At 58.2% G+C, this 55,232-nt stretch carries 57 protein-coding genes, 1 rRNA gene and 2 pseudogenes (1 of these 60 running past the window's edge); 36 read left to right on the forward strand and 24 right to left on the reverse strand.

Features of this window, described 5'->3' with window-relative positions:
* Positions 1-3: 3 nt before the first annotated feature.
* A 5S ribosomal RNA gene (gene rrf / locus VPH40_RS25410) occupies positions 4-116 on the forward strand.
* Between the two features lie 61 nt (positions 117-177).
* Here the strand turns inward: rrf and VPH40_RS25415 are convergent.
* The 3 genes from VPH40_RS25415 to VPH40_RS25425 all read right to left on the reverse strand — a co-directional run bounded on the left by VPH40_RS25415 (position 178) and on the right by VPH40_RS25425 (position 2,065).
* Entirely contained in the window at positions 178-522 is a 345-nt protein-coding gene (locus VPH40_RS25415; RefSeq protein ID WP_071325465.1) for a DUF1840 domain-containing protein, read from the reverse strand.
* Between the two features lie 180 nt (positions 523-702).
* Positions 703-1,248, reverse strand: a complete 546-nt coding sequence (locus tag VPH40_RS25420) for a hypothetical protein (protein WP_328574851.1) — start codon at positions 1,246-1,248, stop codon at positions 703-705.
* 64 nt (positions 1,249-1,312) lie between these two features.
* The gene (locus tag VPH40_RS25425) at positions 1,313-2,065 is read right to left on the reverse strand and encodes an ATP-binding protein (protein WP_328574852.1); all 753 of its coding nucleotides are present in this window, start codon (positions 2,063-2,065) and stop codon (positions 1,313-1,315) included.
* Between the two features lie 18 nt (positions 2,066-2,083).
* On the opposite strand from VPH40_RS25425, the gene VPH40_RS25430 reads away from it, so the two are divergent.
* The 5 genes from VPH40_RS25430 to VPH40_RS25450 all read left to right on the forward strand — a co-directional run bounded on the left by VPH40_RS25430 (position 2,084) and on the right by VPH40_RS25450 (position 8,098).
* Entirely contained in the window at positions 2,084-2,773 is a 690-nt protein-coding gene (locus tag VPH40_RS25430) for a TnsA endonuclease N-terminal domain-containing protein (protein WP_226941472.1), read from the forward strand.
* A complete protein-coding gene (locus VPH40_RS25435) occupies positions 2,766-4,670 on the forward strand; it encodes a Mu transposase C-terminal domain-containing protein (protein WP_152283951.1) in 1,905 nt (634 codons plus the stop codon). The genes VPH40_RS25430 and VPH40_RS25435 overlap by 8 nt, the downstream gene beginning before the upstream one ends.
* Positions 4,671-4,675: 5 nt before the next feature.
* Entirely contained in the window at positions 4,676-5,554 is an 879-nt protein-coding gene (locus tag VPH40_RS25440; RefSeq protein WP_226941471.1) for a TniB family NTP-binding protein, read from the forward strand.
* Entirely contained in the window at positions 5,527-6,630 is a 1,104-nt protein-coding gene (locus tag VPH40_RS25445) for a TniQ family protein (RefSeq protein WP_226941477.1), read from the forward strand. Before VPH40_RS25440 ends, VPH40_RS25445 begins: the two co-directional genes overlap by 28 nt.
* 580 nt (positions 6,631-7,210) lie before the next feature.
* Positions 7,211-8,098: a hypothetical protein gene (locus VPH40_RS25450; protein WP_152283948.1), complete on the forward strand. Its 888-nt coding sequence runs from the start codon at positions 7,211-7,213 to the stop codon at positions 8,096-8,098.
* Positions 8,099-8,111: 13 nt separating this feature from the next.
* Here VPH40_RS25450 and tcmP read toward each other — a convergent pair whose 3' ends face one another.
* The 4 genes from tcmP to VPH40_RS25470 all read right to left on the reverse strand — a co-directional run bounded on the left by tcmP (position 8,112) and on the right by VPH40_RS25470 (position 11,799).
* The gene (tcmP, locus tag VPH40_RS25455; protein ID WP_152283947.1) at positions 8,112-9,329 is read right to left on the reverse strand and encodes a three-Cys-motif partner protein TcmP; all 1,218 of its coding nucleotides are present in this window, start codon (positions 9,327-9,329) and stop codon (positions 8,112-8,114) included.
* Positions 9,329-10,615, reverse strand: coding sequence for a three-Cys-motif partner protein TcmP (locus VPH40_RS25460; RefSeq protein ID WP_152283946.1), 1,287 nt, complete (start codon positions 10,613-10,615; stop codon positions 9,329-9,331). The genes tcmP and VPH40_RS25460 overlap by 1 nt, the downstream gene beginning before the upstream one ends.
* Positions 10,616-10,627: 12 nt before the next feature.
* Positions 10,628-11,503, reverse strand: a complete 876-nt coding sequence (locus VPH40_RS25465; protein WP_152283945.1) for a DUF5131 family protein — start codon at positions 11,501-11,503, stop codon at positions 10,628-10,630.
* 74 nt (positions 11,504-11,577) lie between these two features.
* Entirely contained in the window at positions 11,578-11,799 is a 222-nt protein-coding gene (locus VPH40_RS25470; protein ID WP_152283944.1) for a DUF6471 domain-containing protein, read from the reverse strand.
* 378 nt (positions 11,800-12,177) lie between these two features.
* Between VPH40_RS25470 and VPH40_RS25475 the strand changes: the two are divergent.
* Positions 12,178-13,103 (forward strand): annotated as a pseudogene (locus tag VPH40_RS25475) (IS3 family transposase); the annotation flags it as partial.
* 96 nt (positions 13,104-13,199) lie between these two features.
* Here the strand turns inward: VPH40_RS25475 and VPH40_RS25480 are convergent.
* Genes VPH40_RS25480 through VPH40_RS25490 form a run of 3 tightly spaced genes read right to left on the reverse strand, consistent with a single transcriptional unit; the run spans position 13,200 to position 14,488 of the window.
* Complete coding sequence (locus VPH40_RS25480) at positions 13,200-13,643, reverse strand: protein-export chaperone SecB (protein WP_152283942.1); 444 nt, start codon at positions 13,641-13,643, stop codon at positions 13,200-13,202.
* A complete protein-coding gene (locus tag VPH40_RS25485; RefSeq protein ID WP_152283941.1) occupies positions 13,643-13,951 on the reverse strand; it encodes a hypothetical protein in 309 nt (102 codons plus the stop codon). The genes VPH40_RS25480 and VPH40_RS25485 overlap by 1 nt, the downstream gene beginning before the upstream one ends.
* A 3-nt stretch (positions 13,952-13,954) precedes the next feature.
* Positions 13,955-14,488, reverse strand: a complete 534-nt coding sequence (locus VPH40_RS25490; RefSeq protein WP_152283940.1) for a hypothetical protein — start codon at positions 14,486-14,488, stop codon at positions 13,955-13,957.
* Between the two features lie 800 nt (positions 14,489-15,288).
* On the opposite strand from VPH40_RS25490, the gene VPH40_RS25495 reads away from it, so the two are divergent.
* The gene (locus tag VPH40_RS25495; protein WP_226941470.1) at positions 15,289-16,074 is read left to right on the forward strand and encodes a hypothetical protein; all 786 of its coding nucleotides are present in this window, start codon (positions 15,289-15,291) and stop codon (positions 16,072-16,074) included.
* A gap of 47 nt (positions 16,075-16,121) precedes the next feature.
* Complete coding sequence (locus VPH40_RS25500; protein ID WP_152283938.1) at positions 16,122-17,099, forward strand: hypothetical protein; 978 nt, start codon at positions 16,122-16,124, stop codon at positions 17,097-17,099.
* 511 nt (positions 17,100-17,610) lie between these two features.
* On the opposite strand, the gene VPH40_RS25505 is transcribed toward VPH40_RS25500, so the two are convergent.
* A complete protein-coding gene (locus tag VPH40_RS25505) occupies positions 17,611-18,069 on the reverse strand; it encodes a hypothetical protein (protein WP_328574853.1) in 459 nt (152 codons plus the stop codon).
* Between the two features lie 406 nt (positions 18,070-18,475).
* On the opposite strand from VPH40_RS25505, the gene VPH40_RS25510 reads away from it, so the two are divergent.
* Together VPH40_RS25510 and VPH40_RS25515 are read left to right on the forward strand one after the other, a co-directional pair.
* Complete coding sequence (locus VPH40_RS25510; RefSeq protein WP_328574854.1) at positions 18,476-20,419, forward strand: hypothetical protein; 1,944 nt, start codon at positions 18,476-18,478, stop codon at positions 20,417-20,419.
* A gap of 34 nt (positions 20,420-20,453) precedes the next feature.
* Positions 20,454-20,609, forward strand: coding sequence for a hypothetical protein (locus VPH40_RS25515; protein WP_193317571.1), 156 nt, complete (start codon positions 20,454-20,456; stop codon positions 20,607-20,609).
* A 335-nt stretch (positions 20,610-20,944) separates the two neighbouring features.
* On the opposite strand, the pseudogene VPH40_RS25520 reads toward VPH40_RS25515, so the two are convergent.
* A pseudogene (locus tag VPH40_RS25520) lies at positions 20,945-21,808 on the reverse strand (YifB family Mg chelatase-like AAA ATPase); the annotation flags it as partial.
* 114 nt (positions 21,809-21,922) lie between these two features.
* On the reverse strand, positions 21,923-22,171 hold the full coding sequence (locus tag VPH40_RS25525) for an accessory factor UbiK family protein (protein WP_035824443.1): 249 nt from the start codon (positions 22,169-22,171) through the stop codon (positions 21,923-21,925).
* Positions 22,172-22,440: 269 nt separating this feature from the next.
* On the opposite strand from VPH40_RS25525, the gene VPH40_RS25530 reads away from it, so the two are divergent.
* The 13 genes from VPH40_RS25530 (at position 22,441) to VPH40_RS25590 (ending at position 35,234) form a co-directional block, all read left to right on the forward strand.
* Positions 22,441-23,208 carry a TorF family putative porin gene (locus tag VPH40_RS25530; protein WP_099665559.1) on the forward strand — a complete coding sequence of 256 codons (768 nt, stop codon included), beginning with the start codon at positions 22,441-22,443 and terminating at the stop codon, positions 23,206-23,208.
* 11 nt (positions 23,209-23,219) lie between these two features.
* Positions 23,220-23,558: a P-II family nitrogen regulator gene (locus VPH40_RS25535; RefSeq protein ID WP_010393464.1), complete on the forward strand. Its 339-nt coding sequence runs from the start codon at positions 23,220-23,222 to the stop codon at positions 23,556-23,558.
* 11 nt (positions 23,559-23,569) lie between these two features.
* Positions 23,570-25,108, forward strand: a complete 1,539-nt coding sequence (locus VPH40_RS25540; protein WP_328574855.1) for an ammonium transporter — start codon at positions 23,570-23,572, stop codon at positions 25,106-25,108.
* A gap of 204 nt (positions 25,109-25,312) precedes the next feature.
* Entirely contained in the window at positions 25,313-26,611 is a 1,299-nt protein-coding gene (gshA, locus tag VPH40_RS25545; RefSeq protein ID WP_077399358.1) for a glutamate--cysteine ligase, read from the forward strand.
* Between the two features lie 97 nt (positions 26,612-26,708).
* Positions 26,709-27,665: a glutathione synthase gene (gshB, locus tag VPH40_RS25550; RefSeq protein ID WP_099665557.1), complete on the forward strand. Its 957-nt coding sequence runs from the start codon at positions 26,709-26,711 to the stop codon at positions 27,663-27,665.
* A gap of 14 nt (positions 27,666-27,679) precedes the next feature.
* Complete coding sequence (locus tag VPH40_RS25555) at positions 27,680-28,084, forward strand: PTS sugar transporter subunit IIA (RefSeq protein ID WP_035824452.1); 405 nt, start codon at positions 27,680-27,682, stop codon at positions 28,082-28,084.
* A 92-nt stretch (positions 28,085-28,176) separates the two neighbouring features.
* Complete coding sequence (locus tag VPH40_RS25560) at positions 28,177-28,446, forward strand: HPr family phosphocarrier protein (protein WP_034749416.1); 270 nt, start codon at positions 28,177-28,179, stop codon at positions 28,444-28,446.
* A 44-nt stretch (positions 28,447-28,490) separates the two neighbouring features.
* On the forward strand, positions 28,491-30,233 hold the full coding sequence (gene ptsP, locus VPH40_RS25565) for a phosphoenolpyruvate--protein phosphotransferase (protein ID WP_328574856.1): 1,743 nt from the start codon (positions 28,491-28,493) through the stop codon (positions 30,231-30,233).
* 135 nt (positions 30,234-30,368) lie between these two features.
* Positions 30,369-31,568, forward strand: coding sequence for a homoserine O-succinyltransferase MetX (gene metX / locus VPH40_RS25570; RefSeq protein ID WP_099665556.1), 1,200 nt, complete (start codon positions 30,369-30,371; stop codon positions 31,566-31,568).
* On the forward strand, positions 31,565-32,176 hold the full coding sequence (gene metW, locus VPH40_RS25575; RefSeq protein WP_099665555.1) for a methionine biosynthesis protein MetW: 612 nt from the start codon (positions 31,565-31,567) through the stop codon (positions 32,174-32,176). The genes metX and metW overlap by 4 nt, the downstream gene beginning before the upstream one ends.
* Positions 32,176-33,435, forward strand: coding sequence for an AmpG family muropeptide MFS transporter (locus VPH40_RS25580; RefSeq protein ID WP_328574857.1), 1,260 nt, complete (start codon positions 32,176-32,178; stop codon positions 33,433-33,435). Before metW ends, VPH40_RS25580 begins: the two co-directional genes overlap by 1 nt.
* Positions 33,416-34,318, forward strand: a complete 903-nt coding sequence (locus VPH40_RS25585; protein ID WP_328574858.1) for a M48 family metallopeptidase — start codon at positions 33,416-33,418, stop codon at positions 34,316-34,318. Before VPH40_RS25580 ends, VPH40_RS25585 begins: the two co-directional genes overlap by 20 nt.
* Position 34,319: 1 nt before the next feature.
* Entirely contained in the window at positions 34,320-35,234 is a 915-nt protein-coding gene (locus VPH40_RS25590; protein WP_328574859.1) for a pseudouridine synthase, read from the forward strand.
* Positions 35,235-35,240: 6 nt separating this feature from the next.
* Here the strand turns inward: VPH40_RS25590 and VPH40_RS25595 are convergent, their stop codons facing one another.
* Positions 35,241-36,017, reverse strand: a complete 777-nt coding sequence (locus VPH40_RS25595; protein WP_251350969.1) for an exodeoxyribonuclease III — start codon at positions 36,015-36,017, stop codon at positions 35,241-35,243.
* A 108-nt stretch (positions 36,018-36,125) separates the two neighbouring features.
* On the opposite strand from VPH40_RS25595, the gene pyrE reads away from it, so the two are divergent.
* A complete protein-coding gene (gene pyrE / locus VPH40_RS25600; protein ID WP_035824465.1) occupies positions 36,126-36,788 on the forward strand; it encodes an orotate phosphoribosyltransferase in 663 nt (220 codons plus the stop codon).
* Here the strand turns inward: pyrE and VPH40_RS25605 are convergent.
* Positions 36,785-37,030 (reverse strand): GNAT family N-acetyltransferase, encoded by a 246-nt coding sequence (locus VPH40_RS25605; RefSeq protein ID WP_289919758.1) that lies wholly within the window; start codon positions 37,028-37,030, stop codon positions 36,785-36,787. The genes pyrE and VPH40_RS25605 overlap by 4 nt on opposite strands.
* Complete coding sequence (locus VPH40_RS25610) at positions 37,030-37,773, reverse strand: sulfite exporter TauE/SafE family protein (protein ID WP_328574860.1); 744 nt, start codon at positions 37,771-37,773, stop codon at positions 37,030-37,032. The genes VPH40_RS25605 and VPH40_RS25610 overlap by 1 nt, the downstream gene beginning before the upstream one ends.
* Positions 37,774-37,899: 126 nt before the next feature.
* On the opposite strand from VPH40_RS25610, the gene VPH40_RS25615 reads away from it, so the two are divergent.
* The 5 genes from VPH40_RS25615 to VPH40_RS25635 all read left to right on the forward strand — a co-directional run bounded on the left by VPH40_RS25615 (position 37,900) and on the right by VPH40_RS25635 (position 40,832).
* The gene (locus tag VPH40_RS25615) at positions 37,900-38,793 is read left to right on the forward strand and encodes a LysR substrate-binding domain-containing protein (RefSeq protein ID WP_070222806.1); all 894 of its coding nucleotides are present in this window, start codon (positions 37,900-37,902) and stop codon (positions 38,791-38,793) included.
* Between the two features lie 21 nt (positions 38,794-38,814).
* Positions 38,815-39,708, forward strand: coding sequence for an alpha/beta fold hydrolase (locus VPH40_RS25620; protein WP_328574861.1), 894 nt, complete (start codon positions 38,815-38,817; stop codon positions 39,706-39,708).
* A gap of 73 nt (positions 39,709-39,781) precedes the next feature.
* Positions 39,782-39,973, forward strand: a complete 192-nt coding sequence (locus VPH40_RS25625; RefSeq protein WP_077399393.1) for a YqaE/Pmp3 family membrane protein — start codon at positions 39,782-39,784, stop codon at positions 39,971-39,973.
* A 65-nt stretch (positions 39,974-40,038) separates the two neighbouring features.
* The gene (locus VPH40_RS25630) at positions 40,039-40,503 is read left to right on the forward strand and encodes a carboxypeptidase-like regulatory domain-containing protein (RefSeq protein WP_328574862.1); all 465 of its coding nucleotides are present in this window, start codon (positions 40,039-40,041) and stop codon (positions 40,501-40,503) included.
* Positions 40,503-40,832: a hypothetical protein gene (locus VPH40_RS25635; RefSeq protein ID WP_099668255.1), complete on the forward strand. Its 330-nt coding sequence runs from the start codon at positions 40,503-40,505 to the stop codon at positions 40,830-40,832. Before VPH40_RS25630 ends, VPH40_RS25635 begins: the two co-directional genes overlap by 1 nt.
* On the opposite strand, the gene VPH40_RS25640 is transcribed toward VPH40_RS25635, so the two are convergent.
* From VPH40_RS25640 to gatC, 4 genes are all read right to left on the reverse strand, one after another.
* The gene (locus tag VPH40_RS25640; RefSeq protein ID WP_251350974.1) at positions 40,825-41,862 is read right to left on the reverse strand and encodes an oxidoreductase; all 1,038 of its coding nucleotides are present in this window, start codon (positions 41,860-41,862) and stop codon (positions 40,825-40,827) included. The genes VPH40_RS25635 and VPH40_RS25640 overlap by 8 nt on opposite strands.
* A gap of 103 nt (positions 41,863-41,965) precedes the next feature.
* A complete protein-coding gene (gatB, locus tag VPH40_RS25645; protein ID WP_328574936.1) occupies positions 41,966-43,441 on the reverse strand; it encodes an Asp-tRNA(Asn)/Glu-tRNA(Gln) amidotransferase subunit GatB in 1,476 nt (491 codons plus the stop codon).
* Positions 43,442-43,478: 37 nt separating this feature from the next.
* A complete protein-coding gene (gene gatA / locus VPH40_RS25650) occupies positions 43,479-44,963 on the reverse strand; it encodes an Asp-tRNA(Asn)/Glu-tRNA(Gln) amidotransferase subunit GatA (protein ID WP_099665545.1) in 1,485 nt (494 codons plus the stop codon).
* Between the two features lie 53 nt (positions 44,964-45,016).
* Complete coding sequence (gene gatC / locus VPH40_RS25655; protein WP_077399414.1) at positions 45,017-45,319, reverse strand: Asp-tRNA(Asn)/Glu-tRNA(Gln) amidotransferase subunit GatC; 303 nt, start codon at positions 45,317-45,319, stop codon at positions 45,017-45,019.
* 350 nt (positions 45,320-45,669) lie between these two features.
* Here gatC and VPH40_RS25660 point away from each other — a divergent pair, with 350 nt between their 5' ends.
* The 6 genes from VPH40_RS25660 (at position 45,670) to VPH40_RS25685 (ending at position 52,576) form a co-directional block, all read left to right on the forward strand.
* Positions 45,670-46,713 (forward strand): rod shape-determining protein, encoded by a 1,044-nt coding sequence (locus tag VPH40_RS25660; RefSeq protein WP_010393186.1) that lies wholly within the window; start codon positions 45,670-45,672, stop codon positions 46,711-46,713.
* Between the two features lie 109 nt (positions 46,714-46,822).
* Positions 46,823-47,905, forward strand: coding sequence for a rod shape-determining protein MreC (gene mreC, locus VPH40_RS25665; RefSeq protein ID WP_099665544.1), 1,083 nt, complete (start codon positions 46,823-46,825; stop codon positions 47,903-47,905).
* Positions 47,902-48,414 carry a rod shape-determining protein MreD gene (mreD, locus tag VPH40_RS25670; protein ID WP_035824494.1) on the forward strand — a complete coding sequence of 171 codons (513 nt, stop codon included), beginning with the start codon at positions 47,902-47,904 and terminating at the stop codon, positions 48,412-48,414. The genes mreC and mreD overlap by 4 nt, the downstream gene beginning before the upstream one ends.
* Positions 48,415-48,426: 12 nt before the next feature.
* The gene (gene mrdA, locus VPH40_RS25675) at positions 48,427-50,397 is read left to right on the forward strand and encodes a penicillin-binding protein 2 (protein WP_289919737.1); all 1,971 of its coding nucleotides are present in this window, start codon (positions 48,427-48,429) and stop codon (positions 50,395-50,397) included.
* Between the two features lie 8 nt (positions 50,398-50,405).
* Positions 50,406-51,521 carry a rod shape-determining protein RodA gene (gene rodA, locus VPH40_RS25680; protein WP_077399426.1) on the forward strand — a complete coding sequence of 372 codons (1,116 nt, stop codon included), beginning with the start codon at positions 50,406-50,408 and terminating at the stop codon, positions 51,519-51,521.
* Positions 51,521-52,576, forward strand: a complete 1,056-nt coding sequence (locus VPH40_RS25685; RefSeq protein ID WP_099665542.1) for a septal ring lytic transglycosylase RlpA family protein — start codon at positions 51,521-51,523, stop codon at positions 52,574-52,576. Before rodA ends, VPH40_RS25685 begins: the two co-directional genes overlap by 1 nt.
* 137 nt (positions 52,577-52,713) lie before the next feature.
* Here the strand turns inward: VPH40_RS25685 and VPH40_RS25690 are convergent, their stop codons facing one another.
* The 4 genes in view from VPH40_RS25690 to VPH40_RS25705 are tightly spaced (at most 10 nt apart) and all read right to left on the reverse strand, a layout consistent with a single transcriptional unit that may run on beyond the window.
* On the reverse strand, positions 52,714-53,412 hold the full coding sequence (locus VPH40_RS25690) for an SPOR domain-containing protein (protein WP_328574863.1): 699 nt from the start codon (positions 53,410-53,412) through the stop codon (positions 52,714-52,716).
* Positions 53,406-54,164 carry a type III pantothenate kinase gene (locus VPH40_RS25695; RefSeq protein ID WP_328574864.1) on the reverse strand — a complete coding sequence of 253 codons (759 nt, stop codon included), beginning with the start codon at positions 54,162-54,164 and terminating at the stop codon, positions 53,406-53,408. The genes VPH40_RS25690 and VPH40_RS25695 overlap by 7 nt, the downstream gene beginning before the upstream one ends.
* Positions 54,165-54,168: 4 nt before the next feature.
* Positions 54,169-54,963: a biotin--[acetyl-CoA-carboxylase] ligase gene (locus tag VPH40_RS25700; RefSeq protein ID WP_289906765.1), complete on the reverse strand. Its 795-nt coding sequence runs from the start codon at positions 54,961-54,963 to the stop codon at positions 54,169-54,171.
* A 10-nt stretch (positions 54,964-54,973) separates the two neighbouring features.
* Positions 54,974-55,232, reverse strand: partial view of an SDR family oxidoreductase gene (locus VPH40_RS25705; protein ID WP_328574865.1) — the final stretch only. Its footprint extends 503 nt past the window's final position; only the last 259 of its 762 coding nucleotides appear in the window; its start codon lies beyond the right edge, outside the window; its stop codon occupies positions 54,974-54,976.

The following is a 55,232-nucleotide window of genomic DNA, read 5'->3' on the forward strand; positions in this document are numbered from 1 at the left end:
ATGCCTGATGACCATAGCAAGTTGGTCCCACCCCTTCCCATCCCGAACAGGACCGTGAAACAACTTTGCGCCGATGATAGTGCTGCAACCAGTGTGAAAGTAGGTTATCGTCAGGCTTGTTATATAAAAAAACCCCGCTAGGTGCGGGGTTTTTTTTCGTCTGCAGCATTCATCGGATCAGATGCCCCAGGTGATGCTTTCACCCTCCGCCTTGGCCGAGCGCAGCATTTCCATCAAGGGATAGGCGCGCTGTGAAAAATGCACTTTTTGTGCGCGCGCATGGGCGCCTGTTTCGCCGTCTTCCAGCGTTTCCGGCGTATGCGCATCGTGTTCGATGTCATTTTCCGGATGCAGTTTGCTTTCCGCGACTTCTTTTTCCAGCAGGGCCAGGGCATCGCCCGCTTCCGCTGGCGTGATGACGCCGCGCGTGGGGTTCTTGTGCAGGATGTCGAGGATGCGCTGGGCATGCTCCTGGTACATCAGCACTTCTGGGGAGGATTTGGATTTGAATGAGATCAACATAAGCGCTTTCTGAAACTTGTTGTTAGTGTCGAAACAATATCACGACTTGAAATGTCGCACAGGCCGTCCGATTGCCCGGATTGCACATTTGCAAGCCGGATAGGGCCATCTGTTGGACAACGCACGTATTTACAAGAGCGTGTTTACCGTGAAAACATCCGTTTAAGCGATCGTTAAGTCTCAATCCAGTTTCACCGAGTCCATGAACGTGTCGATGGTGTCACGCGACAGCTTGCTTTCTTCACCGAGTATGATGATCTGGAAGATGTGTTTGTCCTGCGCCACAAAACGGCCGACCAGCAGGACGGGCTTGCCCTGCTGCGTCCCCGTCGCTTCGACGCTCAGCGCGCTGCGTTGATGGCTGCCGGCCGCCGTGCTGCTGGCCGTCGACGCGGATTTCTCGCTGCGCACGACACCATTGATATTTTTCAACAGGGCTGTCTGCATGGCGGGCAGGGCCGTTTGTGCCTGTTCCGCACTGTCGAGCATGGCGCTGCCGATGGCGAAGGTATTGCCATCGACTTCGCTGGCCGTCATGGTCAGGCTGACTTTCTTGCCGTCGAGATCGATCTCGCGCGTCAGCACGGCCGGCTTGCCCGGAAACAGGGCCGTAAACTGGGCGTCGGGGCTGCGATAGTCGCGCCAGTCGAATTTCGGACTGCAGGCGGACAGGATGCTGGCGGCCGCGAGCGTAGCCAGAAAGAGGGCAAGTGATGTTTTTTTCATCAGCAGATGGTAGCAGCGCTGCCAATCACGCGCAATCGTGCACGTGTAGGGTTCACCGCTTGCCTTATATCTCGCGCAGTACGCGCCGGTACTGGATCGCTTCGGCAACATGCGGTTGCGTGATGGCGGGGCTGCCCGCCAAGTCCGCGATACTGCGCGACACGCGCAGCACCCGGTGGTAGGTGCGCGCCGACCAGTGCAGGCGCGTCATGGCGCCATGTAACAACTGTTCGCCATGTGGTTCCAGGCGACAATGTTGTTCGATTTCCGTGTTGCTCAGCTGCTGGTTCGCCTTTCCCTGGCGTACCAGCTGCAAGGCATAGGCTGCCGCTACCCGCGCGGCGATCGCTTGCGTACTTTCGCCGGCGCCTGCACGTCGCCCCAGCGCCGCGGGCGGCATGGCGGCCACTTCAATCTGCAGGTCGATACGGTCGAGCAGCGGGCCCGACAGACGATTGTGATAGCGCAATACGGCGTCTGGCGTGCAGCGGCAACGGCCGGAAGCGTGCCCCAGATAGCCGCACGGGCAGGGATTCATGGCGGCAATCAATTGAAAACGGGCAGGAAACTCGGCCTGGCGTGCCGCGCGTGAAATGCTGATCACGCCCGATTCCATGGGCTGGCGCAGCACGTCGAGCACCCGGCGGTGGAATTCGGCAATTTCATCGAGAAACAGCACGCCGCAGTGGGCCAGCGAGATTTCTCCCGGGCGCGGCACGTTGCCGCTGTCAATTCTATCTAAATTCACGACTGAAATTATCTTGACGTACTCTATAGTTCTACGGCACCATACAACAAAAAACACGACTGACAACATTTAAATATACGACTAGATATGAAAACCGGCTTAAATGCGCGACTGGATTGTTTGGCTCCAGTTCGGCCTCTCAGAATGAGTCGTCGGGCCCTCACGGGTCGGATCACTGTCGACGGTACTGAACGCGCAGGATTTGAATCGTCCTTAGAGAGAGACTGGTTGATCTGTCTTGATTTTGATCCTGCTGTAACGTTGATACGAGAGCAGCCTTTTTCTATTCTGTACGACGCGAATGGACGTGAACTGCGCTATACCCCTGACATACTTGCCCAGTACCTTTACCCAGGGCGTGACCCAATCGTCATTGTTTATGAAGTAAAGCCGATCGAGAACCTTGCGCAGGATTTTCTAACGTTTCGGCCCAGATTCAAGCAGGCAGTTGCAGCATGCCGGGATGTTGGATGGCGTTTCAAGATCGTGACTGAAAAGCATATTCGTACACCATTCTTGAAAAATGCCAAATTCTTGCGAAAGTACCGTGGGATGGCAGTGCAGCAACTTTACCAGGATCAGCTTTTATACAGTTTACGCATACTCGGTCCAACAACGCCTCAAGCTCTGCTTGCAATGGCGTATACGGACGATGAGAGACGCATGGCTGCATTAACTGAGCTGTGGCGGATGGTTGCTAATCGGGAGATTGCTACCCAGCTTGAGTTGCCGCTGAATATGCAGTCGCGGATCTGGATTGGTACTGACGATGAATAAAATACCTAAAGGCTTCTTCGAGATGGTTCCTGGACAGCTAGTTCGCTCAGCTGGCAAAAAGTATCGTATTACACACTTGGTGACAGTTGATACCGTTTTCGCACAAGATGAGGAAACGCTTGAGAGTACTCGACTGCGCATCGACACACTCGAAGCTTTCGTTGAAGATGACTCAAAAGACATCCCACTCACGAAGGACCTTAGCCTCTACAGTGAAAAGGAATGGGCCATAGCTCAGCGGCGATTTCAGGCTATCAAACCTTTATTGGACAATCCAATTCGTACGCGCCTTGACGCCGAAGCGATCGCTACTGCACAGGGAGTACACGCGGCAACTCTTTATAAATGGCTCAGCGCCTACCAAAAAGCTGGCAATGTCTCTGCACTAGTGCCAACAAAGCGTGGGCGCGCGACTGGCACTCGCATGCTCAATGCTGAGCAAGAGAAGCTTATTGCCAGTGTGATCAATGAAGACTATTTGACCAAGCAGCGAAAGAAAAAGCAGGATGTGATTGATGAAGTTCAGCGCCGTGCGCGTTTAGCCAAGATTTCTGCCCCTCATGGCAACACGATTAGAAGTCGTATCAGTATGCTGCCTGTTGCCGAGACATTGCGCCGCCGCGGCCAAAGGGAGCAGGCTCGCAATCTGTATGAACCGTTGCAGGGGAAGTTTCCAGGAGCAGACTTTCCATTCGCAGTTGTGCAAATCGACCATACGCCAGCTGACATCATTCTTGTCGATGAGATCTATCGTCAGCCTATCGGTCGCCCCTGGTTAACCGTAGCCATTGATGTCAATACTCGCATGGTAGCTGGGTTGTACGTGACGTTCGATAAACCAAATTCCACAGCTGTAGCGATGTGCTTATCCCATGCCATATGTCCAAAGCGCGAGTATATGGCTGGACTTGGTGTCAGTGGCGACTGGCCAGTATGGGGAGTCATGAACGTGGTTCATAGCGATAACGGTAAGGAGTTTCGTGGTGCCGCGTTAGAGCGTGGGTGCGACGAGTACGCCATCGACCTTCAGTGGCGTCCTCCACTTCGTCCACACTATGGCGGTCACATTGAGCGCTACATGGGAACATTGGCGAACCAAATTCATAAGTTGCCAGGTACGACGTTTTCCAATCCTCGGCACCGCGCTAAATACGACTCAGAGGCGGAGTCCGCGTTGACGTTGAAGGAGTTTGAATATCATCTCGTTGAGTTCATCGTCAATGTCTACCATCAGCGCAATCATTCTGAACTAGGCATGCCGCCACGGAAGAAATGGGAGCTAGGTATCTTGGGCAACGCGACGAGCCCTGGTATTGGCATACTGCCAGTGCCTACTGATCCGGTGAAGCTGTTGCTCGACTTTTTACCGTTCTTTGAACGGTCTGTACAGCAATACGGCATCCAAATTGATCTCATCAATTACTACGATCCAGTCTTAGACCCATACATTAATTCTGTCGATCCCAACAATCCTAACGCCCGAAGGCAGTTTCTTGTGCGCAGAGACCCACGCGACATCAGCAAGATTTTTTTCTTTGATCCTATTGCGAAGGCCTACTTCCCGATACCGTATGCAAATGTTGGCCACCCCCCGATCAGCGCATGGGAGCTAAAGGAAGTACGCCGAACGCTCAAGGAGCAAGGTAAACATGATGTTGATGAAGATGTGATCTTTGAGGCGCTTGGACGTCTACGCGAGGCGGTGGAAAAATCATTGCACAAGACAAAGTCGGCACGCCGGCATGCCGCGCGTTCCCCGTTGAAAAAGCAGGCGGAAGCTGTAGAAGAAACTAAGACTCCACGGCTGTCACCGCCTTTGAAGTCATTGTTTGACAATGAGGAAGACCCATTTGCGCACCCAGTTAACCCTTTTGACGATGTATCGCTTACCCGATGAGATCTATGGATCACTTAGAGCCTGAAACGGCTGCCATGCTGGAGCTTCCTACTGACGAGCGTGTCATGCTTTGTAAGACCGATCGATGGGTCGGCTACACACGTGCGACACAGATCATGAACAGGCTTGATCAGTTACTGGTATATCCCAAGTCACTACGTATGCCCAGCGTTCTCATTGTGGGAAGAAGCGGAAACGGCAAAAGCTCCATCGTGGAGCGCTTTTGTTCACGATATCCGGTTCAAATGACAGCGACGGGCAATGCAATCTCACCGGTATTACAGATATCCATGCCGGAGACGCCCAGCGAATCGGAATTTTGGTCGGAGATTCTGTGGGCTATGGGTATTTCGCATGGCGATAAAGACTCCATTTTGCTTAAGAAAAAGCAGGCAAAATCTATACTCATCCAAGTGGGTATACGGGTGTTAGTCATTGACGAGTTCAATAACCTCACTACAGCTGGAAAAGGAGCGGGTGACTTGCTCGCGGCGATCAAGGGTATTAGCAATGTACTAAAAATTTCGATCATTGCCGCTGGAACCCAGGCGGCTATCAACGCATTGAATTTGGAGCCGCAGATGAAGTCGCGCTTTGATCCAGCAGCGCTCGATCGCTGGAAGCTGAACGTTGAGTATCTGCGGTTCCTTACCAGTTATCAGCGGCTCCTGCCTTTGGCCGAGCCGTCCGATCTTGCCTCGCGTGAGCTTGCGCCTATTATTTATAGTATGGCTGGCGAGACCATCGGTTCTACGGTTAATCTACTAAAGGCTGCGGCTAGTCACGCATTGCTGAGCGGTAAGGAGCGAATCGATAGAGATGTGTTGAAGGATGTGGTATGGACCGCACAAGACGAATGGGACGACATCGCGCGACGAGTATAGAAGTGGTGCCTTGGTATGCTCATGTTGTACCAGGTAGGGATGAGTTGATCAGCTCATTTCTCGTACGCTCGGCGCACCGGCATGGGTTGAGCCCATATCGATTTACAGCAGTGACCTTTCCCGAAAATGTTATCTGGACGCGTGACATCGATTCTTCGCTCAGCGACCAAGCACTTTCCTTGATTGCCCATTATTATGGCTTAACTATTGACGACGTCGTGGCGATGACCCTATTTGGTTTCATGGGTTGTGCCAGTAGCTCTGATCCGCAATGGCCAGCTTGTCAGCGGTGGATCAACGTGATTGGTATTTATCACCGACTTCGTTTGAGATTCGGATTGCAGTTTTGCCCGCTGTGCCTCAAAGACGAACCCGTGTTTCAACGTGCATGGCGCCTATCGTTCGTATTTGCTTGCCCGAAGCATGGAATCTTTCTGCGCGATTGTTGTCCTTCGTGTGAGATGGCTGTGATGCCGCATCGGTGTAAGCATGAGCCAACACGTTGCTGGCAGTGCGGTACCGTATTGCACTCATTTGATGGCAAGGATAAGGGCAGCGCAGATACTGCCTTGGCAGTACAGTATCGAATGTTGCGATGTCTTGATGGCCATGGATATTGCCTCGGACCGGAGTTGTTGTCGACACCAGAATTTATTCACGGCGCCTCCATTATGATGCGTCTCATCAAACAGCAATTGCAAAGTCATCCGGATTTGCGACCGATCCATATTTGCACGGTCGATATACGAGAAGAGACTAGGCGTCTTCGCACCCATTCACGCGAAGCACTGTTTTCGGTACTTAATGAGTTGCTTGAAGATTGGCCAGTGAATTTTCTGCATTTTGCCCACGCTGCTGGTATGACTCAGCTTGCGTTTCGCACTTGTGGAGAGTTGCCTAACTGGCTTACGGCTGCGGTTGCCCTGCTTCCTGAGCGATTACGCACCAGGCCGAGAAATAACGATAAATGGCTGATCGACCACGTGTGTCGCCTAGAGCATGTTGGTGGTGCAGTATCTTGGGCATTGCGCGCCCAGGCGCTAATGCGAGCGGCAAAAGGAATCTATGAGTGTTGATAAAAAAGGGGCACGCTACTGCGATGAGTGCGGTCGTGGCATCGTTAAAGTGCACAAGGTATATAAGGGCAATGATTACTGCGGGAGCTGCTACGCGAGAGTGTTCCCGTCAGTGCCTTGCTCTCGTTGTAGCAAAAGCGCGCGCCCTCATTGCAATGACATCGGGGATCCAGTATGTAGAGCATGCCTGATGTCAGAACGCCTTTGCGTACGTTGTGAAAAGAGCGTGCCTCGCGCCGCTCTTATTGTCGACGGCAAAGCTGTTTGCTCATCTTGTTCCCCATATTTTCGCAGCGAGCAGCAATGCCCTGGGTGCAATCGCGTGACCTCACGCTTATCTGCGGCACCAGCGTACGGAGTGGTAGACAAAGTATGTGATTCCTGCCGTAATCAGCTAACACATGCGACATGCACAATATGTCGGAAGCACAGGAGGGTCGCAACTTTTGTTGATGGCCAAGGAGCTCGATGTACTAGTTGCGCTGATGATCCTTCTGTCGCCCATGCTTGCCCAGATTGTGGTGATCGCGTTTTGGGGCGCGGTAATTCGCGCTGCCGGCCGTGCGCTAATAAGCTTGCCTTGGATCGTGAAGTTACACTTACCTCTGCGATCTTTCGCCATGAATGGGCCGCCACTCTATGGGGGCGTTTTTCCCTATGGCTGTATTCCAGCCATAGAGCAAATCCAAACCTCTTGGGCCTTATCCGTAGCCATCAGATCTATTTTGAGCGCATCGATGCGGCGTTTTCATCTGTTCTGGACCTGACCGACCAATCCTTGCTACGTCTTTTTGGCGTAACAGTTCTACGAACCCATCTGCTTCCAACCCGCTTCATGAATGAACAGCTTGGTATTGAAATATCGGACGAAGACAAACTTGATGCAGTGGAGCGCTCAAGAATTGAGGAGGTCATCCTTGCCAGCAAACGTGAATCTTGGGGGTGGATTGTTCAAGCCTATCTTGCTGAGCTCGATAAGAAGGGGCTTTCACTACGCAGTATACGAATGTATATCTCGACAGCCAACCAGTTTGCCAAAAGCGTCAGACTTGAAAGACAAGCATGGACTACGGGGCAAATCGAGAGGTTTTTAGCATCTTGGCCTGCGCGTCGCAATAATCTATCAGGCTTCGTATCGTTTTGTCGGCAGTCCCAAAAATGGGATGTCACATTGCCTGCAAAGGGAGCGGTGATCGCTCCTGTGCGAAATCCGCTAGCAGTAGTATCAAAGCTCACTAAGCTGATCGCGAAGGTTGATGTGATGGGCATAGAGCAGGCGGATAAAAAGGTACTTGAGAAAATTCTTGCTGCAGCTCTTGGTATCCCTGTGCGAATGGTAAAAGCGATGTCAATCGATCAAATCAATATCGAAGAGACCGGAATAGTCTTTTCGCTTGCAGAGAAGGAAGTTCTTTTGCCGCCTGAATTGGAACCCTATGGGCGGCGATTGGCGAGTTATCTTGCTTAGGGATTGGAGTAACTTAGTCACCTTGCTTTTGTGTGGTTAGAATTAAGGTTTCCTTCTTATCATAATTAACCGCATTCTTTATTCGCCTTTTAATGTTTCCGTCAACGTTGCTAACTTTGCCTTGTATCATTAAGTTTTTAAGGGCGAGTTGTAATTCAAAAGGGAAGCAATTACTTTTGCAAATTAGCTCAGCAAACACAGCTTCAGTGACGATCAGAGGCTGATTTCCAATTCTTTCTAGCCAAAGTAAGCTAAGCTTTTCCAGTCGATCGCCATCGTCCTCAATGCTCGATTCGACCTGGCTCGCATCAATTCCGAAGAGGTCACCTGTGCTATCTTCACGATTTTTCTTATTGAACTTGGCGGCAGTTCGCACTGCGTCTTGCACGCCCGCAAGTCTCTCTGACTGGGTCATGAACTCAATGATCCCTTTTGGGTGACGAGTGAGGTAAAGAAGATGATATTTGGTGCGATCTGCCGTGGGATCTAGGATTGACACGAAACCTGACAAAGCACGCGCGTTACCTTGACTAGCCCGCGTTACTAGCGTATCTCGATACCTGCCCAGCAAAAACTGCTCACGATGCGCAGGGTTCGCAGGTACCTCTTCCATGTCGAAAGCGCCGCCTAATAGCGCTGCAATGTTCTCCTGCAGAGCTGACATGGAAGCGGCGCGGTTGACAAAGTCGTACATAAAATTGATGAGAAATTCACTGCGCGGACGTGCCAGTAATGGTTGCAAAATCTCCGGCTTGACGGCCGCCCACCCTTTCGGGTCGATGAAAAAGAATACAAAACTTTTGGCAGGACAGTGCGCCAAGATCTCTGGTACACATTGCGTAAAATCGCCGTTAATTGCTCCACTGACGACGTTAGGAGGTGTGTGACTTGAGAGATAGCTGTTTAGACGGCTAAACGCTCGAACATTCTTTTCCACGTACAGAGCGCGGAACTTCACTGGCCGGCCAGCTTTTTTAAGCGTGTATTGGACCTTTGACAGCAGTTCCATCGATATCGCAATAGATGTCGATTTTAGATCATCGCTATCGTCTTTCCAGGGGCCTGCAAAACAGTCAACGAAAACGATCTCTTCATGGCCCAATTGTGTCGCACTCCACCCGACAATGTAGAGCAACCGTTCAAGGTAGCCCTCAAGCAGCAGATGCTTGATATAGGCCTGTTCTCTCCCGACATAAGCTTTAGGAATAATTTCGTGAGGATTGAATTTCATCAACGATAACCCATGAAAATCGATTTTTGGCGACTGGGAAGGAGTATATCTGTGCCGCGAATCGACGTTCCTTTTGCTCGCTGGCCGCCTCCCTCGATCAAGGCTTGTAACTCTTTAGTTGCGACCGCCTCGTTGAGAGACTCTTTGATGATTTTTTCAGTAGCGTTCGTTTTATTGGCTATTTGATAAATCAGATCGTTAAATGTGACGCCATCATGCTGCTCGTGAATGAGGCGAGGCAGTTCGTCACGTAGCGTTACGATGCTGCGAGTGCGTAAAGTCTCATCGAATGCACTCGCCTCCATAAAGTTCATCTCTGTCTGGAGTGTGACGTCCATGTCCTTGTTTGCTTCGTAACCTATTTGAAAGAGGCCCGCTTCTAGGCTATGGCCAAAGCTATTTCCATGATCCCAGTGAACACTCTTCATGACATCATTGGCCCTGTAAGCATTTGACAGATGCACTAACCAGTAGGACCAAGGGCTATTGCCTTGCGGCGTGACAAAAAAAAGCGTCATGAAACGTGCACCGCTCGCCTTCCATATGCCATGCGAGATCTGACGCTGGATGATTTGGCGCCATTGCGAGCCAGCTTTCAGACGAGCAATGTCGCGCCAATTGATGTACGGCTCCAGGCCAATCCTGCGCGTGATGGTATGGAACTGCTTGCTGTCGTTTAGAAAGGTAAGGAGAGAGTCAACGTTGAAAGTAAGTATGACCTCGGCACCCTGCAGGTTTTGAAATATGTTCGCCACTGTCGGCATGACAATATCGTCGTAGGCATATTGGTCAAGAAGAAAAATAGCACGTTGACCAGCCTTGCGTGAGGCAGCCGCAGCGATAATATCGGCGCACACCGTTTCGAACTTATTGTTGTAGAGCGCAATCTTCGTGCCGATATCACGACCATATCCTTCCGCATTGAGTGTGTGCTTGAGGTATTCGTATGAACTTGGATTGACTTCAACAAAATGATACTGTGCATCAACCTCACGAGGTGTTTGAATGCGCGAGGTATTAAGATATGCCTCAGCCTCTGCGGCCGTCTTTAGCATGATTAAAGGAGAGCCAGGTGCAGTGCCCTGGCCATCCGAATACAAACCACCACCTGCAAAACCATCGACAAGCGTGAGGCGTAGCCGCGGCATCTTCGCGTTGGCCATTAATACACCGATATATTTGTAAAGATAATCCCTGACCAGCTGATGTTTTACTTTTGAGTGAGGATCAAGTGGAGGTGGTGCATCTCCGACTATCCATTGCCATTTATCGCCAGTTTTAGTCAATTAATCTTCCCGCTATCGTATCAAGCCCCCCTCAAAGAGAGGAACCTGGTCCCACGTTGTTCCGCCTAGCTCACGGCCACCTTTTGTTTTTCCCACCTTGGCCAAGCGAATAATTGCACCGTTACGACCGATGACATCTATGCGTTGCGTACGAGCGGAAATCCCCTCTGCAATAAGTTCCTCTGGCGCCCAATGGCCCCACTGTTTAAAGTGGAATGGTACGCCTGCCTCATTGCACTGGTCGCGCAAGTCCTCTGGCCAAGCCGGATTCATCGATCGTGAGTCAGGTCCGCTTTCCCCTCCAGCGATAACCCAATTAATGCCGGCAATATCTGAACCAGGTGCGCGCAGCCATGGTCGCAGATCAAGAGGTCCTAAAAGTGGTTCTGCCGAAACGAAGCGTACCACTACATTGTGTTCAAGCAAATGGTCTATTCTTTTTTCTAACCAATGTTGATTCTCTGTACTAGTTCCAAGCCAAATATTTTCTGGCCATTTCCCGGACCAAGGAGCCAGTTTTTTAACGTGACGAATTCGCTTTGTGAGCAGGAGCCAATCGAGGTTAGGCGTCGCTTCAATGAGCGCCCAAAGCCTTTCCCTGGTTGCATTGAGGTCAGGGCGATCTTCAAAAACATCGGCCATCGATGCACAAAATACACGACGACGCTCGCCTGCTGCGGCAGCGTCCCTATCCCACTTAAGCGGCTCACGCCAATGCGCATCGGTAAAGAAGCGCCGCGGAGCTTCTTTGCCCCAAAGGTCGTTCATGCCAACGCGTTTGGCCCAAGTTTCTGCATAGCAGTGCTTACAAGCAGGCGATATGCGCAAGCATCCCCACCAAGGATTAAAAGTGTGATGGGTCCACTCGATCTTACTGTTGACGCCCATGATGCCCTCCCATAAATAACGATCAACTGTACATATGCTCAGTTGTAAATTTACCACTGTGTTACGCCTGATTGCTAATCAAGTCTGATTTCATCTTTGCCTAGAGCTTTCATGCATTGCAAAAAAAATACGAAGGTAAATCGTCCTCGCGTGATTTTCGTCGCGACTCCCTTATAGGTTTCTTCTATGCCAAGGTCTGCCAAGCGAGAAACTAATTCACCGTAGCTGACACCCGATAGCTTTAGCTCGGCTTTAAGTTTGTTGGCGGCTCTTCTGGACCATTCGTCGGAGTACACGTAAAGAGATTTTAGGAAAAATAATGTGGATATTATTCCTCATATTTGAGGAATAATCAATATAAATAAGTATTTTTCCTCATAATATTTAACCTAAAATGTTCTGATCTGAGTGTCAATAGTCGGGTTCTTCGGCTAAAAATCATGTTTGATGATCGTCTGATATTTAGAGGAACTGATTGAAGACGCTGGTTTTAAATGAGTGGGTTTAATGACCCACTCCGCGCGCTTCCGCTAATCCGGTCGTTGATATCAAAGGTGGATTAGCTATCATCGTTTGTCGTTTTATCCGCCTACCTAGGGCGTTGCGGATGCCCCAGCGGTTGTCGTGTAATATCTGAGAGCTAGCTTTCGCTGGGTAGCGTACCGTGGTAGCCATCGCTGATGGCCCGTATGAAGGAGCTGGAGGACGAAAAACGGCGCTTGAAGAAGATGTATGCCGAAGAACACTTGAAGGCCAGGAGCGTCGCGAAGGCTCTGACAAAAAGCGATAACGCCATCTCACCGGCGGGAGATGACACGATGGGTCGTTGCCAAGCGCTTTGCCACAATAAGACAGGCTTGCCAGGCGTTTGGCATCAGTCAAACTTAGTATCGTTATCATGCCAAGCTCGACGCGGAAAACGCTATCGTGGCCGACTGGCTCATACGTTTGACTAACAACTAGCGTAACCGGGGCTTCGGCCAGTGCTTCCTGTATTTGCGCAACGTGATTGGATTTAAATGGAGCCACAAGCTGTATCAAGAGTCGGAGCTGACCCTGCGGATCAAACCGCGTCACTGTTTGGTGCGAGATAAACCTCTTCTGCCGCTGGCGGTGCCCGCGCAAATCAACCAGACCTGGTCAATGGACTTCATGCACGATCAGCTAGCCGATGGCAGAAGCATCCGCTTATTCAACGTGATCGATGACTACAACCGTGAAGGACTCGGCATTGAGGTTGACTTCTCATTGCCGTTCGAACGCGTCATCCGTTCCCTCGACAGGATCATCGAATGGAATGGCAAATCTCGAGTCATCCGCTGTGATAACGGCCCCGATTACATCGGCGCCGCAACGTTGGCTTGGGCGGCCAAGTGCGGCTCACATTGCGTTTATTCAGCCTTGCAAGCCGCGACAGAATGCCTATGTTGATCACTATAATCGAACGGTGCGCTACGACTGGCTTGCCCATCGCCTGTTTGAAACGCTCGATGATATCTAGGATTTTGCAACCCACTGGCTGTGGATTTACAATCACGACCGACCCAACATGGCACTTGGCGATAACACACCAAAACAGAAGCTTGCCCGTGCTACTTAACCTCTACTTTTAGCGCGATCTAAAAATTGGGGGAGGGGGGTTGCCGCAGGAGTGCAGTCTTAAGCAAACCCCAGCCGCTGATGACTATTGGCGAACTTAGTTGCCTACCTGTACCGGCGCTTCTACTTTAAAGGTAGGGATCTCAATTAGCGGTAGTAGTCCCTCAGGAAGTCCGACTTTACTCGTTAACGAATAGACCTGTTCTCGTATGTATGGATACAAAACGATTGGCGCATTATGGTCCGCCCAATGGGAGATTTGATCGATTGGAAACCTCGTCTCGTCGACTTTGAATCGACCATGGAGTTCAACCTTCAAACTAAGAACGTCGTCTTCGCCCTCACCCGCGACAATTCGCATTCTGACTTGGATTTGCTGCGTTTCAGGATCATAGTTTGAGCGACCGGTTTCGATAGTGAACTCCGGGAGCTCCGAATCGCGAGGTGCTTCTAGATTGACCTTGATGCTAAGCTCCGCCACACGCAACTCAATAATTTGAATTGCGTGAAGCTTGTATTCCTTTTTCTTCGATGCTTCCATTATGCGGCCAATGCGTAACTATTATCGTTCGCTGCCGACAGGGCTACTTCTTCGAACAATTGAACTGACGAGCGAAGTACATTTTCGAAGTCCAAGTTGTCTTGCATAGCCATGTGCTCACGAAACAATGCAATGTATGTGCTGTGCGATACACCGAAGCTTGCGAAAAACTCACTAGCTTCACGCATTGCAACAGCAAATGCTCCATTACTATGCTTTTTTAAGTCTGCACGTAGCTCATCGGCAGAAAGTGCATCCATTTCATCCAATACTTCTGCCAGAGCCTCTTCTAGAGACATCTTGCTCATTTTTTACTCCTCAGTTTCAACGATCTTTAATTCCAATTTAACAGACTCATCCCTTACGACAAGCACTGATGGATGAGGAATAACCTGTTTTTCCAAAAAAAACATTTTAGGAGGTGGCGATACTATTGCCTTTGCAAGCAAAAAACGCTTGCCTCGCTTGACCTCAATTTTGGTGATAATCGATTCGTACGCGTCGCCAATGTCATCATCTGTCCTCTCAGAAAGCTTTCTTAGCATAATTCCTACGCGCTCTTGCATCCGGCCGGTGCAATCAACAGTGTCGTCTGTACACACCTCAAACGATGCATCAATAACGGCACAAATCGAATCCTTTTCTTTATATACCCCACGTTTTTTTTGACTTTGATACCAAGCAATGGCGTATTCATTAGCGAACAGTGGGTCATCAAAGTACTCCCAGAAATACAGCCCCTTGCCTACACGGCCTGCCGCAGCGCGTCCAAAGTCAAAGCCATTTGACAAGATGCTCTTCGCACTTAGCATTGTTGTGCCGTGAGTTCCCTTATGTTTTTGCATCAAGCAGAAATTCACTCCGTTGTGATAGCACTTACGTCACTATCGTTGTCTACTCAAAGGTACCACAGCACTACTTATCGTGCACTCATTGTCGCAAGACAACTAGGGTCTCTAAGAGATCTCTAAGTCATTGAAATGTAAGGATTTTTCTTGTTTTTGCAAAGGATAACCCTCTATTATCGGTGTGAAAGTGGGTGAATGCAAGAAAAAGAAATTTATCAGATCAATAGCTTTTAGGAAATTTTAACGGTTTAAGTAGACTTCAAATCTATCGAATTACCACATGCGAACCAGTTTTCTTCCACTGTTTTACAATGGAGGAACGCCTCAGACCGACAACGTTCTCGTCTCTACCGTCCAATCCCTCAGTCACGCAATGCTTTGCAGAAAGGTGAACGAGACGACCGCTTCCGTACCTATGAGTATGCTCATCAAACCGGACACTCATTCTCATCTCAATCTGGACAGCCAATAGTACTTGAAGGTTGATACCTGTTGGCATCGCAAACCGGATAGTGATTCAAGCTTCCTGACTGGATAGCATTTACCTTGTAGGAGATCGTACTGTAGAACTGTGAATCGAAGGTGTGGAGCCGGTCGAGTGCGAGGTTATAATACGGCCCAACATCATTCCACGAGCTCCCGAAGAGGCGGCAGTTGAGGCTCTTGAACAATTCAGGCGGTCCAGGCGGAGGACGCCCGAATAGCCGCTAGAGAGCTTCCAACGCTACCAAATCTATAGAGAGCCTGATATGCGAGTCAATCATTTTACCCGTCCCACTATAGCAGCAGCAGTCGCCATGCTCGACGGCTCTCTTAGTCAGGCAAAATTCGACCAAATGGTCTTCAAGTTGGGCCTGGAGGCTAGCATTCCGTTTGATAGCAGCCTGAGCGTGTCAAAGAAGGCGGCGCTACTTGCGCGCGAGGTGGCGAGAGCGGGCGAGACGGTTGTTCCCACAATCGACGGTCGAGTGACTTTGGCTGAGGCAGTTGTCCGTGAGGCAGTAGCCCTTACTTCGTCCAGCCCTTATTCACAGCAGGAACAGCAAAACCGTCTGCTGCGCGCGTTGGCTCTGGACGGCTTTGTGATTCAGTGGAATCAAAACTCAAGCATTGGAGAACTCCCCTGCCTTCGAGCCGCACTTCCTGCCGAGATTGACCTTCCCGTGGCAGATGATGAGGTACATCAGCTGCTGAATCACTTTGACTTTACGGTTAGCAAGGGACACCTCGACCAAGCCATTGAGGCACACACGCGCGGTGACTGGGCTGCCGCGAACAGCCAGACTCGTACCTTCATGGAGAGCCTGTTCGACGGGATAGCCAGCCACATTAACGAGGCCCAAGCTGCAGCCACGACCAGTTCCGAGAACAGACGTGCAATGCTGGCAAATATTGGATTCCTGTCGGTTCAGCGTAACGAGTGGACTTTAGATGGCAAGAATTATATCAATGGACTGTTCAAGATGCTGCATACGGAAGGGTCGCATCCAGGCCTCTCCGATGACGATAGGAGCACTTTCCGCCTGCATTTGGCATTGGTAACAGCGCGCACCTTTCTCCGCAGGCTTAAGAACCAAGGATAATTTCAAGGATGCCCAGAGTACAGATCCCTTAATACAAGGACGGATGGATGATCGATTTGCTACCGATATTGATGAGTGCGACAACCACAATGCAGCAGCGCATGAAGAATTGGTTTGCTGCTTATCCCGCCGGGATGCCGTGGACGATCGTATCGGACTACTGTCTTGGTGATGAGGGTAAAAAGAACGATGTCTTCTCGTTTGTGGTCATCGCCAATCACGACAAGACAGAGAACATCAGTGAATATATTTCGGGAGTCGCACCGCGGGACATCAAGAACATCAGACAAGTACCTCTCGGGTTGATGCAGTATTTAACTTCCCCACAGCCCGTGACGTTCAGCGTATCGTTTGTTATCAACCGAGATTCAGCGCTCTTACGTGACTACCTGCGCGTCGAAGACATGGCAAGCTTTATTCCTGATGCTTGCGAACTTGTGAGAGCTTTGCGTAAGAACTCGCCGGCTAGTTCCTCGGTCAACCCTAGTTACTTTGACGAGGTGCTGAAGCGACTCGGCATTTTTGAGAAGGACTTGGGTCGAAAGCAGATGAACGAGAAGCTGTCGCGCCAGATTCATCTCGCATCGGGATTCGCTGCTACGCTGTTCTATTTGGTAACGAATGCGACCGGAGCGGGCTATCTACGGTGGATTTCGGACCGTGACAAGCTCATTGAGCACAACGATACGATCGTCTACGATCTTGCTTACCTCTATTTCATTCTTATGTCGTCTAGCCGGTCGGGACTCATCCGCAATGAGCAGGGTAATTTCATACTTGACCTGCCCAAGACCCTTTTTGAGCTGCCCGAGAAGACTGGTCAGCACAGATTCGATGCTCTCATCCGATTGCCAGATTACCTGGCAGGGACCCTTGCTGACATTGGTCCAGACATGTCGTACTCGAAAGAGAAGTTTCGCGAAATGTTGCACGGCGTCTTTGTTGACTCGCCAAATAACTGGCTCGTGCATTTGACTTCAAATGGCGAGCGTATCTCTGCGCGTTCCGTCCAATACCGCTCCTGACGCGGGTTCCGTAGGTTTTACCAAAGTTGCAGCATGAAGAAGCTAACTCCAGCGACCAGCGTTAGAAAACGTAATCCGGTGCTAATGCAAGAGGCGCCGGAATGGCTTTGTTGCACAAATCCCCACCAGCAGCCCCTGAATCGAGGCTCAGGTAAACTGGCGCCATGAGTGCACCTGCCAAACCGAAGTATCGAATAGCCAACTGGAACGAGTACAATGCGGCGCTGAAGGCGCGGGGTTCGCTGCTGATCTGACTGCCTGCCATCCACAATGCTGATGAAATGCTTGTCAGGAGCAAAATAATCAATCAACCAGGAGCAGGTTGTGGATGGTCGAGCGCGCCGGTGCCGGATGAACAAAGCTGCGCTGCAAGATGGCTATACCCTAAGGTGAGAGCACCAGAATGAAGTCGGGATGCCGACTCAGAAATTGATAACGATGCACGAATTTTCTGAAAAATGTTACGTTCCGCAGCATGTGTACGCCACCAGAATGTCGCCGCATGTGTATTCTAGACTCGTGCAGATTCAGTAGGTGGTAACTGGAATAAGCGATGGCACTGCCAAAGTGTAGCTATCATCTCTAGGTTTCGCCATAGAAGCTCCGGAGGTAAGCCACTCTGTTGCGCAGCTTGATCCACAGCCATCACAACATTTTGTACCGGCGCCTCTTGAAGGAAATGTACGATATTGGAAATATTTTCTTCAGGTACATCACCGGTCGTCAGAATATTAAGCAAAGTTTCTGGTGTGAGTATTTTTCGGTAACTTACGCTACATGTCTGTGCTGCCATCCATAGCCATTTTCGGGGCTTCAAGGGGACCATGGTAACTGCGTTTAGACCAAGCACATGTGGAAGATCTAATGGGCCAAAGCCTTCCCCTGCGTGGGCCATGAAGTGGGCCTGCGAAATCGTCAAGCCTAAAGTCGAGCAACGTTCTGCAATAGTCTTGAAATCAGCTTTTTTCATCGTTCAAGTATGACATACCAAAAGGGAAGTTCAGAACTTCAAAGATCTCACAGCTACACTAAGCGCCAAGACAAGTTTCCGATTATGAAATTGGGATTTCAGTGATCTAAAACTGGGTCTTGGCGCTCAGCCGTGACTCAGAACAGCCCAAGCTGCTTGTTCTTTGAACGAATAGGCATAGTGGCGTCGAACCAGGTTTGGTCAAAGCGCAACAGCCACCGAAGCGAAGTAGGTGTACCCCACAGGCGCAAACTGTTCCGCCACTAGCACATACACCGACAGCGGCTAGAGATTGAGACTGGTGATTTTTATCAAGGTAGAGAAGCCTGGGATAAATGCCTCTCAAAATAATTACACTTAAGTACGCGACTGACGTACACTAAGGCAATGTTCCCTTGCAGTAACTATGCCTAACTATCAAGAATTTCTTGCTCCGCTTCCGCTTGACGGCCGACTTTGGCTTGTGAAGTACATTGACCAGTTTCATCAAAAGGAACGTGGTAGTGGAACTGTCTCAGTCAATGTTTTGTTGCAGTGTCTGTCTATCACAACTGCTGATCAAATTAGTGAGTTAGAGCCCGATGAAATCAAAAGCATCCTCGGCTTTCGAGCAGGCAGAGACGCTCAGCAAGAGTATGCCTTTGCGCGTATCTTTGCTAGTAGCCTGGTCACCATCAGCATCGGCGATGTCTATTGCGACGGCGTACGTGTTGCGCAGTTACCGGCTCATACTGCGCTGCTATCGCTCTTGCCTGGGCAAAGCGACTCGTTAGAATTCACGATCGGCCAGCCAATTTCCGCCCCTTATGGCTGGCAGGGCGGCAACTATCAGATACTTAACGCTTTCGAGTTTTCGGGCCTGTATCATCATCAGCGAGACAACGTCAATCTGAAGGATTCTCGGGTAGTCGTTCTGCATATGCGTACAACCAAGGGTGTCGACACCTATGTGATACCGCGCACGACTATCTTTAAAGCGTTCTATGCATGCCACAGTGATATCGCCAATGCCTTTCTATCAGGCCCTTGGAGTGACAAGCTAGAAAACGTGATAATGCTCAATGAGACTTCAGGTCTCCTGCAAACCGGTATAGATGATGTAACAGGGGGATGGAACGTCGTCTTAAGACGCGATATCGGACGCCAGTTTGCCGGCCTCCTAGCGGTTTTGTACTTTGATCCGTACGGTCGCGCGCAGGCAAATGCGATTCACACTCAAAGCATCATTGATAGGAAGCGCAAAGAGTTGGAACCGTGGTATGCAAGTGCACGGATCCCTTACCAGGCACTACGCGAGCCGCTTAAGCTTAGAATCAAATGTCTGCCGCTGCGTAGTTGGTACTACAAAGATGAGGAAGAGCAGAATCGTGAAGACAAAAAATATTTCGTAACAGAAATAACTGGTACGTCTTGGCCGTCGCACTATCCGGTGATTGGCCGACATAGTGAGAATGACTCGGAACCTGGTAAGAGCATCGAAAATGTCGATTCGCCACCGCCATTTTCAAGAAGCCAGGCAGTGAAGTTGAGTGACCAGCACACTGTCATACGTTCGGATATAGATGCTAGTGACGATACGTCAAAAACGAAGATTTCAGGCGTCTCAAGTGATTGGCTGGATGGCGGTCCTACCTACGTCAATTTACTCAAGGAATACAGCAAACGGCACGCCGGACGACCTGCTGGTCCGTTTAGTGAAGAGGATGGGCGCGAAGTGTCAACCGGCGTGCGCAACAGGTCTAAGAAATCTGGACCGCGCGGTGAAGCCTCCGCTGTCATGCGGCAGGAGAATGATCGCCTGAAGACTATGCTAGATAGCCTGCTCAGGCTAAAGGATTCTTACTTTTTAACGTCAGTCTCACTTGTCAAACCTCGACGTGATGGGCAAGCAGAAACCCGTAACGGACATCAGTGTTGGCGCTTTATTGACGACGCATCTCTTAAAGCAGGGAAATTGCGTCCTAGAGGTGGCTGGCCCACTATATATGATCGTCCTCGGGATCGACATACCGCTCATTACCGCACAGCATTGGTTCTGAAGCTGGAGTTTAAAGAAGAGTTTTACCACTGGATTGAGATTGAGGCACGGACCAGCGATACCTATAAATCTGTGCTGATAAAAGCGCCTTCATCCGGACGTATTGCCGCCATTGAAAAAGCCTTGTCAGCAATTGCCTTGGCAGAAGGTAGGCGGCTCGACGAAAGACTACCACCAGCTTTTGACGGTGATGATATCGGTTTTCAGACATATGAGCATGAGAAGGAAAAAGGCTCTCCCCTGCTTTCAGAGTCCAAGTTGAAGGATTTTTTCCTTAAGAGTGCCATTCGATTAAGACATGTGGCAAATTAGACGTGGCACTTCGACGCATCATTCTGGGGACTGGATGTACTTCGCAGCCGTCGTTACCGGCATAGCGATCTTCTGCTCGATTATCGGCAACGGCTTCTGGAATTACGTCAGCCGCGTCTTGCCGCTCACGCTGATCGGGCAAATGATCGTGTTCGAGACCCTGTTCGCCGCCTTCTATGGTTTTTTGTGAGAACAGCGTTGGCCAACAGGTGCCGAAAGTGCAGCGATGGCGTTGCTTGTGGCAGGTGTTGCCGCGTGCGGTTTGGCGCATCGTCCGAAGACAGCACCGCAGCCCGATGCCTGCGAGATAAAGACTTCTTCGTACAGAGAGCCTGTAATGCGGCATGAGACTTGATGTCTGCTATGGTGCGGACCTGTTCACTTGCCGTGCAGCTGTTCAAAGCATTGGGCTTTGCGCTGACGCGCCGCAAACAACTATGTCGGCAGAAAATGGTGCCGTTTAGTAGTCGCCGAGCCCAGTCGTTCTTTTACTTGTTATATTCGCGTTTTTAAATGTAATTGACAGCCGCCGCCCACCAGGGCTACGCCGGACGCCGTCTGGTGCGGGGCGCGGTAGGGCCGCCGTTTCCAATGCTCCACCTTGAAGTGGCTGCCCAGCGAATGCACGGCCGCCGATTCCAGCGCCTCTTCATCGCTCATGGGCGGCAGCACGCCAGGGAAGCGGCTGGCCAGCATGGTCTTGCCTGCGCCCGGTGGTCCCACCATCAGGATGTTGTGACCGCCCGCTGCCGCCACTTCCAGTGCGCGTCGTGCCTGCAGCTGCCCTTGCACGTCGGCAAAGTCGGGATAGGGAAAAGCGTGCGGTGCCAGCACGGGCTGGTGGCGTTGCAGGGCAGTCTGGCTGGCGTGCCTGGCAAAATGCGCACAGACCTCGAGCAGGCTGTGGGCGGGATAGATGCAGGCATCGCTGACGAGAGCCGCCTCGTCCGCGTTCGCCTGCGGCAGGATGAAGGCGCGTGGCGTGCCCGACTGGCTGCGCTGCATGGCAAAGGTCATGGCCAGGGCGCCGCGGATGGGACGCAACTGGCCAGACAGCGACAGTTCGCCCGCGAATTCATAGTGCTGTAATTGGTCGCCCGGCAACTGGCCGGAGGCAGCCAGGATGCCCAGTGCGATGGGCAAGTCGAAGCGGCCCGATTCCTTGGGCAAGTCTGCCGGCGCCAGATTGGCCGTGATGCGCCGCGCCGGCATCTCGAAGCCGCAGTTTTGCAACGCGGCACGCACACGGTCGCGCGACTCCTTCACTTCCGTATCCGGCAGGCCGACAATCGTAAACGAAGGCAAGCCATTGGCAAGGTGGACTTCGACACTTACCTCGGGCGCCTCCATGCCGGCCAGGGCGCGGCTTTTCAGGACGGCCAGGCTCATCAGACTCCCCTGTAGCGCGGACGCGGGCAGGATCAGTCTAGCGCTTGAAAAGGTGTGAGGCTTGAGGTATGCCAGCAAGGTCGCCGATTACGGCGCCCTGCGTGCAGCAGCGGTTCAGGCTTTTGGATCGTTCAGGCGCGTTTCCAGTTCGATCAGACGCAATTCCAGTGCATCCAGTTTGGCACGGGTCTTGGCCAGCACTTGCGCCTGGATATCGAATTCCTCGCGCGTGACGAGATCGAGGCGGGCGAAGCCCTGGGTCATCATCGATTTCACATTTTTCTCGATATCCTTGGCCGGCGAGTTTTCGATGGCTTGATGGATCTTGCCCTGCAAGTCGTTAAAGAAGGTATTCATGTCCATGGTCAGTCCTTTTATGGTGCGGCCTGTGCATCGCACCATTGCGGTGCACAGCAGCGTTAATCTGGTGCGAAACTGGGCGCTTCATTGTGCTTCAGCAGTCCGTTGCCGCATTCCTGGCCGTGTGCAGGGTATGTATGGACGGAAATGCACCTGTCAAGGTGGCAATAGAGCTGGCACGTATTCTGCTAAAGAAGGTATGAACGCTTTGTGATCTCCAGCCAAGATTTTAAACCTCAACCGCTTTAAAAGTTCAATAAAAGGGAATCGCCATGAAGAATCTGTCCAAGAACATGACTTTAGCTGCAGCGTTGACGCTGGCCATGACCGCCTTGTGCGGTAGCGCCATGGCCCAGGATGCAGTGGCGGCGCCTGCTGTGGCCGAAGCGGTACCTGATAACGTGGTGAGCTACAACGTGGCGCTGACCAGCGATTACCGTTACCGCGGCATCTCGCAAAGCCGCTTGAACCCGGCCATCAGCGGCGGTGCCGACTATACCCATAACCCGACGGGCCTGTATGTGGGCACCTGGCTGTCGAGCATCAAATGGATCAAGGACGGCGGCGGCGATACCAATCTGGAATGGGATATCTACGGCGGCAAGCGGGGCGAGATCAGCAAGGATTTTACCTATGACGTGGGCGGCCTGTACTACTTCTACCCATCGAATGGACTGAGCACCAATGCCAACACCTTCGAGCTGTACGGCCAGCTGGGTTATGGCCCCGCGTACATCAAGTACTCGCATTCGACCACCAATCTGTTCGGCGTGGCCGACAGCAAGAACAGCGGCTACCTCGACGTGGGCGCCAACGTCGAGGTGCACGACGGTTACATCTTGAATCTGCACGCCGGGCGCCAGAAGGTAGAACACAACGATTCCCTCAGCTACAGCGATTACAAGATCGGCGTGACCAAGGACTTCGGCATGGCGACCGTTGCCCTGGCGGTCGTCAAGGCCAATATCGTATCGCTGGCACCGAATGGCAAGAATCTGGCGAAATCCGGTCTCGTGCTGACCGTATCGAAAACCTTTTAAGCGAGACAGCCATGAAAATGATTACTGCAATCATTAAACCGTTCAAACTGGACGAAGTACGCGAAGCTTTGTCGGCTATCAATGTGCAAGGCATTACCGTCACGGAAGTCAAGGGTTTCGGCCGCCAGAAAGGTCACACGGAACTCTACCGTGGCGCCGAGTATGTCGTTGATTTCTTGCCAAAAACCAAGATTGAAGCGGCCGTCGATGACGCCATTGTCGACCAGGCCATCGAAGCGATCGAAGGCGCCGCGCGTACCGGTAAAATCGGTGATGGCAAGATTTTCGTCTACAACCTGGAACAGGTCATCCGCATCCGTACCGGTGAAACCGGCAACGAAGCGCTCTAAGGGGAATATTGATGCATAAAAATATAACAAAATTGCTAGCCGGGATAGCCTGTCTGTGTGCGTTTGGCGTCGCCACGCCGAGCTTTGCCGATGCGCCCGCCAAGACGGAGGCGGCCACGACCGCGGCCGTTGCCGCCCCGGCCGTGACGCCCGTGCCTGACGCAGCCGCACCGGCTGCCGCCGCTCCGGCCCCGGCCGTTGCCGCGCCAGCCGCCGCGCCCGTTGCCAACAAGGGCGACACCAGTTTCATGATGATCAGCACCTTGCTGGTGATCTTGATGACGATCCCCGGCCTGGCCCTGTTCTACGGCGGCCTGGTGCGTTCGAAAAACATGCTGTCGGTGCTGATGCAGGTGTTCATGGTGTTCGCGCTGGTCATCGTCCTGTGGTGCATCTACGGCTACTCGATTGCCTTCACGGAAAAAACCGCCTTCTTCGGTGGCTTCGACCGCCTGTTCCTGAACGGCATCTGGGATCCGGCCAAGGGCACGTTTGCCGCCGCCGCCACCTTCAGCAAGGGCGTCGTCATTCCCGAGTTCGTCTTCGTCGCTTTCCAGGGCACGTTTGCCGCCATCACATGCGCGCTGATCGTCGGCGCCTTTGCCGAGCGCGCCAAGTTTGCCGCCGTGCTGGCCTTCGTCGTGCTGTGGTTCACGTTTGCCTACCTGCCAGCGGCCCACATGGTGTGGTTCTGGACCGGTCCTGACCTGATCACCAATGCCGCCACCTCGGCCAGCGAAGCCTTGAAGGCGGGTTGGATCTGGCAAAAAGGCGCGCTGGACTTCGCCGGCGGCACCGTGGTGCACATCAACGCCGCTGTCGCCGGCCTGGTGGGGGCCATCATGATCGGCAAGCGCGTCGGTTACGGCCGCGAATCGATGGCGCCGCACTCGCTGACGATGACCATGATCGGCGCTTCGCTGCTGTGGGTGGGCTGGTTCGGTTTCAATGCCGGTTCCTCGCTGGAAGCAGGCGACGTGGCGGCTTTGGCCTTCGTCAATACCTTGCTGGCAACGGCTGCCGCCACCCTGTCGTGGGTATTTGGCGAGTGGATTTCCAAGGGCAAGCCTTCCATGCTCGGTGGCGCGTCCGGCGCCGTGGCCGGCCTGGTGGCGATCACCCCGGCGGCCGGCTTTGTCGGCCCGATGGGCGGCCTGGTCATCGGCTTGCTGGCCGGTGTCGTCTGCCTGTGGGGCGTGAATGGCCTGAAACGCCTGATCGGCGCCGACGATTCGCTCGACGTATTCGGCGTGCATGGCGTGGGCGGTATCCTGGGCGCCTTGCTGACGGGTGTGTTTGCTGCACCACAACTGGGCGGCCAGGGCATCTTCGACTATGTCACCAACAAGATGTCGGCGGATCCGTACTCGATCGGCCACCAGGTGTGGGTGCAGGCGCAAGCGGTCGGCACCACCATCGTCTGGTCGGCCCTGGTTTCCCTCGTTGCCTATAAACTGGTCGACATCGTCATCGGCCTGCGCGTACCGGAAGAGGAAGAGCGCGAAGGCCTCGATATCACCAGCCACGGCGAGCAAGCGTATCATGGCTAAATAGCAATTGTCTGGCATGCCAGCGCCCCGGCGCGGCATGTCCTGCTGGAAAAGGCGCCTCATTGAGGCGCCTTTTTTTCGTTATGGGAATGGAAAAGGTCTTTAAAACAAGGCTTTTGCCCCGATTTGGGGTACTTACACGGTAATATAGTCGGCAGTTCTGTGTGCTTTTTTGAATACTGCACATAATTTAAGGATGTAACTATGGTTCCCCATCTCGTCACGGCCCTGACCGGACCGCTGCTCGACCTCGAAAAAAAGATTCTGGCCGCGACGCCGGCCATTGAGCGCTGGTTTCGCATGGAGTGGCAAGAGCACACGCCGCCCTTCTATTGCTCGGTAGACTTGCGTAATGCGGGCTACAAGCTGGCGCCCGTCGATACCAATCTGTTCCCTGGCGGTTTCCACAACCTGGCGACGGAAATGCTGCCCTTGTCCGTGCAGGCGGCCATGGCCGCCATCGACAAGTATTGCCCGGATGCCCGCAACCTGCTGATCGTGCCGGAATTGCACAACACCACGCCGCAATACCTGCAGAACGTGGCGCGCCTGATGCAGATATTCCGCCAGACGGGGCTGCACGTGCGCTTCGGCTCGTGGTCGCCCGACATCACCCAGCCGACACCGTTGGCGTTGCCAGATGGCAACATGCTCGTCATCGAGCCCCTCGTGCGCCTGAACAATGGCCGCCGCCTGGGCTTGAAGGATTTCGACCCGTGCACGATTCTGCTGAATAACGACTTGTCGGACGGCATTCCCGATATCTTGCAAAATATTCATGAGCAAAGCCTGCTGCCGCCCTTGCATGCGGGCTGGGCCTTGCGCCGCAAGAGCAACCACTACACGGCCTACGATGAAGTGGTGAAAAAATTCGGCAAGATGATCGATGTCGACCCGTGGATGCTCAACCCCTTCCACGCCAAGTGCAGCGACGTGAACTTCCAGGAAGGCGAGGGCGAAGATGCGCTGGCCGCCAGCGTCGACGTGCTGCTGGCCAAGATCCGCAAGAAATACAAGGAATACGGCATCAAGGAAAAGCCCTTCGTCATCGTCAAGCCCGATGCGGGCACGTATGGCACGGGCATCATGACGGTGCGCGACGCCAGCGAAGTGCGCGACCTGTCGCGCAAGCAGCGCGACAAGATGTCCATCGTCAAGGACGGCAAGGTTGTCACCGACGTCATCATCCAGGAAGGCGTGCCCACGTTTGAAAGCATCAAGGATGCCGTGGCCGAGCCTGTCGTCTACATGATCGACCGCTACGTGGTGGGCGGCTTCTACCGCGTGCACGCGGAAAAGGGCGTGGACCAGAACCTGAACGCGCCCGGCTCGCAGTACGTGCCGCTGGCATTTGCCCAGCAGCATGCCGTGCCGGACTTGAAGGCCAAGCCGGGCACGGCCGCGCCGAACCGCTTCTATGTGTATGGCGTGGTGGCGCGCCTGGCCTTGCTGGCCGCGTCGCTGGAAATGGAGCGCACGGACCCGAATCCCGAGGTGTATTGATCCATCCCTGCGGCTTGCCAGGCGCGGTGACTACCGCGCCTGGCGATCTCGGCTAGAATCAAGCATTCCTTATCCAGGCTCCCCGATTGGACGCACCATGAAAATTGCATTCCTTGCCGACCCGCTGGCAGGCTTCAAGACTTACAAAGATTCCACCTTCGCCATGATGCGCGAGGCGGCCAAACGCGGCCACGCCGTGTACGCCTTCGAACAGAAGGACATGGCGCTGGAAGAGGGCATCGTCACGGCGCGGGTACAGCATATCGAGCTGACGGGCGACGAGCACGACTGGTACAAGGTCGTTTCCACCGAAGAAGTGCGCCTGTCGACCCTGGACGCCATCATCGAGCGCAAGGACCCGCCGTTCGACATGGAGTACGTGTACGGCACGTATCTGCTGGAACTGGCGGAAAAGCAGGGCGCGCACGTCTTCAACAAGCCGTCCGCCATCCGCGACAACAATGAAAAGCTGGCCATTGCCCAGTTTTCCGAATTCACTTCGCCGACCCTGGTGACGTCGAACGAAGCGCGCCTGCGCGCCTTCCACGCCAAGCACCAGGACGTCATCTTCAAGCCGCTTGACGGCATGGGCGGCACGGGCATCTTCCGTGTCAAGGCCGACGGCCTGAACCTGGGCGCCATCATCGAGACCCTGAGCGAGAATGGCGCGCAGACCATCATGGCGCAGCGGTTTATCCCCGACATCGTCAAGGGCGACAAGCGCATCCTCGTCATCGGCGGCAAGCCGGTGCCGTTTTCGCTGGCGCGCATCCCGCAGGCGGGCGAAGTCCGGGGCAACCTGGCCGCCGGCGGCACGGGCGTGGCGCAACCCTTGACGGCGCGCGACCTGGAAATCGCGGAAAAGCTGGGCCCGATCCTGGCCGCGCGTGGCCTGATGCTGGTAGGATTGGACGTGATCGGCGACTATCTGACGGAAGTCAATGTCACCAGCCCGACTTGCTTCCAGGAAATCATGCAGCAGACGGGCTTTGACGTGGCGGCCATGTTTGTCGACGCCGTCGAGCATGGCGTTGCGCAAGCGCAGCAGCGCTAGAAGGTGAAATGACTATGGTAGGGATTTTGCTCATGACACATGCACCGCTGGGACAGGCCTTCATCGCCGCCTGCGCGCATGTGTTTCGCGGGCCAACGGAACGGTTTGAAGCCATCGACGTCGTCGCCGACCAGGACCTGGCGGAAGTGCAAAAGCTGGCGTCGGACGCCATCTGCCGCCTCGACGACGGCTCCGGCGTGCTGGTGATTACCGACGTGAAGGGCGGCACGCCGTCGAACTGCTGCAACAAGCTGGCCGATGCGGGGCGGGTGGAAGTCATCGCCGGCATCAGCCTGCCGATGCTGCTGCGCGCCATCACGTATCGCCGCGACACGCTCGACGTGGTGGTGGAGATGGCGCTGGCCGGTGCGCAAAGCGGCGCCGTGCGCGTCGATAACCGCATCCGCGTGGGAGAATAAGGAAGTGCATGGCCGCCGCCCTGAAGGCGGCGGTTTTTATAGGCCAAGATTGTCATCAGCGTAGTGCATTCAGGGATAGAGACCATACAAAAATGATTCAAAGAGAACTCGAAATCATCAACAAGCTGGGATTGCACGCACGCGCCTCCGCCAAATTTACCCAGCTCGCCGCCAAGTTCAAGAGCGACGTCTGGCTGACCCGCAACGCGCGCCGCATCAACGCCAAGTCCATCATGGGCGTGATGATGCTGGCCGCCGGCAAGGGCGCAAAAGTGACCCTGGAAGCCGAGGGCGATGATGAGCAGGCATGTGTCGATGCGCTCACCGCCCTGATTAATGACAGGTTTGGCGAAGGCGAGTAATGCCCGCCGAACGCAGCCGCAGCCGCATTCCGACAGGTCACCCCATGGCATCTTTCACGCTCCACGGCATCCCGGTCTCCCGCGGCATCGCCATTGGCCGCGCGCATCTGCTGGCGCCGGCCGCCCTTGACGTCAAACACTACCTGGTCGCCCAGGAACAGATCGAAGCGGAAGTCCAGCGTTTGCAAAACGCCATCGCCGCCGTCCACAAGGAGCTGCAAACCCTGTGGAACGAGCTGCCGAAGGACGCCCCCACGGAACTGGGCGCGTTCATCGACGTGCATGCGCTGATCCTGTCGGACCCGATGATCGCCGAAGCGCCGCTCGACATCATCCGTTCGCGCCACTACAACGCCGAATGGGCGCTGTTGACGCAAATTGATGAATTGTCGGCGCAGTTCGACGAAATCGAAGACCCGTATTTGCGCGAACGCAAGGCCGACATCCAGCAAGTGGCCGAACGCGTGCTGAAGGTCTTGCTGGGCACGGAACAGCTGCTGCCGAAAGCGGCCGCCGACGATGAATTGCTGGCGCAGATGATCGTCGTCGCCCACGATATCTCGCCGGCCGACATGCTGCAGTTCCGCGACCGCTCCTTCATTGGCTTCATCACCGACGTGGGCGGTCAGAACTCGCACACGGCCATCGTCGCGCGCAGCCTGGATATCCCGGCGGCCGTCGGCATGTCGCAGGCGTCGATGCTGATCGAGCAGGACGACTGGCTGATTATCGACGGCGACGCGGGCGTGGTGATCGCCAACCCCAGTCCCCTGGTGCTGGAGCAGTACCGCGAGCGCCAGGTGGCCATGCAGCGCGCGCGCAAGAAGCTGGGCAAGCTGAAAAAGACGCCGGCCGTCACCAAGTGCGGCACCCCGATTACCCTGCTGGCGAATATCGAACTGCCCGAGGATTGCCCGTTCGCGCTGGAATCGGGCGCCAGCGGCGTGGGCCTGTTCCGCTCCGAATTCCTGTTCATGGGCCGCGCGCACAAGATTCCCACCGAGGACGAGCAGTTCGAGGCTTACCGCAACACGGTGCAATCGATGAAAGGGCGCGTGGTGACCATCCGCACGCTCGACATCGGCGCCGACAAGCCGCTCGACCAGTCCGACCATACGGCCTTGAATCCCGCCCTGGGCTTGCGCGCCATCCGCTACTGCCTGGCCGAGCCGCAGCTGTTCCTGACGCAGCTGCGCGCCATTTTGCGCGCCTCCGCCTTCGGCAAGGTGCGCATCCTGATTCCCATGCTGGCGCATGCGTTCGAGATCGACCAGTCGCTGGCCATGATCGCGCAAGCGAAGGCCAGCCTGCGCGAGGACGGCGTCAAGTTCGACGACGAGGTCGAAGTGGGCGCCATGATCGAGATTCCCGCCGCCGCGCTGGCCCTGCCCATGTTCGTCAAGCGCATGGATTTCCTGTCGATCGGCACGAATGACCTGATCCAGTACACGCTGGCCATCGACCGCGTCGACTATGAAGTGGCGCATTTGTACAATCCGCTGCACCCGGCCGTGCTGCAACTGATCTCCATGACGATCGCCGCCGGCCACAAGGCGGGCATCGACGTGGCAGTCTGCGGCGAGATGGCGGGCGACGTGAAGCTCACGCGCTTGCTGCTGGGCATGGGCTTGCGCGAGTTTTCCATGCATCCGGCGCAGCTGTTGGCGGTCAAGCAAGAGATCCTCAACAGCGATCTTGGCCTGATTGCGCCACAAATGCGAAAAATTATGCGTTCCATGGAACCAAATGTGATCGCGGAAGCTGTCCAGCAACTGCAGCTCATGTAAACTGTCACCTTATCAGCATCAGGACACCTCGCGCGCGGCAAGAGGTGTCCTGATGCTAAAGTTGCAGCACCTATCATCGCGGTGCTGCATCGACCATGGCCCGTGGGGCCGCCCCCCTTTTATAAACCGACACACATGTCATCCATTGGAATTGTTTCGCCGCAAACCATGTATTTTGCGCAACCCTTGCAGCTGCAAAGCGGAGCATCGCTGCAAGACTATATGTTGATGTATGAAACCTACGGCACCCTGAACGCCGACAAATCGAATGCGGTGCTGGTCTGCCACGCCCTGAACGCCTCGCACCACGTGGCCGGCGTCTACGCCGACGAGCCGAAAAGCACGGGCTGGTGGGACAATATGGTGGGACCGGGCAAGCCGCTCGACACCAACAAATTCTTCGTCATCGGCGTCAACAACCTGGGTTCCTGCTTCGGTTCGACGGGCCCCATGCACACCAATCCCGCCACCGGCAAGCCGTATGGCGCCTCCTTCCCCGTCGTCACGGTGGAAGACTGGGTCAGCGCGCAGGCGCGCCTGGCCGATGAACTGGGCATCACGCAGTTCGCCGCCGTGATGGGCGGCTCGCTGGGCGGCATGCAGGCGCTGGCGTGGAGCATCATGTTCCCCGAGCGCCTGCGCCACTGCGTGGTGATCGCCTCGACGGCCAAGCTGTCGGCGCAAAACATCGCTTTCAACGATGTGGCACGCCAGGCCATCCTGTCCGACCCCGATTACCATGGTGGCGACTTCTATGCCCACGGCGTGGTGCCGAAGAACGGCTTGCGCGTGGCGCGCATGGTGGGCCATATCACCTATCTGTCGAATGACGACATGGCCGAGAAATTCGGCCGCAAGCTGCGCGATGCGGCGCAGACGGGCGATTACAAGTTCGGCTTCGGCATCGACTTCGAGATCGAATCGTATTTGCGCTACCAGGGCGACAAATTCTCCGAATACTTCGACGCCAACACGTATCTGTTGATCACCAAGGCGCTCGATTATTTCGACCCGGCGCGCGCGCACGGCGGCGACCTGGCCAAGGCCCTGTCGGGCACCAAGGCCAAGTTCTTCCTCGCCTCGTTTTCCACCGACTGGCGCTTCTCGCCCGAGCGCAGCCGCGAAATCGTCGAAGCGCTCGTCTGCAACCGCCGCCAGGTCACGTATGCGGAAATCGACGCGCCGCACGGCCACGACGCCTTCCTGCTGGAAGATGCGCGCTACATGAACATGGTGCGCGCCTACTATGGCCAGGTATGGAACGACATCGGGGCGGGCTTGCCCGCTCCTGCACAGCACACCGCCGTCCGCCAGGGCGCGAAGGAGACCGCATGACTTTTGACGAATTGAGCGCGCTGCGCCCCGACCTGGCCTTCATCGCCCACTGGGTGCCGGACAACGCGCATGTGCTGGACGTGGGCTGCGGCGACGGCGTGATGCTGCAGTACCTGCAAAGCGACAAGGAGTGCAGCGGTTACGGCATCGAGATCGCCGACGACAAGGTATTGGCCAGTACTTTGCGCGGCGTCAATGTGATCCAGCAGGACATGGAAAAGGGCCTGGCCGTCTTTGGCGACAACAGCTTCGATACGGTGCTGTGCCTGTCGTCCCTGCAGATGATGAAGCAGGTCGAGCCGCTGCTGCGCGACATCGTGCGCGTGGGCGCCGAAGCCATCGTCTCGTTCCCCAACTTCGCCTACTGGCCGCACCGCGTGGCATTGCTGAAAGGGCGCATGCCCGTGTCGAAATCGTTGCCCTACCAGTGGTACGACACGCCCAACGTGCGCTGCGCAACGATCAACGACTTCCGCGAACTGGCCGAGGAATGCGGCCTGGAAGTGATCGAATGCGTGGCCCTGGCCGAAGGCAAGATGGTTTCCGTGCTGCCGAACCTGCGCGGCGACCTGGCCGTCTTCCGCCTGCGTAAAAAAGCGGTGCATTGATGACCACAATCCCGGCGCCAGGCTGGCGTTCCTATGCCAATGGCCGCATGCTGGCCGTGCTGGTGCTGGGCTTCAGTTCCGGCCTGCCCCTGTTCATCCTGCTGTATCTGCTGCAGGCATGGCTGGCCAAGTCGGGATTGAACGTCAAGGCGCTGGGGCTGTTCGCCCTGGTGCAGTTCCCGTATATCTGGAAATTCCTGTGGGCGCCCCTGATGGACCGCTACCGCATCCTGGGCCTGGGACGCCGGCGCGGCTGGATGGCCCTGACGCAGGTGGCGCTGTTCTTTTCCATCGGCGGCATGGGCATGCTCGATCCGCTCACGCAGATCGGGCTGATCGCGGCCGCTGCCGGCGGCGTGGCCTTTCTGTCTGCCAGCCAGGATATCGTCATCGACGCCTACCGGCGCGAAATCCTCAGCGATAACGAGCAGGGCCTGGGCGCCGCCGTCATCGTCAACGCGTACAAGGTGGCGGGCATGGTGCCGGGCGCGCTGTCGCTGATCCTGGCCGACCGCATGCCGTGGCAGCCCGTGTTCTGGATCACGGCCGCCTTCATGCTGCCTGGCCTCGTGTGCACCCTGCTGATCAGGGAGCCGACCGTGTATGGCTCGCCGCCGAAGACCATGCGCGAAGCGATCATCTTGCCATTCCAGGAATTCATCGCGGGTGATGGTTGGCGTAACGCAATGTGGATTCTCGCTTTCGTATTACTCTATAAAATCGGCGACAGCATGGCGACGGCGCTGGCGACGAAGTTTTATCTGGACCTGGGCTTTTCCATGACGCAGATCGGCCTGGCCGCCAACACCACGGGTTTCTGGGCCAGCCTGGCCGGCGGCGTGGTGGGCGGCGTGTGGATGCTCAAGCTGGGTATCAACCGGGGCCTGTGGGTGTTTGGCGCGCTGCAGGCGATCGCGATTCTGGGATTCGCCTGGCTGGCGCAGGTGGGGCCGAACACCATGCTATTGAGCGCCGTGATCGGTTTTGAAGCTTTCGCCAGCCTGGGCCTGGGCGCGGCCGCCTTTGTCGCGTTCCTGTCGCGCACCACGGACCCGCGCTACACGGCCACGCAATATGCGCTGTTTTCCAGCCTGAGCGCCGTGCCGCGCACCCTGATCAATGCCTCGGTGGGCTTCCTGGTCGCCGAGCTGGGCTGGTTCTCGTTTTTCATCGTGTGCTTCTTCCTGGCCTTCCCGGCCATGATGATGCTGCCTAAAATCGCTCCATGGAGGTCTGCCAATGGCACCAATATCCCTTAAACGTTACACCGCCCTGGCCAGCCTGTGCGCGGTCACGGCGCTGGCGCCCCTGTCCGTCCACGCCCAGCAGGCGACGGTACAGGATGGCATCAAGGTGCGTCCCTTGTCGACGTCGCGCATCTTTGCCGGCGGCACCGATTTCAATGCGGAATCGAAGCAGCAATATACGCAGCTGGTCAACGAAGCGAAGGAAAAAAATGCGCTGGTGCCGGACAGCGATCCGCAAGTGAAACGCCTGCGCGCCATCGCCCAGCGCATCATCCCGTTTGCCACGCGCTGGAACGACGCGGCGGCCAACTGGAACTGGCAGATCAATCTGCTCAACTCGGACGAGGTCAACGCCTTTTGCATGCCGGGCGGGCAAATCGCTTTTTACAGCGGGATCATCACCAAACTGAACCTGACCGACGATGAAGTGGCCGTCGTCATGGGCCATGAAATTTCGCACGCCTTGCGCGAACACTCGCAAGCGCAGGCTGGCAAGGGCAACCTGGCCGCCGTCGGCTCGAAGCTGGTGGGCGCCGGCCTGTCGGCCTGGCTCGGCGTCGACCCGAATCTGACCAGCACCGCCACGAACATGGCGGCCAAGGGCGTGATGCTGAAGTTCTCGCGCGACGATGAACGTGAAGCGGACCTGATCGGCATGGACCTGGCCGCGCGCGCCGGTTTCGATCCGCGCGCCGGCGTCGTGCTGTGGCAGAAGATGGCTGCCGTGAGCGCGGGCGCGCCGCCGGAATTCCTCTCGACTCACCCGTCGGGCAAGGACCGCATCTCGCAGATGAACAGCCACATGGCGCAAGTGCTGCCGCTGTATGCGCGCAGCAAGGGCGTCAGCGTGGACGCCTTGCCGCCATACCGCAGCAACGCCATCGCGCAGCGCTAGGATGTCTGTACGCAGTCCCGGCAACAAGCCGGCAGCGGCGCCGTTGCCCATGCGCGACGGTGTGGCGCCCAGCTACCTGTGGCTGCCGGAAGGGCAATGGCCCGACATGCTGTCGTTTCTGCTGGAGCGCTATCCGCAGATCAGCGCCGCGCAATGGCGGGACCGCATGGCGCGCGGCGAAGTGGTCAACGGCGACGGCGCCGTGCTGGCACCCGGCAGCGCCTACAAGCGCGGCATGCGCATTTTTTACTACCGCGAGCTGGAGCGGGAAACGCCTATCCCCTTCCAGGAAGAGATCCTGTTCCAGGACGAACACCTGGTGGTGGTCGACAAGCCGCACTTCCTGCCCATGACGCCGGCCGGACGCTTCGTGCAGGAGACCCTGCTGACGCGCCTGAAGAAAACCCTGGACTGCGCCGACCTGACGCCGATCCACCGCCTCGACCGCGAGACGGCTGGCGTGGTGATTTTTTCGCGCCAGGTGGCCAGTCGCGGCGCCTATCAATCGCTGTTCCAGCGCCGCGAAGTGCGCAAGACGTACGAGGCGCTGGCGCCGCGCCTCGATGGCCGCGATTTTCCATTTACCTATCGCAGCCGCATGGTCGAGGGTGAGCAGTTTTTCCTCATGCGCGAGGAAGCGGGCGAGCCGAACTCGGAAACCGTCATCGACGTGATCGAGCGGCGTGGCGAGTTGAATCTGTACCGGCTGCAGCCGCACACGGGCCGCAAGCACCAACTGCGCGTGCACCTGGCGTCGCTGGGCATCCCCATCGTCAACGATGCGTTTTACCCGGTGGCCCTGCCGTGCAAGGACGACGATATGTCGCAGCCCTTGCAGTTGCTGGCGCGCGCGATCGATTTCACGGACCCGTTGAGCGGCGCGCCGCGCCATTTTGAAAGCCGGCGCAGCCTGTAGCGGCGCTTACGCCTTGAGCGTGTAGTCGATGATCAGCGGCGCGTGGTCGGAGAAGCGCTCGTCCTTGTAGACGCTGACCGTATGCGCCTGGGCCGCGATGCCGGGCGTGGCGACGTGGTAGTCGATGCGCCAGCCCACGTTTTTCGCGTAGGCTTGTCCGCGGTTGCTCCACCACGTGTACTGGTCTTCGCGCTTGTCCAGGCCGCGGTGTACGTCGACAAAGCCCACTTCGTCGAAGACGCGCGTCAGCCAGGCGCGTTCTTCCGGCAGGAAGCCGGAATTTTTCTTGTTACCCTTCCAGTTCTTCAGGTCGATTTCGTGGTGGGCGATGTTCCAGTCGCCGCAGATGACGACTTCGCGTCCCAGCGCCTTCAATTCCAGCAGGTGCGGCAGGAACAGTTCCATGAAGCGGAACTTGGCTTCCTGGCGCTCCGGGCCGGACGAACCGGACGGGCAGTACACGGAAATGACGGAAAGGTTGCCAAAATCACAGCGCACGTAGCGGCCTTCGGCGTCGAATTCAGGGCTGCCGAAGCCGATATGCACGGCGTCCGGTTCGACCTTGCTGTACACGCCCGTGCCGGAATAGCCCTTTTTCTCGGCATAGTGGAAATGGCCATGATAGCCGTGCGGGTTGAGGAATTCCGGCGTCATGTCGGGCAGTTGCGCCTTCAATTCCTGCACGCAGATGAAATCGGCCGTCTGCGCGCCCATCCAGTTGAAAAAGCCTTTTTTGGCGGCGGAACGGATGCCGTTCAGGTTGGCGGAGATAATTTTTGGCATAGGTCTAGAGTGAAAGGGCGCTGGACGGGGCCGGCGGGCGCGGCATGGCGATTGTCTCGCCGGTGCGCGCGGATTAAAATACAGGCACTTTTAAAAAATGAGGCTAATGTGAATAATTTACGCCAGCAGTTTATCGCGTTTTCAGTATCCAAGGGAGTCTTGCGGTTTGGCGAGTTCACCACCAAGGCCGGACGCCAGTCGCCATACTTCTTCAATGCGGGCCTGTTCCATGACGGCGCCACCTTGGCCGAGCTGGCGCAGTTCTACGCGCAGACCCTGCTCGACTCGGGCGTGGAATTCGACATGCTGTTCGGTCCCGCCTACAAGGGCATCACCCTGGCCTCGGCCACCGCCGTGGCGCTGGCTGGCAAGGGCCGCAACACTTCGTTCGCCTTCAATCGCAAGGAAGCCAAGGACCATGGCGAAGGCGGCACCATTGTCGGCGCCAAATTGCATGGCAAAGTCGTCATCATTGACGATGTGATCTCGGCCGGCACCTCGGTGCGCGAATCGGTGGACATGATCCGCGCCGCCGGCGCCGAGCCATGCGCCGTGCTGATCGCCCTGGACCGCATGGAGCGCTCGGGCCCGGATGGCCAGCTGTCGCCAAGTTCGGCGGTGCAGGAAGTGTCGAAACAGTATGGCATCCCCGTCATCTCGATCGGCAACCTGGACGACTTGTTCGGCTACCTGAATGGCGCGGGCGCCGATCCGGAACTGTTGAAACATAAAGAGGCTGTTTCGGCATACCGCACCCGCTATGGCATTTAAGTAGTCTTGTCCAGCAGGGCCCGCAGCCGCGGGTCGCTGCAGGCGGCGCTGGCCTGCGGATGGCATTGCAATAACCGCCGCAGCAGTGCGCCGCCGATGCCGCGCCGGCGGAACGGCGGTTTCACGAACAGCATGTTCACCGTCACTTCGTTCGCGCACTTGCTGATGTCGAGCATGGCCACCTGCTGGCCGTCGATCCACGCGCACAGCGCGCTGTCCCCTTGCCAGTCTATCTGCATCATCACGCCAGCCATGGTTTGAGCGCCGCATGCAAACCCAGGGCGAACAGGCCGATAAAAAAGCATCGCTTGAATACCGGCTGCGCGATGCGTCCGCGCAGCCATTGACCGGCCAGCATGCCGGCCAGCGCCGGCAGCAGCGCATACGCCGACGCGCCGGCCGCACCGAGACTGAAGTCGCCGTGAAGGGCCAGGCTGGCCGCCAGCGCCACGGTCGACGCCGTAAACGCCAGGCCCAGCGCCTGCACCAGCGCATCGCGCGCCAGCCCCAGTCCCTGCAGATACGGCACGGCGGGGATGACGAAGACACCCGTGGCGGCCGTCACCAGTCCCGTCACCGCACCTGCCACGGGCCCCAGCCACGCTTCGTGCCGCGCCGGCACGCGCAGCTGCAGCGAAAACAGTCCCGCTAGCGCATACAGCATCAGTGCCACGCCCAGCGCGACGACGGCCCAGGTGCCGCTATCCTTTGGCAGCAGGGTGCCGCCCGCCAGGGTGCCCGCCATGACGCTGGCCAGCAGGGGCCACAGGCGCCGCAGCAGGGCGCGCAGGCCCGGGCCTGCGGCCAACTGCCATACGTTCGTCACCATCGACGGCACGATCAGCAGGGCGGCCGCCTGCACGGGCGGCATGACGAGGCTGAGCGTGCCCATGGCCACCGTCGGCAGCCCCAGGCCGACTACGCCCTTGACGAAGCCAGCGACGAGGAAGCTGGCGCCGACGGCCAGCAGAAATGACGTCTCCATCTTTTTCATCCCACAGTGATTTTGCGTGGATTCTGCGCGCGCTTGCGGATTTCACCAAGGTGGATTATTTTGAGTCAGCCTCTGTAAAATACGAAGGCTGATAAGATGGCGAAAAGGAGAGCCGCCATGCGCTTTGATCTGGTCGATTTGCAGCTGTTTGTCAACGTGGTGGAGGCGGGCAGCCTGACGGCGGGCGCCGCGCGCAGTCACCTGGCGCTGGCCTCAAGCAGTGCGCGCGTGCGCGGCATGGAAGAGATGCTGGGCATGCCCTTGCTGCTGCGCGGGCGGCGCGGCGTGGAGCCGACCCCCGTGGGCCAGACCTTGCTGCATCACGCGCGCCTCGTTTTACTGCAAATGGAGAAAATGCGCGGCGAGCTTGGTGAGTTTGCGCGCGGCTTGAAAGGGCAGTTGCGGCTGCTGTGCAATACGGCGGCGCTCAGCGAATTTTTGCCCGAGGCGCTGGGCGCTTTTCTCGACCGTCATCCGAACCTCACCATCGACCTGGAAGAGCGCCTCAGTTACGATATCGTCAAGGCCGTCTCGGAAGGGCTGGCCGACATGGGCATCGTTTCCGACTCGGTTGACATGCGCGGCTTGCAGACGTTTTTGTTTCGCCCCGACCGCCTGGTGGTCATCGCGGCGGCCGACGGCGTGCACCACCGCGCGCTGGGCCAGGATGGTGTCGTCGCGTTTTCCACGCTGCTGGATCACGATTTCATCGGCCTGGCCGATGACAGCGCGATGCAGCAGTATCTGGGCATGCATGCGGCGCGCCTGGGGCGCCCATTGAAGGTGCGCGTGCGCCTGCGCAGCTTCGATGCCGTGTGCCGCATGGTGGCCAGCGGCGTGGGCATCAGCGTGGTGCCGCTGGCGGCTGCCAGCCGCTGCCAGCAGACGATGGCGCTGCGCTGCCTGGAATTATCCGATCCCTGGTCGGTACGCAATCTGACGATTTGCGTGCGCCAGTTCAGCGAATTACCCCTGTATGCGCGTCAGTTGATCGATCACCTGAAGGCGTGACAGGGCATGACAGGAGCAGCGATGCGTTTTTCAGAAGACAAGATGGCCAGCCTGCGGTGCAGCGACCAGGTCGAGCGGCCCATCCACATCTGGCAGCCGCCAGGGCCACAACAGCCACGTGCCGTGATCCTGGCGATCCACGGCGGCATGGCGCATGCGGGCGACTACGTCACGCCGGCGCTGTACTTCCGCCAGCACGGCATCGCCACCGTCAGCTTCGACATGGTGGGCCACGATGGCCAGCGCAAGGTCGATATCCCATCGTTCGAGGCTTTTCTCGACGACGAAGAGCTGTTCCTCGCCTGGGTCAAGCAGGCGTATCCAGGCGTGCCGATTTTCGTCATGGGCCACTCCATGGGCGGTTTGATCGCCACGCATCTGGGGCTGCGGCGCTTTGCGGGCGACCCGGCCATCAAGGGTTTTGTCATCTCATCGCCGTATTACGTGAATGCGATTCCCGTGCCGAAGGTGCTGCAGATGCTGTCGGGCTGGCTGGCGCAGCGCTTCCCCACGATGAAGGTACCGCTGGGGAATCTGACCATGCTGCTCACGCACGACCAGACCATCACCGCGCGCCATTTCCAGGATGAGCGCGACGGCATCCGCGCCAGTGCCGCCTCGGTGCGCTTCGCCCATGCCTTGACGTCGGCGCAAAAGGAATTGGCGGGTGGCTTGTCGGGCTGGCGTTTCCCCCTGTTTGCCGTGGTGGCCGGTGACGACAAGCTGGCCGACAGCCGCGCCACGGAGAGCATGCTGCGCAGCCTGCCCGATGGCTTGCTCGACTATCACTACTATCCGGCCAATTATCACGAGAATTTCAATGAACTGAACCGCGAGGAGATCTTCGCCGCCATCCTGGCATGGATGGAAAAACAACTGGCACCCGCGCGGCGTGAGGCGCAGGTATCGTTATAATCAGGTCAATGGATTTTACCGCCGCATGCCGGCCCGGTCCCCGCGGCGCAGGGGAATACTGAAGGAACGAACGATGCGCTTGCTGATTGCCCTGATATTCCCGTGGCTGACCTTTTTCACGATCGGCCGTCCGATCGCCGGCATCATTTGCCTGATCCTGCAAATCACCTTGATCGGCTGGCTGCCAGCGACGATCTGGGCCGTATATGCGCTGAGCCAGTTCAAGACGGACCAGAAGATCGCCGAGGCCATGCGCCGGCGTTGATGGTTTCCTAAGTCCTGCCTAAGCTGCGCTTCCTATCTTGATTCAACCGACACGAGGAGAGTGAGATGGCATCAAACAGACGCGGTACCCTGGGCCTGGCGGCGGCAATGCTGGCCGCCGGGCTGTTGCTGGGAAGTGCGGCGCAGGCGCAAACGGATAACGCACTGCCGCCCGTGCAGAAGAGCGGGGCGGTGGAGTACCTGAGCGGCGGCATCGGCCTCGACGAGTCGACGGCCATCAAGAGCGCCAGCCGGCATTGGCCCCTGAGCCTGGTGTTTTCCGTGCAGGCGGCAGGCAAGGCGGAATTTGCCTCCGACGTGAAGCTGCAGATCAGCGACGCCAAGGGTGCGCAGGTGCTGGAAACGACGGCCAGCGGGCCATTCCTGCTGGCGAAACTGCCGCCGGGCAGCTACAGCCTGCGCGCCACCCTGGCCGGCAAGACCTTGGAACGCAAGGTGCAGGTCAAGGCGGGCAGGTCCACGCGCGTGGAGCTGGTCTGGCCGGCGGGAACGAACCAGGGCCGGACCTGATGCCGGGCGACGGCAAGGCGCCCGAACGGGGCGTGCCGGCGCGCGGTTTGTCTGCCCATATCTTGCCCACGTCGGCGACGATGGTGGGCGTATGCATGACGGTGCTGTCGATCGGCCACCTGGCGCCGCGCGGCGAGGTGCGCGTGGCGATCGACAAGCTGCTGGCCGTCGATGCCATCGTCTTTCTCGTCAGCGCCGTGCTTTCGTTCATGTCGCTGCGCCCCGGCCAATCGCGCTTGCGCTACGAATGGTGGGGCGAACTGCTGTTCATTTGCGGCCTGGCTCTGCTGGCGCTGGGCGCCGTGGTGCTGGCCTTCGTCATCAACTGACCTTGAGTACGCGCCCTTCGGTGGCGCTTTGCAGCGCCAGTTCGATCAGGCGTATCGTCGCCGCCGCATCTTCGGCTGCCACGGGCGCCGGTGCGCCGTGGCGGATGGCGTCGGCCATGCCCTGGTAAAAGTCCTGGTAGCGGCCCGCTTGCATCTCGAGGTGTTCGAAATGGCCGTCCGGCTGCGTGCCCAGGTGCAGGGCGCCGCGCACGGGATCCACTCCCCAGCCGGGTTGGCCCGGCCTGCCGCCTGCCTTCAGGGCGTCTTCCTGCGGGTCGAGGCCAAACTTCACAAAACTGCCTTTGTCGCCATGCACGGCGAAGCGCGCCGTCGGCGCCTTTACCAGGCAACCCGCTTGCAGCACCACGCGCAGCCGGTCGTAGTACAGCACAAGGTGCATATAATCTACAGCCTGCGCGCCGTCGCGCTGCAGGGCGATATCGGCGTACAGTTTTTCCGGCTGACCGAACAGCTGCATGGCCTGGTCCAGCATGTGCGGACCCAGGTCGTACAGCAAGCCGCCGCCCGGTGCGCCAGACTCGCGCCAGCGCTGGCGGATCTCGGGACGGAAGCGGTCGAAATGCGACTCGACGCTGGCGATGCGCCCCAGGGTGCCCTGCGCCAGCAGCGTTTTGAGGGTCAGGAAGTCGCCATCCCAGCGCCGGTTGTGATACACGCTGAGCACCAGTTTGCGCTCTTTGGCCAGCGCGATCAGGCTCTGTGCTTCAAAGCTGGAAATGGTAAAGGGCTTGTCGACCACCACGTGCTTGCCCGCCTGCAGGGCCGCTTGCGCCAGGCTGAAATGTGCTTCATTGGGCGCGGCGATGACGACCAGCTCGATGGACGGATCGGCAAACAGCTGCGCGGGCTCGGCATACACGGTCGCGTGCGGCCAATCCTTGTGCACGAGCTCCGGTTTGCTGGAAGCGACGGCCGCCAGCTCCAGGGCCTCGATGGCGGACAGCACGGGAGCGTGAAAGGTGGAGCCGGCAAAGCCGTAGCCGACCAGGCCGGTTTTGATCTTGTTCATGGCGTATTCACAGGTGCGTGGAAGAATCCATGATCATACCCGCAAGCGGGCGGCGCATAAAAAAAGGACGCCGCAGCGTCCTTTTGCATGCCTCTCGCGAAGATTACCCCGCCAGTTTGGCCTTCAGCAGTTCCGTCAGCTGGGCCGGGCTGGCCTTGCCCTTGGACGCTTTCATGGCCTGGCCGATCAGCGCGTTAATCGCCGCTTCCTTGCCGGCGCGGTACTGTTCCACCGACTTGGCGTTCGCCGCCAGCACTTCATCGACGATGGCTTCCAGGGCGCCCGAGTCCGAGATCTGCTTCAGGCCCTTAGCGTCGATGATGGTGTCGACCAGATTTTCGTCGTCCGACTTCGCTTCCCACATGCCGGCAAAGACTTCCTTTGCCGCCTTGTTCGAGATCGTGCCGTCGGCGATGCGCTTGAGCATGGCGGCCAGCTGCGCGGCGGAGACGGGGGCGTCGTCCAGGTCCACGCCTTCGCGGTTCAGGGTCGACGACACGTCGCCCATCAGCCAGTTGGCGGCGGCCTTGGCGTTTTCCTTGCCAGCCTTGTCGACCACGGCGACGAAGTAGGTGGCCATGGCTTTCGATTGCGTCAGCACCAGCGCGTCGTATTCCGGTAGCGCGTATTCGCTGATGAAGCGGGCGCGCATGGCGGCCGGCAGTTCCGGCATCGAGGCCTTGACCGTGTCGATCCACGCTTGCGAGATGACCAGCGGCGGCAGGTCAGGGTCAGGGAAGTAGCGGTAATCCTGCGCGTCTTCCTTGCTGCGCATTTCGCGCGTTTCCTTGCGGTCCGGATCGTACAAACGCGTCGCTTGCACGACCTTGCCGCCTTCTTCGATCAGTTCGATCTGGCGGCGCACTTCCACGTGCACGGCTTCCTCGATGAAGCGGAAGGAGTTCAGGTTCTTGATTTCGCAGCGGGTACCGAATTCCTTCTGGCCGACGGGGCGCACGGAGACGTTGACGTCGCAGCGGAACGAGCCTTCCTGCATGTTGCCGTCGCAAACGCCCAGCCACATGACCAGCGAGTGCAGGGCCTTGGCGTAGGCCACGGCTTCGGCGGCGCTGCGGATTTCCGGTTCCGAGACGATTTCCAGCAGCGGCGTGCCGGCGCGGTTCAAGTCGATGCCGCTCATGCCCGCGTAATCTTCGTGCAGCGATTTGCCCGCGTCTTCTTCCAAGTGGGCGCGCGTCAGGTTGACCGTCTTGGTGACGAATTCGCCATCCTTTTCATAGCCGAAGGTCAGGGCGCCACCGATGACGACGGGGTCTTCGAATTGGCTGATCTGGTAACCCTTGGGCGAATCGGGATAAAAATAGTTTTTGCGCGCGAAGACCGAGTGCGGCGCGACGGTGGCGCCGACGGCCAGGCCGAAGCGGATGGCGCGGTCGACGGCTTGCTTGTTCATGACCGGCAGCACGCCTGGCAGCGCCAGGTCGACGGGACTGGCTTGCGTGTTGGCTTCGGCGCCGTACTTGATCGGCGAACCGCTGAAAATTTTGGATTCGGTCGTGAGCTGAACGTGGTTCTCAAGACCGATGACGACTTCCCATTGCATAGTGTTCTCGCTTATTTTTTGGTGGCGCCGCCTGGGCGGCGCGAATTATTTCTTAAATGCCTGCCGGGCTGCGCGTATGCCAGTCCGTCACTTGCTGGAACTGGTGGGCGATATTGAGCAGCCTGGCTTCGCCAAAGTAATTGCCGATGATTTGCAGGCCGACGGGGCGCTTGGCGTTCTTTTCGCCCTCGCCGAAACCGCACGGGATCGACATGCCGGGCAGGCCGGCCAGGCTGGTCGACAGGGTGTAGATGTCGGCCAGGTAGTTCGCCACCGGGTCGTCCGTCTTGTCGCCCAGGTCCCAGGCGACGGTCGGCGCGACGGGGCCCATGATGACGTCGCAGACGGCGTTCGGGCCATTGAGCACGGCGTCGAAATCCTGCGCGATCAGGCGGCGGATCTTTTGCGCCTTCAGGTAGTAGGCGTCGTAGTAGCCGTGGCACAGCACATAGGTGCCGACCATGATGCGGCGTTGTACTTCGGGTCCGAAGCCCTGCGCGCGCGACTTCTTGTACATGTCCTGCAAGTCCTTGTACTCGGTAGCGCGGTGGCCGTAGCGCACGCCGTCGTAGCGCGACAGGTTCGACGACGCTTCGGCCGGCGCGATCATGTAATAGGCGGGAATTGACAGGGCGGTGTTAGGCAGCGAGATGTCGACCAGGGTGGCGCCCAGCTTTTCATACTGCGCCAGAGCGCCGCGCACGGCCGCTTCCACGTCCTTGGCCAGGCCTTCGCCGAAGTACTCGCGCGGCACGCCGATGCGCAAGCCCGTCAGCGGCTGGCCCAGTTCACGCGAAAAATCTTCCGCCACGCCGCCCTGTTCCGGCGACAGGCTGGTCGAGTCGCGTTCGTCGAAGCCGGCCATGGCGCTTAAGAGCAGGGCGCAGTCTTCGGCCGAGCGGGCCATCGGGCCGCCCTGGTCCAGCGACGAGGCAAAGGCGATCATGCCGAAGCGCGAGACGCGGCCATACGTCGGCTTGATGCCGGTGATGCCGCAAAACGCGGCTGGCTGGCGGATCGAGCCGCCCGTGTCGGTGCCGGTGGCGGCCGGCGTCAGGCCAGCCGCCACGGCGGCGGCCGAGCCGCCGGACGAGCCGCCCGGTACGGCCGTCTTGTCCCACGGGTTTTGCACGGCGCCGAAGGCCGAGTTCTCGTTGCCGGAGCCCATGGCGAATTCATCGCAATTGACCTTGCCCAGGGTGACCATGCCGGCGGCCTGGAATTTCTCCACCACGGTGGCGTCAAACGGGCTGGCGTAGTCGGCCAGCATTTTCGAGCCGGCCGTCGTGCGCCAGCCTTTCGTGACGAACAAATCCTTGTGCGCGATCGGCACGCCCGTCAAGGGCGTGGCCGTGCCCGCGGCGATGCGCGCGTCGGCCTCGGCAGCTTGCGCCAGGGTCAGGGCACGGTCGACGTGCAGGAAGGCGTTCGAGGTGTCCGCTTCGATGCGGTCGAGGAAATGCGTCGCCAGTGCAACGGCGGAAATTTCCTTGTTCTGCAAAAGCGTGGACAGCTGTTTGATGGATTTTGTATGCATGGCGTTTCTATTTTGATATTCGGCAAAAAGGCGGGAACAGCGCTACGGCGTGTTTACTCGATGACCTTGGGCACGAGGTACAGGCCATCCTGTACCTTCGGCGCCACGGCCTGGTAGGCATCGCGGCGGTTCTGTTCCGTGGCGATATCGTCGCGCAGGCGCAGGGCGATATTGTCCATGTGGGCGGCCAGCGGGTGGCTCAGGGGCGCCACGCCATCGGTATTGACGGCTTGCATTTGTTCCGCGAGTGCAAAAATCTTGTTCAATTGGGCCAAAGACGTGACGGCCTGGTCGTCGGCCATTTCAAGTTGGGCCAGGTGGGCGATGCGTTTTACGTCGGAGAGTGTCAGGGACATGGCGAATGGCGCGGAGTGCCGCGCATTAGTATTAAGTTGGCGTTTTGATAAAACGCGGGTATTTACTGCTATTTTGCTCACAAAAATCGAGGAATGCCGCGTAACTCGCGGCTGCAAGAGTCGCACTTTTCCATGGTTTTTGAGCAAATCGCATTCAAATTATAAGGTAGAATGGCGGGTTAATGCGTTGCCGGCGCTGATGGACTGCTGCCGCAGCATAGAAAAGATTGCGCAAGCGCCAAGCGAAACCCGGAAAAATCGCCTTTTGGATTTTCAGGGTGCCTGAAAGCGCCCGCTTTGAAACTCCCCATAAACAGCTTTTGCGCAGCTCGATGCGCTACAGGACACTCATGTTTGGTTTTTTACGCAGGTATATCTCCACCGATCTGGCCATTGACTTGGGCACGGCCAACACCCTTATTTATGTACGCGGCCTCGGTATCGTCCTGGACGAGCCATCCGTCGTCGCCATCCGCCAGGAAGGCGGTCCGAATGGCAAGAAGACCATTCAGGCAGTCGGCAAGGAAGCCAAGCAGATGCTGGGCAAGGTGCCGGGCAATATCGAAGCGATTCGTCCGATGAAAGATGGCGTGATCGCCGACTTCACCGTGACCGAACAGATGCTCAAGCAATTCATCCGCATGGTGCACGACTCGAAATTCTTCCGTCCATCGCCGCGCATCATCATTTGCGTGCCGTGCGGTTCGACCCAGGTCGAACGCCGCGCCATCCGTGAATCGGCCCTGGGTGCCGGCGCCTCGCAGGTGTACCTGATCGAAGAACCGATGGCAGCGGCCATCGGCGCGGGCTTGCCCGTGTCCGAAGCGACTGGCTCGATGGTGGTTGACATCGGCGGCGGCACCACCGAAGTAGGCATCATCTCGCTGGGCGGCATGGTCTACAAGGGTTCCGTGCGCGTCGGCGGCGACAAGTTCGATGAAGCCATCGTCAACTACATCCGCCGCAACTACGGTATGCTGATCGGCGAACAGACGGCTGAAGCCATCAAGAAGGCCATCGGTTCGGCCTTCCCTGGCTCGGAAGTGAAGGAAATGGAAGTCAAGGGCCGCAACCTGTCCGAAGGCATCCCGCGCTCGTTCACTATTTCCAGCAACGAGATCCTCGAAGCGCTGACCGACCCGCTGAACAACATCGTCTCGGCCGTGAAAAACGCGCTGGAACAGACGCCGCCGGAACTGGGCGCCGACATCGCCGAAAAAGGCATGATGCTGACGGGCGGCGGCGCACTGCTGCGCGACCTGGACCGCCTGCTGATGGAGGAAACCGGCCTGCCGGTGCTGGTGGCCGAGGACCCGCTCACCTGCGTGGTGCGCGGTTCCGGGATGGCTCTGGAACGTATGGACAAGCTCGGCTCGATCTTCTCCTACGAATAATCTGACAGAAGGGCCGGAAACCAACTCCGGCCTTTTTTTGGTTTTGGCGCCGGCGTCTGACCGGGGCCTGCACGTTGGCGCACTGCGCCTGGCCTGATTATTGGAAGTCATGGAATACAGTCCTCCGCCACTTTTCAAACAAGGCGCCTCCGCCCGCGTCAAGATGATGGTGTTCGCCGGCATTTCAATCGCCCTGCTGCTGGTCGATTCGCGCATGCACGCGCTGACGGCCGTGCGCCAGGCCGTCGGCACCGTGCTGTATCCGGTGCAGATGGCGGCCCTGGTGCCGCGCGATGTGGCGCTTGGCGTCGGCAATTACTTTTCTTCGCTGTCCGCCCTGGAAAAACAGGTGCGCGACCTGAAACACGAGCAAATCGCCTCGGCGCAGATCCTGCAGCAGGCGCAGCTCAATATCGTTGAAAACAACCACTTGCGCAAATTGATGGAAGCGCGCGAGCGCGTTCCCGTCAAGACCATGATGGCCGAAGTCCTGTATGACACGCGCGATTCGGCCACGCGCAAGATCGTGCTCGATCGCGGTATCCAGCATGGCGTGGAACTGGGCCGCCCCGTGATCGACAATCTCGGCGTGGTGGGGCAAGTCACGCGCGTGTTCCCGTTCACTTCCGAAGTGACCCTGCTGACCGATGAAGAGCAAGCCATTCCCGTGCAGCTGCTGCGCAATGGCGTGCGCAGCGTGGCCATCGGCCGTGGCAAGTCCGGCACCATGGAGCTGCGCTTCACGGCCCCCAGCGCCGACATCCAGATCGGCGACATCGTCATTACCTCGGGCCTCGACGGCCTGTACCCGGCGGGCCTGGCCGTGGCGCGCGTGACCCTGGTCGAGCGCAATGCGCATGGTCCGTTCGGCCGCGTCGTGTGCCAGCCGCTGGCCGGTATCGAACGCAACACCCAGCTGCTCATCTTGATGACGTCGCCGGACATTCCACCGCGTCCGCCCGCCGAAGAAGTCAAGACGGGCCGCAAGATCGCCGGCAAGATGGCGCCGATCAAGGACCCTGCCAAGGAGCCTGCGGCTGCCGCTGCGACACCACCTGCCGCCAATACGGCCACCGCACCAGCGGCGAAACCGCCTGCCGGCCCGGCGCCGAAACCGGCGGCGCCTGCAGGACCTGTACCAACGCCTGTACCAACACCTGCCGCCGTGCCACCGAAGGAAGCGACACGATGAACCGCCCGCATTACATCCTGCTGCCGGTCAGCCCCCTGTTCATCGGTTTTTCCCTGCTGTGTGCTTTTTTGCTGAACCTGCTGCCGTGGGGGCAGTTCGTCGGCGTTCCCGATTTCGTCGCCCTGGTGCTGGTCTTCTGGGGCATCCACCAGCCGCGCAAGGTCGGCATCGGCGTGGCGTTCTTCATGGGCCTGATGATGGACGTGCACGATTCGACCCTGCTGGGCGAGAATGCGCTGGCCTACACCTTGCTCTCGTATTTCGCCATCATGATGCACCGCCGCGTGCTGTGGTTCCCCATCCTGACGCAGGCGCTGCACGTGCTGCCGCTGCTGTTGCTGACGCAGGCGCTGCAATTGCTGACGCGGCTGATCGTCTCGGGCCGCTTCCCCGGCTGGCTCAATTTCATCGAGAGCTTCGTCGCTGTGGCCTTGTGGCCCTTCGTCACGTGGATCTTGCTGGCGCCGCAGCGCCGCGCCGTGGACCGTGACCATAACCGGCCGATTTGACGGGCGCCTGCCATGACTGAACTGAAAAACACCGAGCGCGAACTGCATTTTTTCCGCATGCGCCTGACCATCCTGGGCGGGCTCGTCTTCGTCTGCTTTTCGCTGCTGCTGGCGCGCTTCATCTGGCTGCAGGTGATCAAGCACGAGGATTATGCGACCAAGGCCGAAGACAACCGCATCGCCGTGGTGCCCATCGTGCCCACGCGCGGCCTGATCCTCGACCGCAATGGCGTGGTATTGGCGCGCAATTACTCGGCCTATACGCTGGAAATCACGCCATCGAAATTGAGCGCCAGCCTCGATTCCGTGATCGATGAGCTGTCGACCCTGGTGCAGATCGACATCAAGGACCGCCGCCGCTTCAAGAAGCTGCTGGAAGAATCGAAGAACTTCGTCAGCGTGCCGCTGCGCACGCGCCTGACGGACGAGGAAGTGGCGCGCTTCACGGCGCAGCGCTTCCGCTTCCCTGGCGTCGAGGTGCAGGCGCGCCTGTTCCGCCAGTATCCGATGGGCGAAATCGCCTCGCACGTGGTGGGTTTTATCGGCCGCATCAACCGCAATGAAGCGAAGGCGCTGGAAGAGGGCGAGGACGCGGCCAACTACAACGGCACCGACCATATCGGCAAGGAAGGCCTGGAAAAAAGCTACGAGAAGCAGCTGCATGGCACCACCGGCTACGAGGAGGTGGAAGTGTCGGCCGGCGGGCGCGCCATGCGCACCCTGTCGCGCACGGCGGCCACCCCGGGCAACAATTTGATTCTCTCGATCGACATCGAACTGCAAAAAGTGGTCGAGGAAGCGTTCGGCGAATGGCGTGGCGCGGCCGTGGCCATCGATCCGGCCACGGGCGACATCCTCGCCTACGTCTCCAAGCCAGGTTATGACCCCAACCTGTTCGTCGACGGCATCGACCAGCAAAGCTGGAATGAGCTCAATACCTCGCTGGACCGGCCGATGGTCAACCGCCCCCTGTCCGGCACCTACGCGCCCGGCTCGACCTTCAAGCCCTTCATGGCGCTGGCCGCGCTGGAATTGGGCAAACGCACGCCGAGCCAGTCGATTTCCGATCCCGGTTTCTTCATTCTCGGCGGGCATACCTTCCGCGACGATAAGGTGGGCGGCCATGGCACGGTGGACATGCACAAGTCCATCGTCGTCTCGTGCAACACCTATTACTATCAGCTGGGCCGCGACATGGGCATCGACGCCATCCACGACTTCATGAAGCCTTTCGGGTTCGGCCAGTTGACGGGTATCGACCTGAATAACGAAAAGACGGGCGTGCTGCCATCGACGGAATGGAAGCGCAATCGCTTCAAGACGCCGCAGCAGAAAAAATGGGTGGGCGGCGACACGATTTCGGTGAGTAACGGCTCCGGCTACAACTCGTATACGCCGCTGCAGATCGCCCACGCGACGGCCAACCTGGCCAATAACGGTGTGGTGATGAAACCGCATCTGGTGAAGATCATCGAAGACGCCGCCACGCGCGCGCGCACCCTGACGGTGCCGAAGGAAAGCTACCGCATCGCGCTCAAGCAGGAAAACATCGACATCATCAAGCGCGCCATGGTGGGCGTGACCAGCGAGCAAGGCGGCACGGCCGCACGCATCTTCACCGGCGTGCAGTACACGGTGGGCGGCAAGACGGGTACGGCGCAGGTGGTGGGCATCAAGAAAAATGAGAAGTACAATGCCAAGCTGCTGGCCGAACGCCTGCGTGACAACGCCTTGTTTACGGCCTTCGCGCCGGCCGACAAGCCGCGCATCGCGATTGCCATCGTGGTGGAAAACGCGGGCTTCGGCGCCGGCGTGGCCGCGCCGATCGCGCGCAAGGCGCTCGACTACTACCTGCTGGGCAAGCGCCCGAGCGACAAGGAAAAGGACACCACCAAGGTGCCCAAGGAAGATGTCGACGAAGTGCGCACCCTGGAAGAAATCACGGACGAGCAAGCAGCCCCGACGGCACCTGCCAGACAATAAGGAAGCACATGCCCATTAACGAGAGGCGCTCGCTGTGGCGGCGCGCCAAACCCTATCTGGCGGTGTTCGATCCGCCGCTGATGATCATCATCCTGATGCTGCTCAGCACCAGCCTGCTGACCCTGTATTCGGCCAGCATCGGCATCCCCGGCAAGATCGAAGACCATTTGCGCAATATTCTGCTGTGCTTTTTCGTCATGTGGGTGGCGGCCAACGTCACGCCGCAGATGATGATGCGCATCGCCGTACCCGCCTATACGGTGTCGGTGATCTTGCTGGTGGCCGTGGCGCTGTTCGGCACCATCAAGCTCGGTGCGCGGCGCTGGCTGCATATCGGCGTGATCGACATCCAGCCGTCCGAGTTCCTGAAGATCGCCACGCCGCTGATGCTGGCCTGGTTCTTCCAGCACAATGCGGGCGCCCTGCGCTGGAAATCGTTCGTGATGGCGGCCGTGCTGTTGCTGGCGCCCGTCTACCTGATCGCGCGCCAGCCCGACCTGGGCACGGCGCTGCTGGTGGTGGCGGCCGGCTTTACCGTCATCTTCCTGGCAGGTTTGTCGTGGAAGGTGCTGGCCGGCTTGCTGATCACCTTTGTTTCCTGCCTGCCGATCGCCTGGTCGCACCTGCATGATTACCAGCGCGACCGCGTGATGATGCTGATCGACCCGACCAAGGACCCGCTGGGCAAGGGCTTCCATATTATCCAGTCCATCATCGCCATCGGTTCCGGCGGCATGACGGGCAAGGGCTGGACACACGGCACGCAAGCCCACCTGGAGTTTGTTCCGGAACGCACGACCGATTTTATTTTTGCCGTATATTCCGAGGAATTCGGCCTGGTCGGTAACTTGATCCTGATGCTGATGTATTTGCTGCTGGTGGGACGGGGGCTGATGATCGCCGCCAACGCCCCCAGTTTTTTCACTCGCCTGCTGGCAGGAGCGATCACTATGATTTTCTTTACTTACGCCTTCGTCAACATGGGCATGGTCAGCGGCATCGTGCCGGTGGTCGGCGTCCCCTTGCCATTCCTTAGCTATGGCGGCACCGCGCTGCTGACCCTGGGCGTGGCCACCGGTATCCTGATGAGCATTCAGCGCCACCGCAAGCTGGTGCAGACCTGATGCGCGCGCCTTTCGATACCTTTGTCATGCGCGGGCCGAATGTTGCCACACTGCTGGCGGTCTTGCTGACCCTGGCCGCCTGCGGCACGACGCCGCAAAAGCCCGCATCGAATAACGTGCCGCTGCCATCCGGCGGCAAGGTCAAGTCCCCTGTGCGCCAGGATCCCACCTTGCCTGCGCTGCCGGCGGCCGGCTCCGGGCGTGGCGGCTACTACAAGGATGACGGCCCGGGCGACAATCCGCCGGCCAACCTGCGCGACGTGCCCGATGCGGAAGTGCGCAACGAGCCGTATTCCACGCGCTCGAACCGCCCGTATGTCGTCTTCGGCAAGACCTACACGCCGATCACCGATAACGAACCGTTCAAGCAGAAAGGCACGGGTACCTGGTATGGCAAGAAATTCCATGGCCAGCGCACCTCGTCCGGTGAAATCTACGATATGTACAAGATGACGGCGGCCCATCCGACCTTGCCGATTCCATCGTATGCGCGCGTGACGAGCATCGACAGCGGCGAGCAGGTGATCGTGCGCATCAACGACCGTGGGCCGTTCCACGCCACGCGCGTGATCGACGTGTCCTACACGGCGGCGCTGAAACTGGGCTTCCTCGGCAAGGGTAGCCACCAGGTGGTCGTCGAACGGCTGCTGCCAGCCGATATCGACGCCATCCTTGCGGCCCGTGCGGCGCCCAAGCCGGTGCCGTCCGTGGTGGCCATCTCCATCGACACGCCCGTGGAAACGGGCGCCGTGGTGCAGCCGGAAGTGTCGACGCAGATGTTGCCCGTCGATGCGACGGTGGCCATGCCGGCGCCGGCGGCGCTGGCCAGCGGGTTCTACTTGCAGCTGGGCGCCTACTCGCGCGCCGACAATGCGGAATCGGGACGTTCGCGCCTGGCGCCATACGCGGCAGCCCTCGGTACCCTGGGCGTGGTGCAGGCCGGTAACCTGTTCCGCCTGTACGGCGGACCGTTCTCCAGCCGCGCCGAAGCGGCCCGCGCGGCGGCGAACTTGCCGGAATCGACAGGCATCAAGCCTATCGTCATCCAGCGATAGGCTCGCCTGACGGTGCAAAGCACCTGATAAAACCGTAGCGAGCGGCAGCGATTTGTGGCTAAGAAGCGCAGCTGTGCTGGAGCACAGCGAGCATCGCAGGCCGCAATGCGCGACGCGCAGTAGGTTTAGTCAGGTGCTTATTTGCAGTTGCGCAGTTCCTGGTCAGGGAACTGCGCCTTGATCTTTTCCAGACGCGCGCGCGTGGCGGCGTCGAGGTCGCGGAACTGGTAAGCCATTTGCTTGCTGGCGCTGTAGCGCGGTGCGACGCGGGCGCTGTGCACGCCCTGTTTGTTGAGCGACGCCAGCTGGCTTTGCGCGCTGGTTTCCGACTTGAACACACCCAGTGAAATGCCCCAGCGTAGCGGGCTGCTTTCATTCATGATGAAGTAATTCGTCACGCCCAGCTGTTTCAATTCGCCTGCCTTGCGGTCGGCGCCTTCCTTGCTGCCCTGCGGCGGGATGTACACCATGTAGCTGGAAATCTCCTGGCCGGCCACGTTGCGGCGCGACTGGCGGTCGCCCAGGTCCAGCGACGCCACTTGCGCTTCGAAGCGGCGCCCGTCAGCCAGCACGAAATTGCCCACTTCCGTACAGGCATACGATAGCGGTGGCGCCGGTGCGGCCGCCGCCGGCGTCACTGCTTCTTCCGCGGCAGGCGGCGCAGCGGGCGCCATGGCCTGCTCCTGCGTCAGCAAGGTGAGCTTGGTCGCCTGCAGCTGGTTTTTCAGGCGCGCCGGTTCGCGCGTCTCCGTGCGAAAACTGCCCAGATAACCCTGGCCGATGGCCAGCACCAGCAGGTTGACGCCGGCCAGCAGCCAGAAGACGAATTTCAGCATGGGTGGTCTCCTTGTGTTCCTGCAGCCCCGGCGCGCGCGGCCGCCTGCAGGCCGAGCATGACGATATTGTCGACCAGGTGCAGCGGCACCGCCAGCGCCAGGGCCGGTGCGATGCGCGATGCGGCGCCGCCCGACAGCAGGCAAGCGCTGGCGCCGTGCATGCGCACGGCCCGTTCGATGGCGCCCGCCTGGGCCGCCAGGCAGCCGGAGAGGATGGCGTCATCCGTGTTGTCGGCAAAGCCGGCCGGCAGCAGGGCGTCGCTGGCGATTTGCGGCAACTGCGCCGTGTTGCGCGCCAGCGAGCTGGCCATCAGTCCCAGTCCCGGCAAGATCATCCCGCCGAGGAAAACGCCATCGGCCGTGATGGCGTCGATGGTGGTGGCAGTGCCGCAATTGGCGACGATGACGGCCTGGCCAGGCGCCAGCGCGTGCGCGCCGATGACGGCGGCAAAGCGGTCGCAGCCCAGCTGCGACGGCACGCGATAGCCATTCGTCAGTCCCGCCAGCTGCGGCAGCGAGACAAAGTCGCGGGCAACGACCGGCAGCATGGCGCGCAGGCGCGTGCCGATGACGGCGCCTGCCACGTTCGACAGCAGTGCCTCGCTGATGGCGAGTGACGCCCACTGCGCGGCCAGGGTGTCGATCTGCGCATGCGTGACGGCGCCGCTGGCCAGCCAGCCGCCGGCGGCGCTGTCGGCGGCCACGAGCGCCCATTTGATGCGCGTATTGCCGGCGTCGATCAGCAGCAGCATGCGCTTACTCCCCCGTCAGGCGCAGGGACACGTCGCCGGACATGATGTGCTGCAAGCCATCTTCGCCGCGCAGCAGCAGCCGGCCCAGTTCATCTACGCCGGCCGCCACGCCTTGCTGCAGCAACTGGCCATTGTCGAGGATTTTTACGTGCTGGCCTTGCCAGGCATGCAGTGCGTTCCAGCGTTCCGTGAAGGGCGCAAAGCCCGTGTCGTCGAATTCGGCCAGCACGCCGGCCAGGCGGCTGAGCAGGGCCGCGACCAGGGTGTTGCGCTCCATCTGCGCCAGCCAAGGCACGGCCGAGACGCTGCGGCCGATCTGCCGTTCCAGCGCGTCGGGCATCAGCAGATTGATGCCGCAGCCGATGACGGCCCACACGCCACCGTCTGGCGTCTGCTGCGTCTCGACGAGGATACCGGCCAGTTTATGTCCATCCTTGAGCAGGTCGTTTGGCCACTTCAGCTGCACGGGCACGCCCAGCGCCGTCATGGTTTCGGCCAGCGCCACGCCGACGGCCAGCGGCAGGCCGACCAGCCGGTGCAGCGGTCCCTTGAAGCGCCAGGCCAGCGAGAACATCAGACTGGCGTCCGGTTGCGACACCCAGGGCCGCCCGGCCCGTCCCCGTCCGGCCGTCTGCTGGCCGGCGATGCGCAGGGTGGGGCCGGCCAGGGTGGCGCAGCGCGCCAGCAGGTCGGCGTTGGTCGATCCCGTTTCGTCGACCACTTCGATGGCCACGTGGGAGGCGCCTGTGGCGCAATGGGCGGCGATGGCCGCGCTGTTCAGGTCTGAGTGCTTCGTCATGGTGGTCAGTTCAGTTGCGCGCCTTGTGCGGCGCATTCGCGAAGGCCCGGTCGTAGACGGCATTGGGCAGCGCGCGCAGCAGCTTGGCGACGACGCCCATCTGCCACGGGATCACGCGGTAGCTGTCGCCGTCGGCGATGGCGCGCGCGGCGCGCACGGCGAATTTTTCGGCCGGCATCAGGAAGGGCATGCGGTAGGCGTTATGGCGCGTCATCGGCGTGTCGATGTAGCCGGGCGTGATGGTGACGACCTTGATGCCTGCCGGTTTG

This window comes from Janthinobacterium sp. P210005 (genome assembly GCF_036231865.1).
Lineage (GTDB): Bacteria > Pseudomonadota > Gammaproteobacteria > Burkholderiales > Burkholderiaceae_D > Janthinobacterium > Janthinobacterium kumbetense.

What these genes read in the sequence shown, in the direction of transcription:
- VPH40_RS25415 (WP_071325465.1), bottom strand. Translation starts at nt 522, where the DNA reads ATGTTGATCTCATTCAAATCCAAATCCTCCCCAGAAGTGCTGATGTAC.
- VPH40_RS25420 (WP_328574851.1), bottom strand. Translation starts at nt 1,248, where the DNA reads ATGAAAAAAACATCACTTGCCCTCTTTCTGGCTACGCTCGCGGCCGCC.
- VPH40_RS25425 (WP_328574852.1), bottom strand. Translation starts at nt 2,065, where the DNA reads ATGTTGTCAGTCGTGTTTTTTGTTGTATGGTGCCGTAGAACTATAGAG.
- VPH40_RS25430 (WP_226941472.1), top strand. Translation starts at nt 2,084, where the DNA reads ATGAAAACCGGCTTAAATGCGCGACTGGATTGTTTGGCTCCAGTTCGG.
- VPH40_RS25435 (WP_152283951.1), top strand. Translation starts at nt 2,766, where the DNA reads ATGAATAAAATACCTAAAGGCTTCTTCGAGATGGTTCCTGGACAGCTA.
- VPH40_RS25440 (WP_226941471.1), top strand. Translation starts at nt 4,676, where the DNA reads ATGGATCACTTAGAGCCTGAAACGGCTGCCATGCTGGAGCTTCCTACT.
- VPH40_RS25445 (WP_226941477.1), top strand. Translation starts at nt 5,527, where the DNA reads ATGGGACGACATCGCGCGACGAGTATAGAAGTGGTGCCTTGGTATGCT.
- tcmP (WP_152283947.1), bottom strand. Translation starts at nt 9,329, where the DNA reads ATGAAATTCAATCCTCACGAAATTATTCCTAAAGCTTATGTCGGGAGA.
- VPH40_RS25465 (WP_152283945.1), bottom strand. Translation starts at nt 11,503, where the DNA reads ATGGGCGTCAACAGTAAGATCGAGTGGACCCATCACACTTTTAATCCT.
- VPH40_RS25480 (WP_152283942.1), bottom strand. Translation starts at nt 13,643, where the DNA reads ATGGAAGCATCGAAGAAAAAGGAATACAAGCTTCACGCAATTCAAATT.
- VPH40_RS25485 (WP_152283941.1), bottom strand. Translation starts at nt 13,951, where the DNA reads ATGAGCAAGATGTCTCTAGAAGAGGCTCTGGCAGAAGTATTGGATGAA.
- VPH40_RS25490 (WP_152283940.1), bottom strand. Translation starts at nt 14,488, where the DNA reads ATGCAAAAACATAAGGGAACTCACGGCACAACAATGCTAAGTGCGAAG.
- VPH40_RS25495 (WP_226941470.1), top strand. Translation starts at nt 15,289, where the DNA reads ATGCTCGACGGCTCTCTTAGTCAGGCAAAATTCGACCAAATGGTCTTC.
- VPH40_RS25500 (WP_152283938.1), top strand. Translation starts at nt 16,122, where the DNA reads ATGATCGATTTGCTACCGATATTGATGAGTGCGACAACCACAATGCAG.
- VPH40_RS25505 (WP_328574853.1), bottom strand. Translation starts at nt 18,069, where the DNA reads ATGAAAAAAGCTGATTTCAAGACTATTGCAGAACGTTGCTCGACTTTA.
- VPH40_RS25510 (WP_328574854.1), top strand. Translation starts at nt 18,476, where the DNA reads ATGCCTAACTATCAAGAATTTCTTGCTCCGCTTCCGCTTGACGGCCGA.
- VPH40_RS25515 (WP_193317571.1), top strand. Translation starts at nt 20,454, where the DNA reads ATGTACTTCGCAGCCGTCGTTACCGGCATAGCGATCTTCTGCTCGATT.
- VPH40_RS25525 (WP_035824443.1), bottom strand. Translation starts at nt 22,171, where the DNA reads ATGGACATGAATACCTTCTTTAACGACTTGCAGGGCAAGATCCATCAA.
- VPH40_RS25530 (WP_099665559.1), top strand. Translation starts at nt 22,441, where the DNA reads ATGAAGAATCTGTCCAAGAACATGACTTTAGCTGCAGCGTTGACGCTG.
- VPH40_RS25535 (WP_010393464.1), top strand. Translation starts at nt 23,220, where the DNA reads ATGAAAATGATTACTGCAATCATTAAACCGTTCAAACTGGACGAAGTA.
- VPH40_RS25540 (WP_328574855.1), top strand. Translation starts at nt 23,570, where the DNA reads ATGCATAAAAATATAACAAAATTGCTAGCCGGGATAGCCTGTCTGTGT.
- gshA (WP_077399358.1), top strand. Translation starts at nt 25,313, where the DNA reads ATGGTTCCCCATCTCGTCACGGCCCTGACCGGACCGCTGCTCGACCTC.
- gshB (WP_099665557.1), top strand. Translation starts at nt 26,709, where the DNA reads ATGAAAATTGCATTCCTTGCCGACCCGCTGGCAGGCTTCAAGACTTAC.
- VPH40_RS25555 (WP_035824452.1), top strand. Translation starts at nt 27,680, where the DNA reads ATGGTAGGGATTTTGCTCATGACACATGCACCGCTGGGACAGGCCTTC.
- VPH40_RS25560 (WP_034749416.1), top strand. Translation starts at nt 28,177, where the DNA reads ATGATTCAAAGAGAACTCGAAATCATCAACAAGCTGGGATTGCACGCA.
- ptsP (WP_328574856.1), top strand. Translation starts at nt 28,491, where the DNA reads ATGGCATCTTTCACGCTCCACGGCATCCCGGTCTCCCGCGGCATCGCC.
- metX (WP_099665556.1), top strand. Translation starts at nt 30,369, where the DNA reads ATGTCATCCATTGGAATTGTTTCGCCGCAAACCATGTATTTTGCGCAA.
- metW (WP_099665555.1), top strand. Translation starts at nt 31,565, where the DNA reads ATGACTTTTGACGAATTGAGCGCGCTGCGCCCCGACCTGGCCTTCATC.
- VPH40_RS25580 (WP_328574857.1), top strand. Translation starts at nt 32,176, where the DNA reads ATGACCACAATCCCGGCGCCAGGCTGGCGTTCCTATGCCAATGGCCGC.
- VPH40_RS25585 (WP_328574858.1), top strand. Translation starts at nt 33,416, where the DNA reads ATGGCACCAATATCCCTTAAACGTTACACCGCCCTGGCCAGCCTGTGC.
- VPH40_RS25590 (WP_328574859.1), top strand. Translation starts at nt 34,320, where the DNA reads ATGTCTGTACGCAGTCCCGGCAACAAGCCGGCAGCGGCGCCGTTGCCC.
- VPH40_RS25595 (WP_251350969.1), bottom strand. Translation starts at nt 36,017, where the DNA reads ATGCCAAAAATTATCTCCGCCAACCTGAACGGCATCCGTTCCGCCGCC.
- VPH40_RS25605 (WP_289919758.1), bottom strand. Translation starts at nt 37,030, where the DNA reads ATGATGCAGATAGACTGGCAAGGGGACAGCGCGCTGTGCGCGTGGATC.
- VPH40_RS25610 (WP_328574860.1), bottom strand. Translation starts at nt 37,773, where the DNA reads ATGGAGACGTCATTTCTGCTGGCCGTCGGCGCCAGCTTCCTCGTCGCT.
- VPH40_RS25615 (WP_070222806.1), top strand. Translation starts at nt 37,900, where the DNA reads ATGCGCTTTGATCTGGTCGATTTGCAGCTGTTTGTCAACGTGGTGGAG.
- VPH40_RS25620 (WP_328574861.1), top strand. Translation starts at nt 38,815, where the DNA reads ATGCGTTTTTCAGAAGACAAGATGGCCAGCCTGCGGTGCAGCGACCAG.
- VPH40_RS25625 (WP_077399393.1), top strand. Translation starts at nt 39,782, where the DNA reads ATGCGCTTGCTGATTGCCCTGATATTCCCGTGGCTGACCTTTTTCACG.
- VPH40_RS25630 (WP_328574862.1), top strand. Translation starts at nt 40,039, where the DNA reads ATGGCATCAAACAGACGCGGTACCCTGGGCCTGGCGGCGGCAATGCTG.
- VPH40_RS25635 (WP_099668255.1), top strand. Translation starts at nt 40,503, where the DNA reads ATGCCGGGCGACGGCAAGGCGCCCGAACGGGGCGTGCCGGCGCGCGGT.
- VPH40_RS25640 (WP_251350974.1), bottom strand. Translation starts at nt 41,862, where the DNA reads ATGAACAAGATCAAAACCGGCCTGGTCGGCTACGGCTTTGCCGGCTCC.
- gatA (WP_099665545.1), bottom strand. Translation starts at nt 44,963, where the DNA reads ATGCATACAAAATCCATCAAACAGCTGTCCACGCTTTTGCAGAACAAG.
- gatC (WP_077399414.1), bottom strand. Translation starts at nt 45,319, where the DNA reads ATGTCCCTGACACTCTCCGACGTAAAACGCATCGCCCACCTGGCCCAA.
- VPH40_RS25660 (WP_010393186.1), top strand. Translation starts at nt 45,670, where the DNA reads ATGTTTGGTTTTTTACGCAGGTATATCTCCACCGATCTGGCCATTGAC.
- mreC (WP_099665544.1), top strand. Translation starts at nt 46,823, where the DNA reads ATGGAATACAGTCCTCCGCCACTTTTCAAACAAGGCGCCTCCGCCCGC.
- mreD (WP_035824494.1), top strand. Translation starts at nt 47,902, where the DNA reads ATGAACCGCCCGCATTACATCCTGCTGCCGGTCAGCCCCCTGTTCATC.
- mrdA (WP_289919737.1), top strand. Translation starts at nt 48,427, where the DNA reads ATGACTGAACTGAAAAACACCGAGCGCGAACTGCATTTTTTCCGCATG.
- rodA (WP_077399426.1), top strand. Translation starts at nt 50,406, where the DNA reads ATGCCCATTAACGAGAGGCGCTCGCTGTGGCGGCGCGCCAAACCCTAT.
- VPH40_RS25685 (WP_099665542.1), top strand. Translation starts at nt 51,521, where the DNA reads ATGCGCGCGCCTTTCGATACCTTTGTCATGCGCGGGCCGAATGTTGCC.
- VPH40_RS25690 (WP_328574863.1), bottom strand. Translation starts at nt 53,412, where the DNA reads ATGCTGAAATTCGTCTTCTGGCTGCTGGCCGGCGTCAACCTGCTGGTG.
- VPH40_RS25695 (WP_328574864.1), bottom strand. Translation starts at nt 54,164, where the DNA reads ATGCTGCTGCTGATCGACGCCGGCAATACGCGCATCAAATGGGCGCTC.
- VPH40_RS25700 (WP_289906765.1), bottom strand. Translation starts at nt 54,963, where the DNA reads ATGACGAAGCACTCAGACCTGAACAGCGCGGCCATCGCCGCCCATTGC.